Origin of the sequence: Rathayibacter sp. PhB186 (genome assembly GCF_003751825.1) — a bacterium.
GTDB lineage: Bacteria > Actinomycetota > Actinomycetes > Actinomycetales > Microbacteriaceae > Rathayibacter > Rathayibacter festucae.
Window position 1 is genome coordinate 57,305 of record NZ_RJKO01000012.1, and the last position, 46,931, is coordinate 104,235.

A 46,931-nucleotide genomic window follows, 5' to 3' on the forward strand; every position below is an offset into this window, starting at 1 on the left:
TCTTCCTGTGCGGATCGAGTCGCGCGGACCCCGCACGACGACGCTTCTCAGTCTACGACCGCCCCCGGACGCACCTCAGGAGCCGGTCACCCCTGTGGACGGACCGGCCCCTGTGGAGGAGGGAAGCACGGTGGAGGAGGGAAGCACGGTGGAGGAGACCTCGACGCGCACACCCGCCTCGGCCAGCTCGCGCAGCGCCGCGGCGCTCGCCTCGGGCGAGACCCCGGCGACGAGGTCGGAGAGCACGCGCACCTCCAGGCCGGCCGCGCGCGCATCGAGGGCCGAGGCCCGCACGCAGTAGTCGGTGGCGAGCCCGACGACGTCGAGCTCGGTCACGCCCAGGCGCTCGAGCAGCGTCGGAACCGGCGCGCCGTCGTCCGCCGTCCCCTCGAAGGCCGAGTAGGACGGCCGGCCCTGGCCCTTGCGGATGTGCACGTCGACCGCGTCGACAGCGAGGGCCGGGTGGTACTCCGCGCCGGCCGTCCCCGCCACGCAGTGCACCGGCCAGGTGTCGACGAAGTCGGGCTCTGGGGCGAAGTGCCCGCCGTTGTCGGAGTCGCCGTCGTGCCAGTCGCGCGAGGCGAGCACCGTCGTGTAGCGGCCGGCGCTCGCGGCGAGGTGCGCGGTGATCCCCTCGGCGACACGGGTGCCGCCGGCGACGGCGAGGGCGCCCTCCTCGGTGAAGTCGTTCTGCACGTCGACGATCAGGAGTGCCGTGGTCATGGTGGTCCTCTCGGAGCGGGAGCGGGAGCGGGAGCGGGAGCGGGGGCGGGAGCGGTGCGGGAGCGGAGCGGTCGGGTCGGTCAGGAGTCGGAGAGCGCGCCGCCGCAGCGGTAGACGCCGGTGACGAGCGTGTCGATGGCGGTCTTCGCCGAGTCGGAGACGTCGCCGAGCGCGTAGACGGCGAAGGTGAGCGCGGTGCCGTCCTGGGCGTCGACCACGCCGGCGAGCGTGTAGCCGGTGTCGATCCAGCCGGTCTTCGCGCGGACGGCGCCGTCGGCCACCGCGTTGTCGCCGGCGAAGCGGTCCGCGTAGGAGAGCGAGCCGGTGCGCCCCGAGACCGGGAGGCCGTCGAGGAGGACGCCGAGTTGCCCCTCCCGCGCCTGGACCTTCCGCAGCAGGCTCGTGAAGTACGCCGGAGCCACCGCGTTGTCGTCGCTGAGCCCCGAGCCGTCGACGATCGTGATCCCGGCCGTGTCCACTCCGTAGCCGGCGAGGCCCTGGAGGACGCCCGCCTGCTCGGCGCCGAAGTCGTTGCCCGAGCCCGTGCGGATCGCGACCAGCCGCGCGAGCATCTCGGCGATCGCGTTGTCCGAGACGAGCAGCATCTGCTGCACGAGGGTGCTCACCGGGGCCGACTCGACGCTGCCGAGCACCCGCGCTCCGGCCGGGGCGGTGCCGGTGCTCACCGTCGGCGAGCCGGACAGCTCGTCCGCGAAGGCGTCGCCCGCCCGGCCGATCGGGTCCTCGCCGCGGCGGGAGGTGGCGGCGGTCGGATCCGCCCGGTCGCCGTCGACCTGCAGGGCGGTGATCTCGGGCATGTAGCCGTCGGTCTGCTCCTTGCGGTTCCAGCTCGGCTGCCAGGTGTCGCCGGAGTAGAGCGAGGCGTCGAGCACGACCGAGGAGATCGTGGTGCCCGCGGTCGCCGGGTCGGCGTCCCAGGCGGCCTCGACCTGCGCGGCGAGGTCGTCGAGGTGCGCGGCGCCGGCCTAGACCGACTCCTGACCGCTCGGCAGTCGGCTGAGCGTGAGGTCTCCCCCGCCGACCAGCACGACGCTGCCGGCCGCGTCGCCCGCGACGACGGTCGTGGCGATCCGGGTGTCCGGGCCGAGGACGGCGAGCGCGGAGGCGGCGGTGAGGATCTTGAGCGCGGAGGCGGTGCGCGAGGCGGTCGTGCCGCCGCGGTCGAAGAGCACCTCGCCGGTCGCCGCGTCGACGACCCGCGCCTGCATCGAGCCGAGGCGCGGATCCGCCGCGAGCTCGGCGACGGAGCAGGTGCGCAGCGCCTCGGTGGTCTCGGTGCCGGCGGGGCGGGCGGTCGGCGTCGGCGTCGGCGTGGCCGTCGTCGTCGCGGTGGTGGGTGCCGAGGCGGTGGGCGCCGCGGCGGGAGTCGCCGTGCGGCCGATCGCCGTCCCGGCGCCGAAGGCTCCGACGCCCAGCAGCACGGCGACGATGGCCGCGGCGACGACGAGGGCGCGCGGCCGGCGGCGGGGCGGGGTGTCGGTCATCCGGACCAGGGTAACGGGCCGGGATCGACGGGGCCTGGGGGCCGGAGATACGGGGCGATGGCTGCACTCGCGGCTAGACCACGGGGAAAGATGCGGAGCCGCCTGTCGGAATCGAACCGACGACCTTCTCATTACGAGTGAGACGCTCTACCGACTGAGCTAAGGCGGCGTGCTCGCGAGGCGCTGGCCCCGGACACGATTACACAGCATAGCCTGCTCGCGGGCCGGGGCGTGAATCGAGGCGCGGGGCCCGCCGGCTACTCGGCGAGCGCGCCGCGCAGCTCCTCGAACGAGTGCACGATGAGTCCCGGGAGCGCGTCGCGACCGTCGTGGTCGACCCAGCCGGCCCAGGCGTGCCGCATGGCGGCGAGGCCGAGCAGGGTGAGCATCCGGGCCCGGCTGCGCACCGCCTCGGCGTCCGTCCCGCCACGGGTGAGGCGCTCGGCGACCAGGTCCTCGATCGCGAGCTCGAACTCCCGCATGCCGGCGATCTTGAGGCCGACGAGCTGCGGGTGCTCGCGGAAGAGGCTGCGCCGCAGCAGGTGCAGCTCGCGGTCCTCCTCCCCCGGGACCTCCGCCGCCGCGACGAAGACCGCCTGCAGGTCGACGAGGAGCGGCGCGTCGCCCGCGAGGAACGCGGCGGCCGTCTCGTCGGAGATCACCGGCAGGCCGCCCACCAGCGCGTCCTCCTTCGAGGCGAAGTAGTTGAAGAAGGTGCGCGTGGAGACGTCGGCCGTCCGCGAGACGTCCTCGATCGTGACGCGGTCCGGCCCGCGCTCGCTCGCGAGCCGCAGCACCGCGGTCTCGATCGCGCGCCGGGTCGCGAGGCGCTTGCGCTCCCGGAGGCCCGGCTGCTCCGGCGCGCCGCGGCGCTCCTGCTCGGTCAGCACTGCGGGTCCTCCTCGGGGACGACGCCCTCGAGCAGGTACGCGTCGACCGCGTCGTTCACGCACGAGTTCGACTTGTTGTAGGCCGTGTGGCCCTCGCCGTCGAAGGTCACGAGGTGCCCGTCGGACAACTCCTCCGCCAGCGCCTGCGCCCAGACGTAGGGGGTCGCCGGGTCGTTGGTGGTGCCCACCACGAGAATCGGGCCCGAGCCCTCCGCCGTGATCGGCGCCCGCGAGCCCTCGAAGGCGGCCGGCCACTCGCCGCAGAGGATGTCGCCGTAGGCGAGGTAGCGGCCGAGCGTCGGCGCCGCCGCCTCGAGCTCCGCGGCGTCCGCCCGCATCGACTCCGTCTCGGCGTCGTAGGCGTAGTCGACGCAGTTGATCGCGAGGAAGGCCTCGGTCGCGTTGTCGCTGTAGTCGCCGTCGGCCGTCCGGCCGTTGTAGGCGTCCGCGTACTGGAAGGCGATCTCCGCGCCGCCTTGCCGCACGTCCGTGAGCATCTCGCTCAGCCCGCCCCAGGAGGAGGCGGAGTAGAGCGGGTAGACGATCGCGGTGAGCAGCGTGCTCGAGCCGAGCTGCCGGCCGTCCTGGGCGCGGATCGGCGAGGCGTCGACCCGCTCCAGCATCGCGGCGACCTGCGCCATCGCCTCGTCGACCGTGCCGGTGAAGGGGCAGCCCTCGCCGCCGAGGCAGGCGGTGAGATACGCGCGCAGGGCGCTCTCGAAGCCGATCGCCTGCTCGCGGACGACGTCGAGCGAGGTCGCGGCCGGATCGATCGCGCCGTCGAGCACGAGCCGGCCGACGCGATCGGGGAACAGGCCGGCATAGGTGGCGCCGAGGAAGGTGCCGTAGGAGTAGCCGAGGTAGTGCAGCGACTCGTCGCCGAGCGCCGCCCGCAGCACGTCGAGATCGCGGGCCGCGCTGGTGGTGCCGACCTCCGGCAGCAGCGCGCCGCTGCGCTCCTCGCAGGCGGCGGCGAAGGCGGCCGAGGCGGTGCGCTGGGCGGCGATCCACTCGTCGCTGCCGCGCTCGCCCGGGACGATGTCGTAGAGGTAGGAGTCGAGGCCGGCGGCGTCGAGGCAGGACACCGCGGTCGAGGCGCCGACACCGCGCGGGTCGAAGCCGACCACGTCGAAGCGGGCGGCGAGCTCGTCGTCCACGGCGAAGTCCAGGCTGTCCCGGATGAGGTCGACCCCGGACCCGCCGGGTCCGCCCGGGTTGACCAGGAGGGAGCCGATCGCGTCCCCGCCCGTCGCCGGGTGGCGGACCAGGGCGATCGAGGCGGTCTCGCCGGCCGGGGCGTCCCAGTCGAGCGGCACCGTCGCGTCGGTGCACTGCATGCCCTCGCCGCAGTCGTCCCAGACCAGGACCTGGCCGTAGTACTGCTCGAGATCGGCGTCGACCGCCTGCGGGGCGGGCGTCGAGGTGCGCTCGGGCGAGGGTCCGGGAGCGAAGCAGCCGGAGAGCAGCGCGACCGCTGCGCCGACCGCGGCGAGCGCCGTCCAGCGGCCCGGGCGCCTCACGCGGCCACCGGGCGCCGCGCGGCGACCACGAGCATCGCCTCGAGGGCGAGGACGGGCGAGACGTTCGCGTCGATGCGCTGCCGGGCCTCCGCCACGGCGTCGAGCACCGCGAGCGTGCGCTCGGGGGCGGTGGCCGAGGCGAGCGCCGTCATCTCGCTCCGCACCTCCTCGTTGATCACGCCGCCGGGGGCGCCGAGCTGGAGGCGCACGACGTCGCGGTAGAGCGAGAGCAGGTCGACGAGGATGCGGTCGAGGCCGTCGCGGAGGCTGCGCGTCGCCCGGCGCTTCTGGTCCTCCTCGAGAGTGCGCAGCTGCGAGCGGAGCTGGGCGGGGATCGTGCCGCCGGGCTCGACACCGAGCGAGCGCAGCGCCTGCTGGCGCTCGACCTCGTCGCGCTCGAGCGTGTAGGCCTTCGCGTCCTCGGTGGCGACCTCGATCATCCGCGCGGCACCGAGCACCGCGTCGGACACCCCACGCAGACTCAGGGCGATCCGGAGGGTCTCCTCGCGCCGCTCGCGGGCGTTCGCATCGGTCGCGAGCCGGTGCGCCATGCCGATGTGGCTCTGGGCCTGGCGGGCGGCGCGCTCCGCCGTCTCCGCGTCGACGCCGTCGCGGCGCTCGAGCAGGCCGGCAACGTCCTCGACGCTGGGGACGCGCAGGCGCACCGAGCGCACCCGCGAGCGGATCGTCGGCAGGAGGTCGGCCTCGCTGGGCGCGCAGAGGATCCAGACGGTGCGCTCGGGCGGCTCCTCGAGTGCCTTCAGCAGGACGTTCGAGGTGCGCTCGCTCATCCGGTCGGCGTCCTCGATGACCATCACCCGGTAGCGCGAGACCGACGGCGAGTACTGCGAGGAGGAGACGAGACGGCGCACCTCCTCGATCGAGATGATGACGCGCTCGGTGGCGAGGACCGCGAGGTCGGGGTGCGAGCGGGCGGCGACCTGCGCGCAGTCCGGGCACTCGCCGCAGCCGCCGCGGCGGCAGAGCAGCGCGGAGGCGAACGCGTAGGCGAGGTTCGACCGGCCGGAGCCGGGCGGCCCGGTGATCAGCCAGGAGTGGGTCATCGAGGTCGACTCGTGCCCCCTCTCATCGCGGGGGGTCGAGGCGTCGCGCAGGGCGCCGATGGCGTGCTCCTGGCCGACGAGCTGGCTCCAGACGGTCACGGATCCAGGCTAACCGCGAGGTCCGACAGCGGGCCGCGCGCCCTGGGGACCGGCGCTGAGCATCGGCTCGACGCGGGCGCGGACGGCCGCGGCGAGCTCCTCGACGGGACGGCTCGCGTCCAGGACGAGGAAGCGCTCCGGGTCGCCCGAGGCGAGGTCGAGGAACGCCTGCCGGACGCGGCCGTGGAACTCGGCCTTCTCCGCCTCGAGCCGGTCGTAGCGGGTGCGCGCGGCGTCCAGCCGAGTGCGGGCGACGGCGGGATCGAGGTCGAGCAGCACGGTGAGGTCGGGGCGGAGGTCGCGGGTCGCCCACTCCGAGAGGGAGCGGACCTCCGCGGCGTCCAGCACCCGGCCGGCGCCCTGGTACGCGACGGAGGAGTCGATGTAGCGGTCCTGGACGACGACCTCGCCCCGCTCGAGCGCGGGCCGGACGAAGGTGCCGACGTGCTGCGCGCGGTCGGCGGCGTAGAGGAGCGCCTCGGCCCGCGGATCGATCTCGCCGCGGTGGTGCAGCACGATCTCGCGGATCTGCACGCCCACATCGGTGCCGCCCGGCTCCCGGGTGCGCCGCACGGTCTCACCGCGCGAGCCCAGCCACTCCTCGAGCAGCCGGGCCTGCGTGGTCTTGCCCGCGCCGTCCCCGCCCTCGAGGGTGACGAACAGCCCGGTCACGACTCCGTCGAGCCCGTCGCCTTCGCCGCAGTGCTGCGGGCGCGGGTGGTGGCCGGCTTCTTCGCGGCGGTGGTCTTCGCCGCCGTCGTCTTGGCGGCCGTCGTCTTCGCCGTCGTCGCCTTCGCCGCCGTGGTCTTGGCCGTCGTCGCCTTCGCCGCCGTGGTCTTCGCGGCGGTGGTCTTCGTCGCCGTCGTCTTGGCCGCCGTGGTCTTCGCCGCCGTGGTCTTCGCCGCCGTCTTCTTGGCCGGGGCGCGCTTGGCCGGGGCCTTCTTGGGCGCCGGACCCTTCGCCCGCTTGTCGGCGAGCATCTGCACCGCCTGCTCGAAGTCGATCTCCTCGATCGGCTGGCCCTTGGGGATCGTGACGTTGGTCTCGCCGTCGGTCACGTAGGCGCCGAAGCGCCCGTCGCGGATCCGGATCGGCTTGCCGCTGACCGGGTCGGCCTCGAACTCCGCGAGGGCGCTCGTGGCGCGCTTCGCGCCGTACTTGGGCTGGGCGAAGACCTCGAGCGCGGTCGGCAGGTCGACCTCGAAGATCTGGTCCTCGCTGGTGAGCGAGCGGCTGTCCGTCCCCTTCTTCAGGTACGGGCCGTAGCGGCCGTTCTGCGCGGTGATCGGCTCACCCGACTCCGGGTCCTCGCCGACGGTGCGCGGCAGGTCGAGCAGGCGCAGAGCGGTGGCGAGGTCGACGGTCGCGACGTCCATCGACTTGAAGAGGGAGGAGGTGCGCGGCTTGACCGCGGCCGCCTTCTTCGCACCGCGCTTCGCCGGCGCAGGCTCGACGACCTCACCGGTGGCGGGGTCGGCGGTGCTCTCGGGCTCGGGGTCGACCTCGGTCACGTACGGGCCGAAGCGGCCGTCCTTGACGACGACGGTCTTGCCCGAGTCAGGGTTGCTGCCGAGCACGCGGTCGGTCTGCACGGGGGCGTCGACGAGCTCCTGCGCCTTGGCGGGCGTGAGCTCGTCCGGAGCCAGCTCGAGCGGCAGGTTGACGCGGCGCGGCGTCTCCTGCCCCTCCTCCTGGGCGACCTCGAGGTAGGGACCGTACTTGCCGATGCGCAGGGTGATGTCGTCGGTGATCCGGACCGAGTTGATGCTCTTCGCATCGATCTCGCCGAGGTTGTCGACGACGTGGCGCAGGCCCGGCTGGTCGCCGCCGCCGAAGTAGAAGCGGTTCAGCCAGTCGACCCGGTCCTCCTCGCCGCCGGCGATGCGGTCGAGGTCGCCCTCCATCGCGGCGGTGAAGTCGTACTCGACGAGGTCGGAGAAGAACTCCTCGAGCAGGCGCACCACCGAGAAGGCGATCCAGTTCGGAACGAGCGCCGTGCCGCGCGGAGTGACGTAGCCGCGGTCGACGATCGTCGTGATGATCGAGGCGTAGGTCGAGGGGCGCCCGATCCCCAGCTCTTCGAGCGACTTGACGAGGCTCGCCTCCGTGTATCGCGGGGGCGGCGAGGTCTCGTGGCCCTTGGCCTCGACCTCGGCGACGACGAGGCTCTGGCCGACCTCGAGCACGGGCAGCTTGGCGTCCTTCTCGTCGCGGGCGCCGTGGCGCTCCTCGTCGCGGCCCTCCTCGTAGGCGAGCAGGAAGCCGCGGAAGGTGATGACCGTTCCCGAGGCGGTGAACTCGGCGGTGCGCTCGGTGTCGCCGGCGGGGTTGGCGAGCAGGGTCACGGTGGCGGTCGAGCCCTTGGCGTCGGCCATCTGCGAGGCGACGGTGCGCTTCCAGATCAGGTCGTAGAGGCGGTGGTCGTTGCCACGGAGGGTGCCGGCGAGCTGGTCCGGGGTGCGGAAGGTCTCGCCCGCGGGACGGATCGCCTCGTGCGCCTCCTGCGCGCTCTTGTTCTTGCCGGAGTAGAGGCGGGGCTTCTCGGGGACCGTCTCGGCGCCGTAGAGCGAGGCCGCCTGCGAGCGGGCGGCGTTCAGCGCCTGCTGCGAGAGGTTCGGCGAGTCGGTCCTCATGTAGGTGATGAAGCCGTTCTCGTAGAGCGACTGCGCCACGCTCATCGTCTGGCGCGCCGAGAAGCGGAGCTTGCGCGCCGCCTCCTGCTGGAGCGTCGAGGTGGTGAACGGGGCGGCGGGGCGCCGCGAGTAGGGCTTGGACTCGAGGTTCGAGACGCGGACGAGCGTCTTCGGGTCGCGCAGCGCCTCGGCGAGGGCGCCGGCGGAGGCCTCGTCGAGGACGGTGACGTCCCCCTTCAGCTGACCGCGGTCGTCGAAGTCGCGGCCGCTGCCGATCCGCTTGCCGTCCAGGCGCGCCAGGCGTGCGTCGAACGCCGCCGAGGCGTCGGCCTCGGGGGCGAGGACCGTGGCGAGGTCCCAGTAGGAGGCGGAGACGAAGGCGAGGCGCTCGCGCTCGCGGTCCACGACGAGGCGCGTGGCGGCGGACTGCACGCGGCCGGCGGAGAGGCCGGGCCCGACCTTGCGCCAGAGGACCGGGGAGATCTCGTAGCCGTAGAGGCGGTCGAGGATGCGGCGGGTCTCCTGCGCGTCGACGAGGGAGGTGTCGATGTCGCGGGTGTTGTCGCGGGCCGTCTGGATCGCGTCCTTGGTGATCTCGTGGAAGACCATCCGCTTGACGGGGACCTTGGGCTTGAGCTCCTCGAGGAGGTGCCACGCGATGGCCTCGCCCTCGCGGTCCTCATCCGTCGCGAGGAAGAGCTCGTCGGCGTTCTTCAGCGCGCGCTTGAGGTCGGCGACCGTCTTCTTCTTCTGGTCGGAGACGACGTAGTAGGGCTCGAAGCCGTTGTCGACGTCGACGGAGAACTTGCCCAGCCCGCCCTTCTTGAGCTCGGGCGGCAGGTTCTTCGGCTCGATGAGGTCGCGGATGTGCCCGACGGAGGCGAGCACCTCGTAGCCCTCGCCCAGGTACTGGGCGATGGTCTTGGCCTTCGCCGGCGACTCGACGATCACCAGCTTCTTCGTGCCGGACACAGTTCTCCTCGATTGATGCTGTCGGATCGGACGCTCAGCGAGTCCGACGGGTCCCCTTCGGCGGGGAGGCGGTGCGCGGCGTCCGCAGGAGGAACGACGATCCGTTCGCGTCGGCTTCGGGGCGCCCGACAGGCACACCATACACACTGACTCCGGGCGTCCCTCGCCGTCGTCCGCTCGCCGCGCGCTGGGAGCACTCCGGCCGCCGCCCGGGAATCCGCCGAATCGGGAGGACCGCACCCGGTGACGGATCGCGGCGATCGGCGCATGATGAGGGGCATGGCAACGACGCACACCACCTCCGCTCCGACCACCTCCGCCTACACCGCGAAATTCCTCGACGGGCCGCTCGAGGGCAAGACGCTCCGCCGCTCCTACGGCGAGGCGACGGCCCCGGCGGGCCGCCTCGAGATCCCGGCCGCCCGCGAGGGCACCCGCTACCTCTATCTCCTCGCCGGCGCTCTCGAGCACGACGAGGGAGCGGGCGCGCTGCCCACCGCGGCGGCCTACCGCTACCTGCGGGTCAGCGCCGACTGAGCTCCGGTCCCACCGGGCGGGTCGGACACCGGCGACCCGACCGAGCACGGGAGCGCGCTGCTGCTGCGCCCCGGGCGCGGCGGGAGCCGTGGCCGCCGTCCCCGTCGCGGGAGGAGCGTCACGGCGGCGGCCCGGCGCGCGACCGGGCGGGGAGCACGAGCGGCCCGACGGACACGACGACCTCGACGGTCGCCACTCCTCCTTCCACCGCGCAGCCCGCGACGGTCGCCGACATCGCCCCCGCGACACGCTCGGCCGCCCCGCACGGCTCGCCCGGCAGCAGCCCGGAGGCCACGTCCGCCGCGGCGAGCGCCGCCGCATCCGCCGCGGCCACGGCCCGCTGGTGCCCCGCGACTCCCCCGCATCCGGCGAGCACGGCCGCGGTCACGAGGATCGTCCCCGCGACGACGCCGACCGCGACGACCGCCGCCGAGCCGTCCTCCCCTGCGCGGTCCGGCTCCGGCCGGGGGATCACCGCCCTCCGCCCAGCGCGCAGGACCGGACCGAGACCGGCAGCTCCAGCGCCGGCAGCGGCCGGAGCCGCGCGGCGACGTCCACGCAGACGAGCCCGCCGTCCGCGGAGGTCGCGACGCTCGCTCCCGCATCGACCCGCACGACGGGCCGACCCGGATCGTCCCCCCGCGCCAGCGACCGGGCGCCGTCCGCCGCGGCGTCGACCAGCCGGACGTACTGCGCCGAGGCCGCCACCGAGCCCAGGCAGAGCGCCAGCACGACCACCACCGCCGGCAGCACGACCGCCAGCTCGGCCGTCGCGGACCCGTCCTCGCCTCGACGGCCGTCGCCGGTCCACATCCCGGCCTCCTCCGCTCTCGTCACCGCGCGGGCACCACTCGGGCACCGCACCGCTCATCCCCCCGAGGTGAGCGCCCGGGTGACCAGGTCCGTGAGGATCCCGCGCACCTCGTCGCCCTTGAGGATCACCACCAGCAGGCCTGCGAAGCCGACCGCGGCCATCGTCGCGATCGCGTACTCGGCCGTGGCCGAGCCCTCCTCGTCGCGCCATCCGCTCAGCCGCCCCGCCTCCCACGCGGGCAGCGGGAAGCGCTCCCGCCCGGTACCGCCCGTCCCTCGTCCGATCGTCCCCGCACCACTGCTCCGGCTGCCGTTCATCCGCTCGCTCCGTTCGTCGTCACTGCCCCCACTCGAGGATCGCCGAGCCCGGAGCAGGTCCGGGTGGGGAGCTCGCGAACGGTGGACAAGAGGAGAGAGGAGCGGCCTGTGGAGAGCTCCCGCGGGACCGCTCACCGCTGCCCCGCGAACGTCGACAGCAGCACCGAGATCATCATCGGAGCCACGCCCAGCAGGAGGAACGCCGGCAGCACGCAGACTCCGAGCGGCAGCAGCAGCGTCACGCCGAGCCTCGCCGCCCGCTCCCGCGCCTCGGACGCGGCCCGCACCCGCGCCAGTGCCGCCTCGCTGCGCAGCAGCCGGCCCGCGGGCACCCCCGCCGCGCTCGAGAGCGCGAGCACGGGCTCCGCCGCGGCCAGCGCAGGCGGCCCCGACGCGAGCCCGCACTCGGCGAGCGCCGCCAGCACCCGCTCCCGCCCGCCCCCGATCGATCCCCCGCCCGCGAGCGCGACCGCGAGCAGGTCGAGCGCCAGCCCCGGTGCCGGGTCCCCCGGGCCGGCGCCGCGGACGAGCCGGCGCGTCCACGCCGCGGCACCGAGCATCAGCCCGAGCCCGCCCACCAGGCAGGCGAATCCCGGCACCGTCCCGATCAGCACGCCCAGCACATCGAAGCCCAGCAGCGTGCCGAAGCCGAGCGCCACCAGCGGCAGCCCGCCGACCGCCCGGCTCGTCGCGAGCGGGCCCGCCAGGGCGACCTCGATGTCCCGCCGCGCCCGGCCGAGCTCCCGGAGGGAATCGGCCAGCTCGGCGAGGGCCGCGGCGATCGGCGCTCCGGAGTCCGCGGCCACCCGCCAGCAGGCGGCCAGGGCCGCCCAGGCCGTCTCCTCGCCGCGATCGCGCGACCCCCGTGCCGCGATCTCCCTGCGACGAGGGGCGCGCTCCCCCGTCCCTCGCCTCTCTCGACGGGAGGCGGGCACGCCCGCCAGGAGCGCCGCCGTCACGTCCCCGCCGCGCGCCGCCTCGACCGCCACCGCGCGCAGCAGCCGACGACGACGCGCGGCACCCGCCGCCTCCGAGTCGTCCGACGCCGCGAGGTGCGCCAGCGCCGACGCCGGCGCGACGCCCGCCGCGAGCAGCACCGAGAGGCGGTGCACCACGGCCGCCACCTCGTCGACCCCCTCCCCGCGCTTCACGGCGAGCCCCGCTGCGGCACGGCGCCCTCCTCGATCCGGAGCCGCCCGGCGCCGTCGAGCCGGAAGCAGCCCGAGGCCGCGAGCCGGCGCCGGCCGCCCCGCCGCTCGAGGTGCAGCACCAGGTCGATCGCGCTGACCGTCTGCCGCGCGACCGCCTCCGGGCCCATGCCCGCGAGCGAGCCGAGCGCCTCCAGCCTCGCGGGCACGTCGGCGAGCGAGTTCGCGTGCAGCGTCCCCGCGCCGCCGTCGTGCCCGGTGTTCAGCGCCGAGAGCAGATCGCGCAGCTCCACTCCGCGGCACTCGCCGAGGACGAGCCGGTCCGGCCGCATCCGCAGGGCCTCGCGGACGAGACGGTCGAGGCCGACCCCGCCCGCTCCCTCCAGGTTCGGCTGGCGCGCCTCGAGCGAGACGACGTGCGGATGCGCGGGCCGCAGCTCGCCGACGTCCTCGATCACGACCAGCCGCTCGTGCGGCGGCGCGCAGCCCAGGAGCGCGCCGAGGAGCGTGGTCTTGCCCGATCCGCCGGCACCGGTGACGAGGAGGTTCCAGCGCGCGGCGACGGCCCGCCGCAGCAGGCTTCGGCCCGCGTCGTCGAGCATCCCCGCCGCGTGCAGCTCGTCGAGACTCCAGGCGTCGGCCCGCGGGACGCGCACCGAGATCAGCGTCCCCGCGGTCGCGACCGGCGGCAGCACCACGTGCACGCGGACCCCGTGCTTCAGCCGCACGTCCACGCACGGGCTCGCCTCGTCGACGTGGCGTCCGCCGGCCGCGACCAGCGACACCGCGAGCCGTCGCGCTCCTGCCGCGTCGAGCGTCCACGTCGGCTCTCGCACTGCGCCCCCGCCGCGGTCGACCCAGAGGCCCGAATCCCCGTTGACGAAGAGGTCGGTCACCGCCGGGTCGGCGGCGAACGGCGCGAGCAGGCCGAGCGCCGCCGCCGCCGGACGGACCGGCGCGGGCCGCGGTGCCTCGCCGGCGTCCTCCCCCGGCGGGCGAGGTGCGTCCGGGCGGTAGGCGGCGGGAACGAGCGGGACGAAACCTGTGGTCATCCGGGAACGCTAGGAGCGCGCGCCCTCCGGTGGCGCGCCGAAGGCCGCATCGGTGGACGGCAGGGCCGAGCACGCCCCTGGGGAGGAGCGACGAGCTCCGGCCCGAAGTCGTTCTCGCGAGCCGACGACGCACCGCTCCGAGCGCCGGCACGCGGTCCGCGCCCAGGCACGCCGGAACCGGCCGATCCAGCGTGCCCGAGGTGTTTCCGCGAGCCGGAGGTCCACCGGTCGAAGCTCGGGCACGCGATTCGAGCCCAGGCACGCCGGAACCAGCCGATCCAGCGTGCCGAAAGCGTTTCCGCGAGCCGGAGGTCCACCGGTCGGAGCTCGGGCACGCGATTCGAGCCCCGGCACGCCGGAACCAGCCGATCGGGCGTGCCGGACGTGTTTCCGCGAGCCGGAACTCCAGCAGTCGACACTCGGGCACGCGATCCGTGCTCCGGCGCGCCGAAGTCGGCCGATCCAGCGCGCCCAGCGTGTTCCGGCGAGCCGAAGGTGCAACCGGCCGATGCGGCCCGGCCGTGCGGATCCTCCGGGGAGCGGGACGCTCGACCAGCGGAGGGAAGAGAAGGGGGCGGCACCCATTGGGGGGAACAGGTGCCGCCTCGGCGGCGCTGGATTGGGGGGAATCACTCGCGCCGCTGAGCCGAAGTTCATTCGGCCGTATGCAACGTTAGGGCACGGAGGCGATTTCGCCAAGTCGGATCCGCGTTCTGAGCCGACTCTTCACGAAACCCCGCCGGACGGTCAGCTTCGCGTCGTCCCCTCCCCACCCGAGAGCCGGACGCTACGGTGGTCCGGAACCGACCACGCCGGCCGGCGCACGTCGCACTCGCGAAGGAGCGAATCGCAGATGTCCACACCCCTCGACGCGTCCGGGGCCGCAGGCTCGAGCGCCATCGACAGCCTCCAGCAGGAGACGCGCCGCTTCCCGCCGCCCGCCGAGTTCGCCGCAGACGCCGCCGCGACCGCCGGGCAGGCCGAGCAGGCCGCCGCCGACCGCCTCGCCTTCTGGGCCGACCGCAGCCGCGAGCTGCTGCACTGGCACCGGCCGTTCACGCGCACCCTCGACTGGAGCGAGCCGCCCTTCGCGCGCTGGTTCGACGACGGCGAGCTCAACGTCGCCTACAACTGCCTCGACCGGCACGTGCTGGCCGGTCACGGCGACCGCGTCGCGATCCACTGGGAGGGCGAGCCCGGCGACAGCCGCGACCTGACCTACGCCGAGCTCACCGCCGAGGTGAAGCGCGCGGCCAACCTCTTCACGAGCCTGGGCGTGCAGGCCGGCGACCGCGTCGCGATCTACCTGCCGATGATCCCCGAGGCCGTCATCGCGATGCTCGCGGTCGCCCGGCTCGGCGCCGTGCACTCGGTCGTCTTCGGCGGCTTCAGCGCCGAGAGCCTGCGCGCGCGGATCGACGACGCCGAGGCGAAGCTCGTCGTCACCGCCGACGGCGGCTGGCGCAAGGGCTCGGTCTTCCCGCTCAAGCCCGCGGTCGACGCGGCGCTGGCGCTGGACGGCGGCGCGTCGAGCGTCGAGCACGTCCTCGTCGTCCGCCGCGGCGGCAACACCGTCGAGTGGAGCGCGGGCCGCGACCTGTGGTGGCACGAGGAGATCGTCGCAGTGGACGCCGACCACGTCGCACGGCCGTTCCACGCCGAGCAGCCGCTGTTCATCCTCTACACGAGCGGCACCACCGGGAAGCCGAAGGGCATCCTGCACACCAGCGGCGGCTACCTCACCCAGGTCGCGTACACCCACCGCACGGTCTTCGATCTCAAGCCCGAGACCGATGTCTACTGGTGCACCGCCGACGTCGGCTGGATCACCGGGCACAGCTACGTGGTCTACGGACCGCTCGCGAACGGCGCCACCCAGGTGATGTACGAGGGCACGCCCGACACCCCGCACCCCGGACGCTGGTGGGAGATCATCGAGAAGCACGGCGTCACGATCCTCTACGCCGCCCCCACGGCGATCCGCACCTTCATGAAGCTCGGCCGGCAGATCCCGCAGCGCTTCGACCTCTCGAGCCTCCGCCTGCTCGGCTCGGTCGGCGAGCCGATCAACCCCGAGGCCTGGATCTGGTACCGCGACGTCATCGGCGGCGGCCGCACCCCGATCGTCGACACCTGGTGGCAGACCGAGACCGGCGCGATCATGGTCTCGCCCCTGCCCGGTGTCACGACCCTGAAGCCGGGCTCGGCGCAGGTCCCCGTCCCCGGGATCTCGATCGACGTCGTCGACGACTCCGGCGCCCCGGTCGGCGCGGGCTCCGGCGGGCTGCTGGTCATCACCGAGCCCTGGCCGTCGATGCTGCGCGGCATCTGGGGAGACCCGGACCGCTACGTCGAGACCTACTGGTCGAAGTTCGGCGACCGCTACTTCGCCGGCGACGGCGCGCGGCTCGACGAGGACGGCGACCTGTGGCTGCTCGGCCGCGTCGACGACGTGATGAACATCTCCGGCCACCGCCTGTCGACGGCCGAGATCGAGTCGGCCCTCGTCTCGCACCCGGTGGTCGCGGAGGCGGCCGTGGTGGGCGCGGCGGACGAGACCACCGGCCAGGCCGTCGTCGCCTTCGTCATCGCCAAGGCGAGCCAGGCGGAGGCGCTCGCCAGCGGCCACGACGAGCTCGAGGCGACGCTCAAGGCGCACGTCGCCGAGCACATCGGCGCGATCGCCCGGCCGAAGCGCATCTTCATCGTGCGGGAGCTGCCGAAGACCCGCTCCGGCAAGATCATGCGCCGGCTCCTGCGCGACGTGGCCGAGGGCCGGGCCGTCGGCGACACGACCACGCTGGCGGACACGCAGGTGATGGCCGTCATCTCCTCCGCGGTCGCCGCCGAGGACTGAGCCGCTGAGCGCTGAGCCGCCGAGGACCGACCCTCAGCGCACTGAGCCTCGACGCCGAAGGGCGCCGCCTCCCGGGAGGGAGAGCGGCGCCCTTCGGCGTCGAGGCGGGACCCGATTCAGGCGAAGGCGACGATCAGCTCGACCTCGACCGGTGCGTCGAGCGGGAGCTCCGCCACGCCGACGGCCGAGCGCGCGTGCTTGCCCGCCTCGCCGAAGATCTCGCCGAGCACCTCGGAGGCGCCGTTGATGACGCCGGGCTGGCCGTTGAAGCCGGGAGCGGAGGCGACGAAGCCGGTCACCTTGACGATCCGGGTCACGCGGTCGAGCGAGCCGATCACGTCGGCGATCGCGGCCAGCGCGTTCAGAGCGCAGACGCGCGCCAGGTCCTTGGCGACCTCGGGATCGACGCCCGCGCCGACCTTGCCGGTCGCGGGCAGCGAGCCGTCGACGAAGGGGATCTGCCCGGCCGTGAAGACCAGGTTCCCCTCGACCACGGCCGGGATGTAGGCGCCGGCCGGCACCGCGACCGCGGGGAGCTCGATGCCCAGCTCGGCCAGGCGCTCGGCGATCACGCGCCGACCTCGGCGACCGGACGCTTCAGGTACGCCACGAGCCCGCCCTCGGGACCGGTGACGATCTGGACCAGCTCCCAGCCCTCGGAGCCCCAGGTGTTCAGGATCGCGGTGGTGTTGTGGATCATCAGCGGCGTCGTGATGTATTCCCAGCGGGGGACGGACATGGCTCTCCTCGTGAGGCAGGGGTGCGGATGCCGGGCGCACCGCACCCGGAGGAGTCGGTGCCGGCGGGTCGAGCGCCGCGTCCGGTGTCAGGAGCGGCGGTTACGCTGATTCTATGTCGGGGGCAGTCGGGAACAGGGTCGTCACGTCCATCGGCGCCGCGGTCGGAGGACTGATCGGGATCGTCGCCATGAGCGTCGTCGCCGGAGTCCTCGTCGCGGCGTCGGTCACTCCGGCGATCGCGCTCGGCGGCATGGCGGCGAACAACACGGTCACCATGTTCGACAACCTCCCGGGCTACCTCGAGATCGGCACGCTCGCCGAGAAGAGCGACGTCTACGCGAAGGGCGCCGACGGCCAGGACGTGCTCCTCGCCTCGTTCTACGCGCAGAACCGCGTGGAGGTCGGCTGGGACGACATCTCCCCCTTCGTCAAGGACGCGGTCGTCGCCTCGGAGGACCCGCGCTTCTACGAGCACGGCGGCATCGACCTGCTCGGCACGATCCGCGCCGCGGCCACGGTCGCCTCCGGCGGCAACGTGCAGGGCGGCTCGTCGATCACGCAGCAGTACGTCAAGAACGTGCTCGTGCAGAAGGCGGAGGCGCTCTCCGACCCGATCGAGCGCGACGCCGCCTACCGCGAGGCCACCGAGACCACGGCCGAGCGCAAGGTCGCCGAGATGCGGCTCTCGATCGGGCTCGAGAAGGAGTACCCGAAGAACGACATCCTGCTCGGCTACCTCAACATCGCGCTCTTCGGCGGCACCGTCTACGGCATCGAGGCGGCGGCGCGGTACTACTTCGACACCAGTGCCCGCGACCTCACCCTCGCGCAGTCCGCCGCCCTGATCGCCATCGTGAACAACCCCGAGAAGTTCCGCTTCGATCGCCCGGACGACCCGGCCAACCTCGCGGTGGAGGGCTACCCCGAGACGCTCAACCGCCGCAACTACATCCTCACGCGGATGGGGATCGAGTCGAAGGTCACCCCCGAGCAGATCGGCGAGGCCGCCTCGACGCCCGTCGTCCCCGTGATCACGGAGCCGAGCACCGGCTGCCAGACCGCCGGCATCGCGGCCTACTTCTGCGACTACGTGACCTGGGTGATCAAGAACGACGACGCCTTCGGCGCCAGCCAGGACGAGCGCGACGCGACCTTCAAGCGCGGCGGCTACCAGATCTACACGACCCTCGACTCCGATCTGCAGGAGGCCGCGGTCGCCGCCACCGAGGACTGGGTGCCGAAGTCGATGGCCCGGGTGAACATCGGCAGCGCGAGTGTCTCGGTCGAGGTCGGCACCGGGCGCATCCTCGCGATGACGCAGAACAAGGACTACTCGAACGACCCCGACGTCAGCGGCGCCAACTACACCAGCGTCAACTACAGCACCGACTTCGGCTACGGCGGCTCGAGCGGCTTCCAGGTCGGCTCGACCTACAAGGTCTTCACCCTCGCCGAGTGGCTGCAGGAGGGCCGCGCGCTGAACGAGACCGTCGACGGCACCCGGCGCGCGTACACGACCTTCCGCGACAGCTGCGAGCCCGACGGCACCTACTACGGCGAGCCCTGGGACCCCAAGAACGACGAGGGCGGCAACGGCGGCGTCTACTCCGCGCTCGACGCCACCAAGGGCTCGATCAACACCGGCTTCGCCGCGATGGCGCAGCAGCTCGACCTCTGCGGCATCCGCAACACCGCGCTCGCGATGGGCGTGCACCGCGCCGACGGCACCGAGCTGCAGAAGTTCGCGCCGACCATCCTCGGCACCAACGAGATCGCCCCGTTGACGATGGCGACCGCGTTCGCCGGCTTCGCGAACAAGGGCAGCGTCTGCACGCCGATCGCGATCGACCGGATCGTCGACCGCGGCGGCGCCGATGTCGCCCCGCCGGCGAGCACCTGCACGCAGGGGATGTCCGAGGAGGTCGCCGCGACCGCCGACTTCGCCCTGCAGCAGGTGATGACGGGCGGCACCGGCCGCGCCTCCGCGACCGGCACCGGCGTCCCGCACATCGGCAAGACCGGCACCACCGACAACGCGGTCCACACCTGGATGGTCGGCGCCAGCACCGAGGTCGCCACGGCGACCTGGGTCGGCAACGTCAGCGGCTTCACCTCGATGCGCGGCTTCACGCTGAGCGGCGTCAACGCCGGGCAGGTGCGCCACCAGATCTGGCCGCGGATCATGCGCGTCGCCGATCAGAAGTACGGCGGCTCGGCCTTCCCCTCGCCCCAGCAGTCGCTCGTCGACGCGCCCCAGCAGGCGGTGCCCGAGGTGACCGGCCAGAACCCCGCCGCCGCCACCGCGCGCCTGCGCGAGCTCGGCTTCGTCGTGACGGTCGACCCGAACCGCGTGCCGTCCGATCGACCCGCGGGCTCGGTCGCGCAGACGAACCCGCCGGCCGGCTCCCGCCTCTCCCGCGGGGCCCCGATCGCACTGCAGATCAGCGCCGGTCCGTCCACCCCGCCGCCGCGCGGCTGACGCCGGGTCGTCCCCCGGGCCGGGTCGGGCAGACTGTACGCGGCCGCTCCCGCAGCCCCGCCCCGACGAGAGAAGGATCCATGACCGGACGCAGCAGCGCTCGCCCCCTCACCACGGCCCTCGCGGCCGTCGCCGCCGTCGGGAGCGCCGCCGCCGTCTGGGGCATCGCCGTCGAGCGGACGATGTTCACGGTCCGCCACGAGTCGGTGCCCGTCCTGCCCGCGGGCTCCGCACCGCTCCGGATCCTGCACTTCTCCGACCTGCACATGGCGCCGTGGCAGACGAAGAAGCAGGACTGGCTGCGCTCGCTCACCGCCCTGGCCCCCGACCTCGTCGTGGGGACCGGCGACAACCTCGGCCACCGCGACGGCGTGCTCGGCATCCGCCGCGCCCTCGAGCCCTTCGCCGGCGTGCCCGGCGTCTTCGTCCACGGCTCCAACGACTACTTCGGCCCCCGGGTGAAGAACCCGCTGCGCTACTTCCGCGGTCCGTCGAAGAACCCCGCGCGCAACGCCAGCGACCTCGACACCGCAGCACTGACCGGGTTCTTCACCGACGAGCTCGGCTGGCAGGACCTCAACAACACGGCGCACGCCCTCACCGTCCGCGGCACCCGCGTCGAGCTCTTCGGCGTCGACGACCCGCACATCGGCCTGGACCGGATCGACCTCGTGGCGGGCGCCGTGGACGAGCTGCGGGCCTCGGCCGAGGAGCCGGCCGGCGTGAGCATCGGCGTCGCGCACGCGCCCTACCAGCGCGTCCTGGACGACTTCGTCGCGCGGGGGGCGGAGGTGATCCTCGCGGGCCACACTCACGGCGGCCAGGTCTGCGTGCCCGGCTTCGGCGCACTGGTGACCAACTGCGACATCCCCCGCGACAAGGTCTCTGGATTCACCACCTGGGACAACGGTCTGCGCAGCTCCTTCCTCAACGTCTCCGCGGGAGTGGGCACCTCGATCTACGCGCCGGTGCGCTTCGCCTGCCGACCCGAGGTCAGCCTGCTGACGCTCGAGCCGGTGGCCTGAGCGGTCCGGCTCGAGGCGCCGCGACCGGTGTCCGACACCGCCGCGGAAATCGGCTACTATTGACGAGGCTCGTGAGCGGTTCACCGCGAAGAGTCCACCGGGGTGTGGCGCAGCTTGGTAGCGCGCCTCGTTCGGGACGAGGAGGTCGTGGGTTCGAATCCCGCTACCCCGACCGGTGAGAAGCCCGGCCAGGATCGATGATCCGGCCGGGCTTCGTCGTTCCGCGGTGCGGACGGACTGAGCGATGTCGCGGTGCGGACGGACAGGGCGACGCCGCGGTGCGGACGGACGGGCGGCGCCAGAGAGCCGATGTTCCGGCGCCAGGGCCGTCGGAGCCCGACGCAGCCGGGAAGACTGAAGCGCTCTCGCCGTCGCTGACGACGCGCTCCCTCCCGTCGCCGCAGCGACCCTCGCCGAGACGAGAACCGTGCCTCGACCCCCGACCCGGCTCACCGTCGTCGTCGCCCTCGCCTACGCCCTGGTCCTGGCCGCCGTGGTCTTCTGGCCGACACCGGTCGACGGCGGGCACGCCGGCGAGCTGAAGCAGGTCCTCGCCCAGCCCCGCGCCCAGAGCCTCGGGCTCCTCGGCTACGGCGGGATCGAGGCGACGGCGAACGTGCTGCTCTTCGTCCCGCTCGGACTGCTCGCGGTGCTGCGCCTCCGCGGGCACCGGGCGTGGCTCGCCGTCCTGCTCGGCGCGGCGACGAGCGCCGCTGTGGAGACCGTGCAGCTCCTGCTGCTGCCCCAGCGCCACGCGGACGTGCACGACGTGCTGGCGAACACCGCGGGCGCCGCGATCGGCGCGGTCCTCGGCGTCGTCCTGCGCCGACGACTCCCGGCACGACGACGCCGGAGGGCGGCGGAGCGGAACCGCGCTCGCGCACGTGTCCCGCTCCGCCGCCCTCCGGCGTGACAGGGGTCGATCCCCCGGGTGGAACGGAGCGGCCGCCGGTCAGCGGGCGGCCGTCGGTCGCTGTGGATCAGCGGCCGAGGCCGCGGTACTCCCAGCCGGCGGCGCGCCAGGCGTCCTGGTCGAGGCAGTTGCGGCCGTCGACCACGAACTTCCCGGCCACCTTCTCGCCCGCGGCGACGGGGTCGATCGCGCGGAACTGCTTCCACTCGGTGACGACCACGACGGCGTCGGCACCGCGCAGGGCCTCGTCGATGTCGGTCGTGTAGGTGATGTCGGGGTAGCGGCGGCGCGCGTTCTCGATCGCCTCGGGGTCGGTCGCGACCACGTCGGCGCCGAGGTCGTGGAAGCGGGTCGCGACGTCGAGCGACGGCGAGTCGCGGACGTCGTCCGACTCCGGCTTGAACGCGAGGCCGAGAACGGCGATCTTCCTGCCCTCGACCGAGCCGCCGAGGCCCTCGGTGACGAGGTCGACCACGCGCTGGCGGCGGCGCAGGTTGATCGCGTCGACCTCCTTGAGGAAGGCGACCGAGTCGCCCACGCCGAGCTCGTCCGCGCGGGCCGAGAAGGCGCGGATGTCCTTGGGCAGGCAGCCGCCGCCGAAGCCGATGCCGGCGTTCAGGAAGCGGCGGCCGATGCGGACGTCGTAGCCGATGGCGTCGGCGAGCTGCGTGACGTCGGCGCCGGTGACCTCCGCGATCTCGGCGATGGCGTTGATGAACGAGATCTTGGTGGCGAGGAAGGCGTTCGCCGAGACCTTGACCAGCTCCGCGGTCGCGTAGTCGGTGACCACGAGCGGCGTCTCGGCGGCCAGCGCCGTCGCGTAGACCTCGTCGAGGGTCGCCTTGGCGGCCTCGCCGGCCGCGCCCGCGGGCACGCCGTAGACCAGGCGGTCGGGGCTGATCGTGTCCTCGACGGCGAAGCCCTCGCGGAGGAACTCCGGGTTCCAGGCGAGCGTCGCGCCGCTGGCGGCGATCCGCTCGGCGAGGCGGGCGGCGGTGCCGACCGGGACGGTCGACTTGCCCACGACGAGCGAGTCCGCCGTCAGCAGCGGCAGGATGCCGTCGATCGCGGCGTCGACGTAGGTCATGTCGGCCGCGTTCTCGCCCTTCTTCTGCGGCGTTCCCACCGCGATGAAGTGCACGGCGGCGTCGGCGGCGTCGGCCGTGTCGGTCGAGAAGCGGAGGCGGCCGGAGGCCACGCCCGAGGAGAGCAGCTCGGGCAGACCGGGCTCGAAGAACGGAGCGGTGCCGGCGGAGAGCGCCTCGATCTTCGCGGGGTCCACGTCGATGCCGATGACGTCGTGGCCGAGCTCGGCCATCGCGGCGGCGTGGACGGCTCCGAGGTAGCCGCAACCAATGACAGAAAGCTTCACGGGATTTCTCCGAATCGTAGGCGGGTCGATGTCGCGTCGGCGACTGCAGGAGGGAGGAACGGGTGGAGCGGAGGGAGCCCGCGCGGCACGCGCGAGGTCAGCTCCGCGCCAATGCTCTCAGATCCCGGGAGATGTCGTGGACGGCCGCGGCGATCTCCTGAGCGACGCGGACGTGCGTGCTCTCGCTGCGGCCGATCGGATCGTCGATGTCGTCGCCCTCGCCGCGGGGCGCCCGGCCCCGGTTCGCCGCGGCGAGCCGCACCACCGAGCGCAGTCGAGCGGCGGGGTCCTCGACCGCGGGGATCGGCACCTCGGCGAGGACGAACGGGAGCACGCGGGCGAACTCGCGCAGGGTGAAGCCGCGCAGCAGGAGCGGCGGGTGGCTCCGCGACGCGTCGACGAGGTGGTCGCGGGTCATCGCGAGCATCAGGTCCGCCTCGCCCGCGAGGGCGTCGGAGAGCTTCGCGCTGAGGTGGCCGGAGGGGTCGCCGCCGAGCTCGGCGGACAGGCGAGCGGAGGTCGGCTCCATCGGGTAGCCGTCCCGCGTCTGCACGCCCGCGCTGCGGAAGGCGAGGAGCGCCGCTCCGCTCGGTGCGGTGAGGTCGCCCAGCTGCGCCCGCAGGAGCTGCTCCGCCATCGGCGAGCGGCAGATGTTGCCGGTGCAGACCGAGAGGACGGTGAAGACCGGAGCGGCGGGCGTCGAGGCCGCCTCACCGGGGCGCCACCCGCGCCGGGCGCGCCGCAGGCCGTCGTCCCCCGGGAACGTCATCCGCGGCCGCTCAGACCGCGCTGGGGGCCGGGGCAGGAGCCGGAGCGGCTGCCGTGTCCGGACGCGCGCCCGACTTCTGCGAGCCGTAGTAGCTCGTGTAGTAGTAGCCGTAGCCGCGGCCGACCTGGCCCCGCGGGGGAACGCGGTTGAGGATGACGCCGAGGGTGTGGCCGCTGACGCGCTCGAGGTTCTGGATCGCCTTGCCGAGCTCGTCGGTCGTCGTCCGGCCGGCCGAGATGACCACGAGGGCGCCGTCGGTGCGGGCGGTGAGGATCGCGCCGTCGGTCACGGGCAGCAGCGGCGGGGCGTCCACGAGCACGATGGCCTCGCGGGCGATCTCGTGCAGGAGCATGTCCATGCCGTTCGAGCCGAGCAGCTCGCTCGGGTTCGGCGGGATCGAGCCCGCGCCGAGGATCCAGAGGTTGCCGGACGGACCCCAGGGCTGGAGCACGTCCTGCAGCTCCGCCTTGCCGATCAGCAGGTCGGTGAGGCCGACGCCGGGGACGAGGCCGAAGGACTTCGCGACGGTGGGCTTGCGGAGGTCGCCGTCGACGACGACCGTGCGCTGGCCGGAGGCGGCGAGCGTCACCGCGAGGTTCGCGGTCACGGTCGACTTGCCGTCGGAGGGCAGCGGGCTGGTCACGACGATGATCCGCGGCGGGCTGTCGACGTTCATGAACTGCAGGTTCGTGCGCAGCTCGCGCAGCGCCTCGGCGAGCGCGTGCTTGCCGTCGGACTTCACATAGTCGGTCGTGTCCGCCTCGGGCACGATGCGGTTGGTCTCGTTCAGGCGCTTGTCGACGGGGAGCGTGCCGACGACCGGGAGGTCGAACAGCCGCTCCACCACCTCGGCGGTGCGGATGCGGCGGTCGAGGGTGTTGCGGACGAAGGCGTAGACGAGGCCCAGCACGAGGCCGGCCAGCGCGCCGACGCCGAGCACCAGGCGCACGTTCGGGAACTCCGGGGAGGACGGCAGAGCGGCGGACTGGACGCCGGCGAGGCTGACGATGTCGCCCGCTCCCGCCTCCTGGTTCACCTGCTGGATGCGGACGGCGATCGCGTCGATCCAGGCGTCGGCGAGGGTGCGGGCGCCCTCCGGGGTGGACGCCGTCGCGCGGACGTTGAGGATCGGCGACTCCGGATCGGGAGTGACCTGGACGGCGGTGATCAGCGACTCGGCGGTCACGTCGAGCCCGAGGTTGCCGATGACGATCTCGGCGACGTTCCGCGACTTCGCGATCGGGACGTAGGTGAGGGTGCTCGACTTCGCGACGGAGTCCGCGATCTGGCGCAGGTAGATCGCCTGGCTCGGGTCTCCCCCGGCGTCCGCGACGGCCGCCGAGACGAGGCCCTGGGCCTCCGCGGCGTAGCGCGGCTTCTGGGTCAGTGACCAGCCGTAGGCGACGAGGGTGCCCAGGAGCACGGCTGCGACGAGGGCGATCCAGTGATCGCGGAGAAGTCGGAGGACGTCTCTAAGTTCCACAGTGTCAAGTTCCTTCACTGGTCCGGACCGATCGGCGACTGCCGGAGACGGGCTTCAAGATCATTGCACGCCGGTGTATCGGCCCCGTTTCGGGGACCGTCAGACGTGCACCCCTTCCGGGGTGGGCAGGAGCGGAGTCGCTCTCGCCATCACGCCGAGCCCGAGCAGCTCGTCGACGGCGGCGGACACCGCGGCCGAGGCGTCGATCCCCTCCGGCGGTCCGCCGAGCTCGGCCAGCACCGCGGCGACGAGGTCGGGCAGATCGGCGCCGCCGGCGGCGGAGCGCCAGAGAACCGGACCGATCCCGGCGAGCCGGATCACCGTGTTCTGGCGGAAGACGAGCAGCTCGCCGCTGGGCAGCGCCAGCGCGTCGTCGACGTCCGCGCGGCGCAGGGAGCCGCCGGCGGCCGCGTCCTCCGCCTCGAGCGGGAGCGCGACGACGTCCTGCCAGACCGCCGGCGCCCGCTCGGCCGGAGCGGCGAGCAGACCGTCGACGAGATCGAGCACGTCGGCCGCCTCGGAGTAGACCAGTCGTTTCGCGCCACCGACCGAGGTGATCGTGCGGATCAGCGCGGAGAGCGCCCTCGGCCGGGCGGCGAGGTAGGAGGTCTGAGGCACCAGGGCGTCGATCGCCGCGGTCGGCTCGACCTGCTCGAGTCGGGGAGCGTCGACGCCGTCTCGGCGCTCGAGCAGGACGATCCCGGCCAGCACGAGCGGCGCCTCCGGAACGGGGCGCAATCCGAGGTCGACCGGCGAGAGCTGGGCCTTGGGTGCGCTCCCGGTCGTGGGCTTCACCGACAGCGGCTTCGGATAGGGCAGCACGGCGCCGGAGGGGGTCACGGCGACCGTCTCGTCCGTCACGTAGCCGAAGCGCTGCCCCAGCACCCGCGAGGCGGTCGTCTTGCCGGTGCCGGAGGCGGCCACGAACGCGAGCACGCGGCCGTCGTCGGCGGCGACGCCGCAGGCGTGCAGCATCAGGAGGTCGCCGCGGCGCTCACCGATGGCCTCGAGCGTGAGGGTCGACGTGAGCGACTCCTCGAGCTGCGCGACGGAGTGCGAGAGGACCCGCGCCCCACCCGTCGGGACCGCGCCGGGATGCGGCACATCGGCCGAGATCACGCGGGCGTCGGCGCTGTCGGCGGCGGCGCAGGAGCGCCAGCTGCTCCGGATCCGCGCCACGTCCTCGTCGGACAGTCCGGGCCCGAACTCGACGCGGAACGGGACCTCGAGGATCGCCAGCGACATGCTGCGCGGTCCGGATCGCTCGTCACCGGGCCGGTCGGCACCCGTCTGCACGGAGGAGCTCAATACGCCCCGTCCCTCGCCAGGACCGCGCGAGCGGTCTTGAAGAGGATGACGATGTCGCCGGTCATCGACCAGTTCTCGACGTAGTAGAGGTCGAGGCGGACGGTGTCCTCCCACGAGAGGTTGGAGCGACCGCTGACCTGCCAGAGGCCGGTGATGCCGGGCTTCATCAGGAAGCGGCGGTGCACGTGCTCCTCGTACTGCTCCACCTCGCGCGCCAGCGGCGGGCGGGGGCCGATCAGCGACATGTCGCCGCGGAAGACGTTGAGGAACTGCGGCAGCTCGTCGAGGCTGAAGCGGCGGAGGACCGTGCCGACCTTGGTGACCCGGGGGTCCTTGGCCATCTTGAAGAGGATGCTGTTGCCCTCGTCGCGCTGCTGGGCGGCGAGCTCGGCCAGGCGCGCCTCGGCGTCGACCACCATCGAGCGGAACTTGAGCATCTCGAAGGTCGAGCCGTTCAGCCCGATGCGCTCCTGGCGGAACAGGATCGGGCCCGGGCTGGTCGTCTTCACCAGCACCGCGACGACGATCAGCACCGGAGCGCTGAGGATGATCAGCATCGTCGACGCGGCGATGTCGAAGAGCCGCTTCGCGAAGCGCTGGCGGCCGTCGAAGCGCGGGGTCTCGACGTGGATCAGCGGCAGGCCGGCGACCGGCCGAGTGTGGATGCGCGGGCCGCCGATGTCGGTGAGGCTCGGCGCCACGACGAGGTGCTCGCGGCCGGGCTCGAGCGTCCAGCTGAGCTCGCGGATGCGCTGCGGGGCCAGCTCGTCGGAGCTCGTGACGACGACGGTGTCGGCACCGGTCGCGTCCATCACGGCGCGCACGCCGTCGATCCCGGAGAAGCCGTGCAGCGAGAGGCCCGCCAGCTCGGCCTCGCTCGTGAGCGCCTCGGCACCGCCGACGGAGGTGGAGACCGCGCCGACCAGCTTGTAGCCGGCCTCGGTGCCGCGCCGGAGCTCGCGTGCGGTGTGCAGCACGCTCGCGCGGGAGCCGAGCAGGACGACCTGGCTGGAGAAGCGGCCGACCTTGCGCTGGCGGGTCAGCCAGGAGCGCCAGACCAGACGGCCGACGCAGATCAGCAGGATCCCGGCGGGGAACGCCGTGATGATGTAGCCGCGCGCCAGCAGGATCTGCAGGAGGTAGGCGATGATCGCGACGATGCCGAACAGCCAGATGGAGGCGTCGACGATCCGCCGGTACTCGACGTAGCCGGTCCCGACGATGCGGCGGTCGCGGGTGTCGAAGACCTGCAGGGCGAGGAGCCAGCCGATCGAGAGTACGACGGACACCCAGGTGTAGCTGACGGCGATGTCCACGGGGTTGTTGAAGCCCACGTCGGAGTTCAGGTCGAGATCGAACCAGAACAGCTGCGTGCCGAAGACCGAGACGAGGATCGCGACGACATCGGTGGCGAGGAGGCGCCGGCGGTAGTCCTGCTCCCAGGACGGGCGGCGCTTCGGCGGAGTCTCCTGCGAAGCCATCGAACCCCCCGGTCTCGCGTGCTGCGTCGGAAGGCCTGCGTGCGTTTCCGGTGATGTCACGCCCGCAAGGCTACCCACTTCCCTGTTTCATTCGGGTCACGCCCGATGAGCACTGCTCGACACTGCTAGCCGCGCAGGCGTCCGCGGCTCTCCTGCAGGTAGCACGAGCCGCAGAGCGACTCGTAGGTGACCTCGGCCCCATCGATGGCGACCTGGTCCCCGTCGAAGACGAATCGGCCGTCGACCACCCGGCCGTTGAAGATCGCCTTCCGCCCGCAGCGGCAGATCGTCTTCAGCTCCTCGAGGCTGTGCGCGATCTCGAGGAGCCGCCTGCTTCCGGGGAACGCGGCGGTCCGGAAGTCGGTCCGGATGCCGTAGGCGAGGACGGGGACGTTCTCCAGGATCGCGATCCGGAGCAGATCGTCGACGTGCGACTCCGGCAGGAACTGCGCCTCGTCGACGAGCAGTGCACTGACGTCGCGGGCCGTCTCGGCGAGCACGCGGGCGCGCGCGGCGGAGAAGACGGCGACCGGATCGCCGTCGGGCTCGAACAGGATGTCCACCGGACGGGTCACGCCGAGGCGGGACACGATGAGCTCGTCGCCCTTGGTGTCGACGGCCGGCTTCGCGAGCAGCACCCGGTGCCCGCGCTCCTCGTAGTTGTGCGCGGCCTGCAGGAGCGAGGTGCTCTTGCCGCTGTTCATCGCGCCGTAGCGGAAGTAGAGCTTCGCCATCAGGTCCTGTCTCTGCTCGTGGGCGGGCGGTGCCCGCGGGCCGCGCCCGGCGCGGTCCTCGTGGTCGTGGTGGTCGTCGTGGTCGTCGTGGTCGTCGTGGTCGTCGTGGTCGTCGTGGTCGTCGTGCCGTCGGCGGTCGTGCCGGTCACTCGAGGAGGCCGTCCTCCGCCGCCCGCCGGATCAGGTCGGCGCGCCGGCTGGCCGGGCGGCCGATCTTGGCGTACTTCTGCCGGACGCGGCGCAGATAGGTCTTCGCCGTCTCGAACTGCACGTTCATCCTCGCGGCGACCTCGGGAGTGCTGGCGCCGGCGACGTAGTGGCGCAGCGCCTCGAGCTCCCCCGCGCTCAGGCGCGGACGCTGCTGCGCGGCCACCCCGATCGGCAGCGGGCGCCACTGAGCGGCGGACCCCGCGGTGGAGCGCATCGCCATCGCCGAGCGCGCCGCCTCCATCACGTCCTGCATCGACTGCGCCTTCGTGAGGTGCCGGGCGGCGCCGGCCCGCAGCGAGCGCTCGCGGATCTCGTCGTCCTCGCGCTCGGCGAGGACGATCACGGTCGCGCCCGCGGCACGGCAGGTGCGGATCCGCGCCTCGATCGAGATCGGCTCGCTCAGCTCGAAGTCCATCAGGACGACCTGCGTCGGGAACACCGTGCTGGTGACCAGCTCCATCCAGGTGCCGGCGCTCACGACGAGCTCGAAGTCCGGGGCGTTGGCGGCGATCCAGCTGCTCATGCTGTCCAGGAGCAGCTCGTGGTCGTCGAGGATGCCGAGCCGGACCGGTCGCGCGCCGCCGTCGGCGGAGGGGGTCTCGGCGGACCGGGACTCAGCGGACCGGGTCTCGACGGACCGGGACTCTGCGGCCCGGGCGGAGGAGCCGGACGTCGGCTCACCGGGGCGAGGGAGCATGCGACGATCCTAGCCGCGGGCCGGATCGCCTCCGCGGCCCTCTCAGAACAGCGTCGGCTGGCCCACCCCGGGCAGCACCGAGGCGCCGTCCTCGCCCAGCTCTCGGAGGATCAGTCCGCCGCCGCGGAGGCCGGCGTGCCGGGCCGGCTCGTCGCCGTCCTGCGGGCGGCCGTGCTCGCCCCCGAGGGTCCGCAGCACACCGAACGAGGGCAGCGCCGAGGCGCCGCGCGCGGTCGGTCCGAGCGCGGAGGAGCGCATCGAGCCGGTCGCCGGGTCGGCCTCCCCCTCCTCCAGCCGGTGGTCGCGCATCAGCGGGCGGATCCGGGCGGACAGCCAGCGGCGGTACTCCGCAGGCGCGTAGGCGGAGCGCCCGGGATACAGGGAGCGGTAGCGGTCGAGCAGCTCGGGGTGCTCCTGCGCGAGCCACTGCAGGAACCACTCCTTGACCCCGGGCTTGAGGTAGAGGGTCGAGTACATGATCGTGCTCGCCCCCGCCTCGCGGCAGGCACGGAGCGAGGCGTCCAGATGGGCGCGGGTGTCGGTGAGGAACGGCAGGATCGGCATCAGGAAGACCGAGCACTCGAAGCCCGCCTCGCGGGCGGCCGTGACGGTCGCCAGCCGGGCCGCGGCGGACGGAGCGCCGGGCTCGATCGAGCGCTGCAGATCCTCGTCGAAGACCGCGATCGAGACGCCGAGGTCGACGGGCACGTGCTCGGCGGCCTCGCGCAGCAGCGGCAGGTCGCGCCGGAGCAGCGAGCCCTTGGTCAGGATCGAGATCGGGGTGCCGGAGGCGGCCAGCGCGGCGATGATGCCGGGCATCAGCCGGTAGCGGCCCTCCGCCCGCTGGTACGGGTCGGTGTTGGTGCCGAGCGCGACGGGGTGCCGCTCCCAGCTCGGCCGGGCGAGCTCCCGGGTGAGCACCTCGGCGACGTTCACCTTGACGACGATCTGCGAGTCGAAGTCGCGCCCGCCGTCGAACTCGAGGTACTCGTGGGTGGGCCGGGCGAAGCAGTAGGTGCAGGCGTGAGTGCAGCCGCGCATCGGGTTGATCGTCCAGCCGAACGGCATCTTCGACGAGGAGTGCACCCGGTTCAGCGCCGACTTGGCGAGCACCTCGTAGAAGGTGATCCCGTCGAACTCGGGGGTGCGGACGGTGCGGACCAGCTCGGTGAGCTTGACCAGGCCCGGGAGCGCGGCCTCGTCCGCCGCGCCGATCGCCTGTCCGCTCCACCTCATGCGTCCATTAGAACATGTGTTCGAACGTTTCGGTGGGTCCATGCTGGTCGAGACGCCCGCCTCCATGCTGGTCGAGCAGCCGCGAAGCGGCGTATCGAGACCCACCGTCCTCAGCAGGTCGGGTCTGCAGACCCGTCTTCTGACGAAGGTGGATCTCGATACGCCCGCTACGCGGGCTACTCGATCAGCATGCGATCGAGACGCCCGCTGTGAGGGCTGCTCGATCAGCAGGGGCGGTCCGCCCTCGGTGCTCAGACCGAGGCGCGGAGCGCGAGCGCCTCGGAGGTGGCGGCGACGGTGCGCTCGGCCGTCTCCGGGGCGTCGTTGAGCGTCGAGCCGTAGCTGGGGACGAGCGAGCGGATCCGCGGCTCCCAAGCCTTCATCCGGTCGGGGAAGCAGCGCTTGACGATGTCCAGCATGATCGGCACGGCCGTCGAAGCGCCGGGCGAGGCGCCGAGCAGACCGGCGATCGTGCCGTCGGCGCCGGTGATGACCTCTGTGCCGAACTGCAGCACGCCGCCCTTCTTCTCGTCCTTCTTCATCACCTGGACGCGCTGGCCGGCGGTGATCAGGTACCAGTCCTCGGAGCGGGCGGTGGGCAGGAACTCGCGCAGCGCCTTCATCTTCTTGTCGCGACCGGCCAGCACCTCGCCGAGCAGGTACTTCATCAGGTCGAGGTTGTCGCGGGCGACCGCGAGCATCGGGCCGATGTTGTGCGGGCGGATCGACAGCGGCAGGTCGAGCCAGGAGCCGCGCTTGAGGAACTTGGGTGTGAAGCCGGCGTACGGGCCGAACAGCAGCGAGGCCTGGCCGTCGACGACGCGGGTGTCGAGGTGCGGGACCGACATCGGCGGGGCGCCGACGGCGGCCTTGCCGTAGACCTTCGCCTGGTGCCGGGCGACGATCGCCGGGTTGTCGGTCCGGAGGAACTGCCCCGAGATGGGGAAGCCGCCGAAGCCCTTGATCTCGGGGATGCCGGACTTCTGCAGCAGGTGCAGCGCCCCGCCGCCGGCGCCGACGAAGACGAAGCGGGCGACGACCTTCTTGGGCGTGCCGCCGACCTTCTGCTTGAGGTCCAGGCGCCAGGTGCCGTCCTTCTGACGGGTGATGCCGGTGACCTCGTGGCCGGTGTCGAGCGTGCCGCCGTGCGCGACGACGTGGTCGAAGAGCTGGTGGGTGAGCGCGCCGAAGTCGACGTCCGTGCCGGCCGGGATGCGCGTCGCGGCGTACGGTCCGCCACCCGCGGGGCGCTGCTCCATCAGCAGAGGCGCCCACTCGTGGATGGTCTTCGTGCTCTCGGTGAACTCCATGCCGGCGAAGAGCGGCTGGTCCTTCAGCGCCTCATAGCGCTTCCGGAGGTACTCGACGTTGGCCTCGCCGTGCACGAAGGTCATGTGCGGAGCGGAGTTGATGAAGCTCGAGGGCTCGCGGATGTCACCGGCCTCGACCAGGCTCGACCAGAACTGGCGCGAGATCTGGAACTGCTCGTTGATCTGGATCGCCTTGGCGGGATCGACGGAGCCGTCGGCCGCCTCGGGCATGTAGTTGAGCTCGCAGAGGGCGGCGTGGCCCGTGCCTGCGTTGTTCCAGGGGTTCGACGACTCCTGTGCCACGTCGCCGAGGCGCTCGTACGCGGCGATGGTCCAGTCGGGCTGGAGCTTGGTGAGGAGTGCACCGAGGGTGGCACTCATGATGCCCCCACCGATGAGGGCGACGTCGACCGGTTCCGAGGAGTTCACGAGAGTCGAGTTTACCGTCGGGCGCCGGGCGGGAGGCGGGCCGGGGGGCCGCTCCCCCATCAAATTGACGGCTTTTCCCGTCGGCGGGCGGCGGCGGCGGCCGCTGCTCGGGCGGGTGGGTCTCGATACGCCGCTCCGCGGCTACTCGACCAGCATGCAACCGCCGCGGCGCGCAGGCGGGCGCACCCCATGCAGGTGCCGCGGCGCGTAGGCGGGCGCCCCATGCTGATCGAGTAGCCCTCGCAGAGGGCGTATCGAGATCCACCGTCGCAGAGACGGCGGCCGGAAGCCACCGTCCTGAAGGCGTGGGTCTCGATACGCCGCTCCGCGGCTACTCGACCGGCATGGCGGTCCGCCGGGTCAGGCGACGGGCTGCTTCGCCGCGATCAGCTCGGCGATCTGCACGGCGTTGAGCGCCGCGCCCTTGCGGAGGTTGTCGTTGCTGATGAAGAGGGCGAGGCCGCGGCCCTCGGGGGCGCCCTCGTCGGCGCGGATGCGGCCGACGTAGCTCGGGTCGCTGCCGGCAGCCTCGAGCGGGGTCGGCACCTCGCGCAGCGCGACTCCGGGGGCGTCGGCGAGTAGCTCGCGGGCGCGCTCGGGGCTGAGCGGCGCGGAGAACTCGACGTTCACCGAGAGCGAGTGGCCGGTGAAGACCGGCACGCGCACGCAGGTGCCCGAGACCAGCAGGCCGGGCAGCTCGAGGATCTTGCGGCTCTCGTTGCGGAGCTTCTTCTCCTCGTCGGTCTCGTTCAGGCCGTCCTCGACGAGGCTGCCGGCGAACGGGATGACGTCGAAGGCGATCGGCGCGACGTACTTGTCCGGCGCCGGGAAGGCGACCGCCGAGCCGTCGTGCACGAGGTCGAGCAGGTGCTCGTCGGCGACGGCCGCGCGGACCTGGCCGGCCAGCTCGTTCGCGCCGGCGAGGCCGCTGCCGGAGACGGCCTGGTAGGTGCTGACGATGAGGCGGGTGAGCCCGGCCTCCTGGTCGAGGACCTTGAGGATCGGCATCGCGGCCATCGTGGTGCAGTTCGGGTTCGCGATGATGCCCTTCACGGCCTGCTCGATCGCGTGCGGGTTGACCTCGCTGACGACCAGCGGGACCTCGGGGTCCATCCGCCAGGCGCTGGAGTTGTCGATGACGACGGCGCCCGCGGCGGCGAAGCGCGGTGCCTGCGCGCGCGACCCCGTCGCTCCGGCCGAGAAGAGCGCGATATCGAGCCCCGAGGGGTCGGCGGTCTCGGTGTCCTCGACCACGACGTCCTCGCCGCGGAACGGCAGGGTCGTGCCGGCCGAGCGGGCGGTCGCGAAGAAGCGGATCGACGCGATCGGGAAGTCGCGCTCCTCGAGGAGGCGGCGCATGACGGTGCCGACCTGGCCGGTGGCGCCGACGACTCCGACGTGGAGGGGGGTGCTGCTCATGCTGGGCTCTTTCGTCCGTGGGCCGCTCGCGGGAGGAGCGGCACGAAGGGGTGCTGGAGGGAGGGCCCGGGCGGGCTCCCCGGAGACGGTACCGAACGACGGCGGAGTCGACGGGGCCGGAGGGTGCGATCGGCGGGATCGCGAGGGCGTTCGGCGGTCAGCGCCCGGTGCCGGCGTAGACGACGGCCTCGTCCTCGGCGTCGAGGCCGAAGGCGGTGTGCACGACGCGGAGGGCGTCGTTCACCGTGTCGGCGCGGGTCACGACCGAGATGCGGATCTCGCTCGTGGAGATCATCTCGATGTTGATCCCGGCCTCGTAGAGCGAGCGGAACAGTTTGGCCGAGACACCCGCGTTGGTGCGCATGCCGGCGCCGACGAGCGCGAGCTTGGCGATCTGGTCGTCGTACTGCAGCGACTCGAAGCCGACCTCGTCCTTCTCGGCGTTGAGCGCCGTGAGGACGGTCTGGCCGTCGGCCTTGGGCAGCGTGAAGGAGATGTCGGTGCGGCCGGTCGCGGCGGCGGAGACGTTCTGCACGATCATGTCGATGTTCGAGCCGGTCTTCGCGACGATCGTGAAGATCTGCGCGGCCTTGCCCGGGATGTCGGGCACGCCGACGACGGTGATCTTGGCCTCGTTGAGATCGGCGGCGACTCCGGCGATGATCGGCTCTTCCACGGGCTGTCCATTCTTCTCGGTGCTTCCGGGGGCGTCCTCGCCGGGCACGGCGTTGTAGACGATGGTGCCCTCGTTGGGGCTGAACGACGAGCGCACGTGCAGGGTGACGCCGTGGCGGCGGGCGAACTCGACGGCGCGGATGTGCAGGACCTTCGCGCCGGCGGCGGCGAGCTCGAGCATCTCCTCGCTGGAGATGCGGTCGAGCTTGCGGGCCTTCTTGACCACCCGCGGGTCGGCGGTGAAGACGCCGTCGACGTCGGTGTAGATCTCGCAGGTGTCGGCGCCGAGGCCGGCGGCGAGCGCGACCGCGGTGGTGTCCGAGCCGCCGCGGCCGAGGGTGGTGATGTCCTTGGTGTCGCGGTTGAAGCCCTGGAAGCCGGCGACGATGACGACCGCGTTCTCGTCCAGCGCGGCGCGCAGGCGGACCGGGGTGATGTCGACGATGCGGGCGGCGCCGTGCTGGGCGTCGGTGATCATGCCGGCCTGGCTGCCGGTGAAGGAGCGGGCGTCGTAGCCCATGCTCTTGATCGCCATGGCGAGCAGCGCCATCGAGATCCGCTCGCCGGAGGAGAGCAGCATGTCGAGCTCGCGGGGCGCGGGGATCGGCGTGACCTGGTGGGCCAGCTCGAGCAGGTCGTCGGTGGTGTCGCCCATCGCGGAGACGGCGACGACCACGTCGTTGCCCGCCTGCTTCGTCGCGACGATGCGCTTCGCGACCCGCTTGATGCTCTCCGCGTCGGCGACGGAGGACCCGCCGAACTTCTGGACGATCAGGCTCACGCGCTACTCCCGGGTCAGTGGCTCGGGCCGTGGCGACCCGACGCAGGAGTCTACCGGCGGGCGCATGCGCGAGGGGTCATGTTGCGGCGGCGGCTGTCGGGGTGTCCTCGGGGCGGGCCGGTGAGGTGCCTTCGGCACTCGGAACCGGCTCCGGCACGCGGAACCGGCTCCGGCACTCGAGATCGGGCGGATTCGACGAGCCGGAGGTGAATCCACGAGCCGGAGGTGCGGTCTGCGAAGGTTCGGCTCGCGGAAACGGGCTCGGCACGGCAGAACCGACCGACTCCACGAGCCGGAGGTGGTTCCGCGAGCCGGACGTTCTCGTCCGGGCAGGTTCGGCACGCGGGAACAGGCTCGGCACGCTGGAACCGACTGAAACCACGAGCCGGAGATGAATCCGCGAGCCGGAGATCCGGTTCGGAGACGTTCGGCACGCGGGAATTGGCCCGGCACGGCAAAACCGACGGAATCCACGAGCCGGAGGTACTTCGGCGAGCCTGAGATCCGATTCGGAGATGTTCGGCACGCGGGAGCAGGCTCGGCACGCCGGAACCGAACGAAATCACGAGCCGGAGGTGGATCCGCGAGCCCGAGGTCCGATACAGGGACGTCCGGCACGCGGAAACGGGCACGGCACGCCAGGACCGACCGAAACCACGAGCCGGAAATGAATCCGCGAGCCCGAGGTCCGATACAGGGACGTCCGGCACGCGGAAACAGGCTCGGCACGCCGGAACCGCGAGCCGGAGGTGGATCCGCGGGCCGGAGGTCCGATCCGGGGACGTCCGGCACGCGGAAACAGGCACGGCACGCCGGAACCGACCGGAACCGCGAGCCGGAGATGAATCCGCAAGCCCGAAGTCCAATCCGGGGACGTCCGGCACGCGGAAACAGGCACGGCACGCCGGAACCGACCGGAACCGCGAGCCGGAGGTGATTCCGCAAGCCCGAGGTCCGATCCAGAGACGTCCGGCACGCGGAAACAGGCCCGGCACGCCGGAACCGGCCAAGACCACGAGCAGGAGGTGTATCCGCGAGCCGGAGGTGGGCGACGAGAGGCGGGGGCGGCCCGCGTCAGTTCTCGACGAGGCGGCGGCCCTCGAAGGCGCGGCCGAGGGTGATCTCGTCGGCGTACTCGAGGTCGCCGCCGACGGGGAGGCCGGAGGCGAGGCGGGTGATGCGGATGCCGAGGGTGCTGAGCATGCGGGAGAGGTAGGTCGCGGTGGCCTCGCCCTCGAGGTTGGGGTCGGTCGCGATGATGACCTCCTGGACCTCGCCGTCGGCCAGGCGCTGCAGCAGCTGGCGGATCCGGAGCTGGTCGGGGCCGATGCCGTCGATCGGGCTGATCGCGCCGCCGAGCACGTGGTAGAGGCCGCGGAACTCGCGGGTGCGCTCGATGGCGGGGACGTCCTTCGCCTCCTCGACCACGCAGATGACGGCGCGGCTGCGGCGCGGGTCGCGGCAGATGCCGCAGGTGGCCTCCTCCGCGACGTTGCCGCAGATGTCGCAGAAGTGCACGCGGTTGCGCAGCTCCAGCAGGATCTCGGCGAGACGCGTGACGTCGAACGTCTCGGTCTGCAGGATGTGGAACGCGATGCGCTGGGCCGACTTCGGGCCGATGCCGGGGAGCCGGCCGAGCTCGTCGATCAGCTCCTGGACGATGCCTTCGTACATGCGGTCGCCTCCTCTCGGGATGCGGATTCAGTGGTGAGGAGTGCGGGAGCGAGGAGCGGGGCGACGGTCATGCGCCGGTCACCCGCGGACCGCGGGGGACGTGCGGCTGCTCCTCGATGAACTGGGCGCCGAGGATCTCGCGCACCACGGCCTCGCCGTAGCGCTGGCGGCCGTCGGCCGTGGCCGAGCGGGTGGTGCGGGTCACCGGGCGGGGCGCCGGCTCGGGCCGCTCGCGGGCACGGACGGGCGCGGGAGCGACGGGCGCCGGTGGTGCGGACGGCTCGCCGGGGGGCGCGACGGTCGCCCAGGAGTCGGGCATCGGCGGCTCGACCGGCGGCATGTCCTCCTCGGGCGGCTCCTCGTCGAACGGCGGCTCGTCGTCGGAGGGCTCGGCCGATGCGGCGGCCGGGCGGACCGGCGGCTCCTGCTCGGGGACGACCGGCGTCGAGCGCGGCGACGGGGCGAGGACCGGCACGTCGGTCGGCTCCGGAGCGACGACCGTCTCGATCGCGGGCTCGGCGGCGACCTCGGCGGGGGCCGGGTCGGCCGGGATGGCGACCGTCGCCCACTCGTCGGGGTCGCTGGGGGCGGTCGATGCAGCGGGCTGCTGCGCGGCGGGCTGCTCGACGGCGGGCTGCTCGACGGCGGGCGTCGGAGTCGCCTCGACGGCGGCGCGCTCGGCCTCGGGCGCGGTCGCGCGGGGCTCGACGCGGGCGATGTACTTCACCCGGAGGCCGAGGACCTGCTGGATCGCCTGGCGCAGGTGCTCGCTGACGCCGGGCTGACCGGCGCTGCCGGCCATCTTGAACGAGTCGACGTCGTTCTGGCTCGGGAAGGAGAGGGTGAGGACGTCGTCCTTCAGCGCCCGCACCTGTGCGGTGTAGGCGACGAGCCAGGCCGTCATCCGAGCCTTCTGCACGACCTCGAGGATCTCTGGCCAGCTGTCCTTCATCCGCTGCAGGGTGACGCCGCCGGGCTCGTCCGCCGCGGAGGGGTGGGGCGCCGGAGCGGGCGCGGCCGGGCTCGGAGTCGCGGCGTCGGCGGGAGTCGAGTCGGCCGGGGTCGAGTCGGCGGCGGCACCCGGGACGGCGTCGGGCGCGGATGACGGCGAGGCCGCGCCGGAGCCTGCATCGGCCGACGCCGCGGAGACGACCGGGGCCTCGACGCGCGGGGCCGCCGCGATCGACTCCGGCACCGACTCCGGCGTCGCGGCGTGCGAGGGGAGGTGCGGCTCGGGCATGCGCGACTCGGGTGCGCGGGTCTCGGGTGCGCGGGAGGAAGCGGTACGGGACTCGGGCGCGCGCGACTCCGGAGCACGCGAGTCGGCGGACGGCCGCATCGGCGCCGGGGCGGCCTGCGACGGCGCCGGCACCACGACGGAGGCGGGGGCGGCCGCCGCGCCGGACCCGTGCACCAGCGTGCGCGCGATCATCAGTTCGAGGTGCAGCCGCGGCGAGGTCGCGCCCGTCATCTCGGTGAGCGCGTCGTTGACGATGTCGGCGATGCGGGAGAGCTCGCCGAGGCCGAGCGCGCGCGACTGGCCGGCCATCCGGTCGAGCTCGTCCTGGGACACGCCGCGCAGGACCGCGGAGGCCGCACCTCCGGTGGCGGCGACGACGATGAGGTCGCGGAGCTTCTCGAGCAGGTCCTCGACGAAGCGGCGCGGGTCCTGGCCGGTCTGGATGACCCGGTCGACGGCGCCGAACGCCTCGGCGGAGTCGTGCTCGGCGAGCGCGTCGACGACCTCGTCGAGCAGGGCGCCGTGGGTGTAGCCGAGCAGGGCGACCGCGCGCTCGTACTCGACCGTCTCGTCCTCGGAGCCGGCCATCAGCTGGTCGAGGAGGGAGAGGGTGTCGCGGACCGAGCCGCCGCCGGCGCGGACGACCAGCGGGAGCACGCCCGCGGCGACACTCACCTTCTCGCGCTCGCACAGCTCCTGCGTGTAGTCGAGCATCTGCGCGGGCGGGACGAGCCGGAACGGGTAGTGGTGCGTGCGCGAGCGGATCGTGCCGATGACCTTGTCCGGCTCGGTCGTCGCGAAGATGAACTTCACGTGCTCCGGCGGCTCCTCGACGATCTTGAGCAGCGCGTTGAAGCCCTGCGGCGTCACCATGTGCGCCTCGTCGAGGATGAAGATCTTGAAGCGGTCGCGGGCCGGGGCGAAGATCGCCCGCTCGCGCAGGTCGCGCGCGTCGTCGACGCCGTTGTGGCTCGCGGCGTCGATCTCGACCACGTCGAGCGAGCCCTGGCCGTCGCGGCTGAGCTCGACGCAGCTGTCGCAGACGCCGCACGGAGTGTCCGTCGGGCCCTGGGCGCAGTTGAGGCAGCGGGCGAGGATGCGCGCCGAGGTGGTCTTGCCGCAGCCGCGCGGACCGCTGAAGAGGTAGGCGTGATTGACGCGGTTGGTGCGCAGCGCCGTCATGAGCGGATCGGTCACCTGGGACTGGCCGATCATCTCGGCGAACGTCTCCGGCCGGTACCGGCGATACAGGGCTGCTACCACCCGACAAGAGTAGCCGCGACCTCCGACACCGGACGCGGGTCGCCGGAGCCGCCGCCTCCCGTAGCCTCGAGGCCGTGACCGGCCGCCCCAGCACTCCCCCGTTCGACGCCGTCGTCCTCGCCGGCGGACGCGGCGAGCGCCTCGGCGGCGCAGCCAAGCCGCTGCTCGAGCACGACGGCTCGACGCTGCTCGCGCACGCGCTGAGCGCTGTCGCCGGCGCCCGGCGCGTCGTGGTCGCCGGACCGGAGGAGCTCCGGGGCGCAGTCGGAGCGGCGCTCCTCGTCCAGGAGGAGCCGGCGTTCGGCGGACCGGTCGCCGGTCTCGCGGCGGCGCTGCCCCTGCTCGCGCGGGACGACGCGGCCGGCTGGATCGCCGTCCTCGCGGCCGACCTCGTCGATCCCGCTCCGGCACTCGATCGGCTGCTGGCCGCCGCCGCCGCGGATCCGGCGGCCGACGCCCTGCTCGCCGTCGATGGGGACGGCCGCGCGCAGCTCCTCCTCGGCCTGCACCGCCGAGCCGCTCTGACGGCCGCCGTGACGCGGCTCCCCGCAGTCGACGGCGCCTCCGTCCGCGCGCTCCTGGCGGGGCCGGCCGTGCGGCTCGTCGAGGTGCCGGCCGGTTCGACCGCGGACGTCGACGACCGCGCCGACGCCCTCCGGCACGGCATCGCCGTGCCGGAGGGCGTGCCGGGCGCAGAATCCGAACCGGGCGCAGACTGAACGCGTGACCCACGACACGAACACGACCCCTTCCTCCGCTCCGGACGCCCGCGAGGACACCGCCGCACTGCTCGCCGCCTGGTGGGACGAGCTGACCGCCGCCCTCGGGCTCGCCGACGTGCCGGTCGAGCGCGACGCCCTGCTCTCCCTGGCCGGCGACGCGGCGCACGGCGTGGTGCGGCCCGCCGCTCCGCTGACGACGTTCCTTGCCGGCTACGCCGCGGGACTGCAGGGCGGCGACCGAGAGGCGCTCGACGCGGCGGTGCGGACGTCGCTCGAGGCGATCCGCATGCGTACGCACGAATCCTGAGACGCTACTCCCTCCACCCCGATCCGGCACCAGGCTTCGGGCGTACGTTTCGCTCGAGCCTCGACGCCGCGGACCTCCTCCAGACGATCGCGGCGCGGCTCCCGCGGCGCTCACGCACCGCGGTCGCATCCCGTGAAGGAGAACCGCATGTCAGGCAACAGAGCAGTCGCCTACAAGAGCCCCGGCGTCGTCGAGGTCATCGACATCGACTACCCGACCTTCGAGCTGAAGGACGGACCGGGCGTGAACCCGGCGAACATCGGCAGGAAGCTGCCGCACGGCGCGATCCTCCGCACCGTCTCGACCAACATCTGCGGCTCGGACCAGCACATGGTCCGCGGGCGCACCACCGCCCCCGCCGATCTCGTCCTCGGGCACGAGATCACGGGCGAGGTCGTCGAGGTCGGGCCGGACGTCGAGTTCGTCAAGGTCGGCGACATCGTCTCGGTGCCGTTCAACATCGCCTGCGGCCGCTGTCGCAACTGCAAGGAGCGCAAGACCGGCATCTGCCTGAACGTGAACCCGGACCGCCCGGGCAGCGCCTACGGCTACGTCGACATGGGCGGCTGGGTCGGCGGGCAGGCCGAGTACGTCATGGTCCCCTACGCCGACTGGAACCTGCTCGTGTTCCCCGACCGCGACCAGGCGCTGGAGAAGATCCTCGACCTCACGATGCTCTCGGACATCTTCCCGACCGGCTTCCACGGCGCGGTCACCGCGGGCGTCGGCGTCGGCTCGACCGTCTACGTCGCCGGGGCGGGCCCGGTCGGACTCGCCGCGGCCGTCGGCGCCCAGCTGCTCGGCGCGGCCGTCGTGATCGTCGCGGACCTCAACGAGGAGCGGCTCGCGCAGGCGCGCTCGTTCGGCTGCGAGACCGTCGACGTCTCCAAGGGCGACCCGGCCGGGCAGATCGAGCAGATCCTCGGCGTGCCGGAGGTCGACTGCGGCGTGGACGCCGTGGGCTTCGAGGCGCACGGCAACGGAGCCGACTCGGGCACCGAGGCGCCGGCCACCGTGCTGAACTCGCTGATGTCGATCACCGCGGCGGGCGGCGCGCTCGGCATCCCGGGGCTCTACGTCACCGGTGACCCGGGCGGAGTGGACGAGGCCGCGCAGGAGGGCTCGCTCTCTATCCGCCTCGGGCTGGGCTGGGCGAAGTCGCTGTCGTTCACGACCGGCCAGTGCCCGGTGATGAAGTACAACCGCTCGCTGATGATGGCGATCCTGCACGACAAGGTGCAGATCGCGAAGGCGGTGCAGGCCACGGCCATCTCGCTGGACGAGGCGCCGCAGGGCTACGCCGACTTCGACAAGGGCGCCGCGAAGAAGTTCGTGCTGAACCCGAACGGGTACCTCGGCTGAGCCGGTGACCGCGACGGCGCCGGGTCCGCGGATCCGGCGCCGTCGCCGGCCCACCGCGGGCGCGACCAGAATGGACGGATGAGCGACATCGACTGGGACGGCGCTCGCGTGCGGATCGCCGCGGCGACCGCTCCCGGGCCGCTCGCGACGGTCCCGCTGCTCGAGGCGGAGGGCTGCGTCACGTCCGGCTCCGTGCTCGCACCGCGACCGCTCCCCCACTACGACTCCTCGGCGATGGACGGCTGGGCCGTCCGCGGAGCGTCGCCCTGGCGCCTCGGACCGGGCAGCGCCGAGCCGATCGTCACCGGCGGGGTCGTGCCGGAGTGGTGCGAGAGCGTCCTTCCGAGCGAGCGCGGCCGGGTGACCGGCGACGTGCTCTCCTCGGAGCACCCGGTGCCGCTCGGACGGCACATCCGCAGCGCGGGCGACGAGGCTCCGGCGGGCACCGCGCTCGTCGACTCCGGCGTGCGGCTGCGGTCGGCGCACCTCGCGCTGCTCGCGATCGCGGGCTTCGACGAGCTCGTCGTGCGGCGGCCGGTGACGGTCGATCTGCTCTTCACCGGTGGCGAGGTCGACACCGCGGGGATGCCCAGGGCCGGGCGCGTCCGCGACGCGTTCACGCCGCTGCTGCCGCCGCTCGTCGCGCGCGGCGGGGGTGCGGTGGGATCGGTGCGGCGGCTCGGCGACGACGACGAGGCGATCGCCCGCGCGCTGCTCGCGAGCACGGCTCCACTGCAGATCACGACGGGCGGGACCGGGCGGTCGCGGGTGGACGCGGTGCGGCGGGCGCTCCGGATCGCGGGGGCGACCCTGATCGTCGACGGGGTCGCGATGCGGCCGGGGCATCCGACGGTGATCGCGTCGCTGCCCGGCGGGGCGGTCGTGCTCGCGCTGCCCGGGAATCCGCTCGCCGCGTTCCTCGCGGCACTGTCGTTCCTGCCGCCGGCGCTGGACGCGGCGAGCGGGGCCGCCGCGCCGGTGCTGCGTCAGGGCGTGCTGGGCGAGCCGCTCGGCCGCGCCGGGTCGACCGTGCTCGTGCCGGTCGTCGAGGCGGACGGCGTCTGGCGGGCGGTGCACGGGATCCGCTCGCACATGCTCTCGGGGCTCACGGTGGCGGAGGCTGTCGCCGTCGTTCCGGCGGGCGGTGCCGCGGCCGGGGAGAGGGTGCGGCTGCTTCGGCTGCCGTGGTGAGCGCGACCGGACTGCTGACGGGGCGGGTCTCGATACGCCGCTCCGCGGCTACTCGACCAGCATGGTGCGCAGCGGGCGTAGCGAGCGGCCTGCCTTCATGCTGATCGAGTAGGCCGCGCAGCGGGCGTATCGAGATCCGCCGGCGTCAGGAAGGGTGGGTCTCGATACGCCGCTCCGCGGCTACTCGACCAGCATGTTCCGCAGCGGGCGTAGCGAGATCCACCGGGCGGGTCAGGCGGCCGGCTCCAGGCGGACGACGACGGACTTCGAGGTGGGGGTGCCGCTGACCGCCGCGGTGGAGTCGAGCGGGACGAGCACGTTCGTCTCGGGGTAGTAGGCGGCGACGCAGCCGCGCGGGGTGTCGTAGGCGACGACGCGGAACGACGGGGCGCGGCGCTCGAGGCCGTCCTCCCACTCCGAGACCAGGTCGACCATCGCGCCGTCGGCGAGGCCCTGCTCGGCGATGTCGGCGGCGTGCACGAAGACGACGCGGCGACCGCCGTGGATGCCGCGGTAGCGGTCGTCCTTGCCGTAGATGGTGGTGTTGAACTGGTCGTGCGAGCGCAGCGTCTGCAGCAGCAGCCGCCCCTCCGGGACCTTCGGGTACTGCAGCGGATTCGCGGTGAAGCGGGCGAGGCCGGTCGCTGTGGCGAAGCGGCGCTCGTCGCGCGGCGGGTGCGGCAGGACGAAGCCGCCCGGCTCGTTCACCCGGCGCTCGAAGTCCTCGAAGCCGGGGACGACGGCGGCGATGTGCCGGCGGATCAGGCGGTAGTCCTCGCGCAGCGCCGCCCAGTCGACGACCGGCGTGTTCGGGCGGTCGGCGAGCAGGCGCTCCGCGATGCCGGTGAGGATCGCCACCTCGGACTGCAGGACCGTGCTCGGCGGGGCGAGCCGCCCGCGCGAGGCGTGCACGGCGCTCATCGAGTCCTCGACGGTGACCCGCTGCTCCCCCGTCGCGCGCTTGTCGGAGTCGGTGCGGCCGAGGGTCGGCAGGATCAGCGCACGGCGGCCGGTGACCACGTGCGAGCGGTTGAGCTTGGTCGAGATGTGCACCGTCAGCGCGAGCGAGCGCATCGCGGCCTCGGTCACGGCGGTGTCCGGGGTCGCCCGGGCGAAGTTGCCGCCGAGGCCCATGAAGACGCGGGCCTTCCCGTCGCGCATCGCCCGGATCGCGGCGACCGTGTCGGTGCCGTGCTCGCGCGGCGAGGCGAAGGAGAACTCGCGGTCGAGCGCGTCGTGGAAGGAGTCCGGCATCCGCTCGAAGATCCCCATCGTGCGGTCGCCCTGCACGTTCGAGTGGCCGCGCACCGGGCAGACGCCCGCACCCGGCTTGCCGATGTTGCCGGTCAGCAGCAGGACGTTCACGACGTCCTTGAGGGTCGCGACGGAGTGCGCGTGCTGCGTGAGACCCATCGCCCAGCAGACGATGGTGCCCTCGCTCGCCGCGATCAGCTCGGCGATCTCGCGGATGCGGGCCTCGTCGATCCCGCTCGCCCGCTCGATCTCGGACCACTCGGTGCCGCGGATCTCGTCGAGGTAGCCCTCGAGGCCGTCGGTGCTCTCGGCGATGAAGGCGCGGTCGAAGACACCGCCGCGGGCCTCCTCCGCGTCGAGGAGCGCCTTGCCGAAGCCCTGGAAGAGCGCCTGGTCGCCGCCCAGCCGCACCTGGAGGAAGTGGTCGGCGAGCGCCGTGCCGCCGCCGATCATGCCGCGCACGGTCTGCGGGTTCTCGAAGCGCAGCAGGCCCGCCTCGGGCAGTGGGTTGATCGCGACGATCGTGCCGCCCGCGCGCTTCGCCCGCTCGAGCGCGGTGAGCATCCGCGGGTGGTTGGTGCCCGGGTTCTGGCCGGCGACGATCAGGAGAGGCGCCCGCTCGACGTCGCGGAGGCTGACCGAGCCCTTGCCGATGCCGATCGTCTCGGTCAGCGCGGACCCGCTGGACTCGTGGCACATGTTGGAGCAGTCGGGCAGGTTGTTGGTGCCGAAGCCGCGCACCAGCAGCTGGTAGACGAACGCGGCCTCGTTGGAGGTACGGCCCGAGGTGTAGAAGATCGCTTCGTCCGGGTCGGCGCAGGCGCGCAGCTCGTCCGCGACGACGTCGAGCGCCTCGTCCCAGCCGACCGGGCGGTAGTGCGTCGCGCCCTCGTCCAGGAGCATCGGCTCGGTGAGGCGGCCCTGCTGGCCGAGCTGGTAGTCGTCCCAGCCCTCGAGCTCGATCAGCGAGTGCGCGGCGAAGAAGTCGGCCGTGACGGTGCGCAGCGTCGCCTCCTCGGCGACCGCCTTCGCGCCGTTCTCGCAGAACTCGGCGACATGCCGCTTGTCGGCCTCGGGCCAGGCGCAGCCGGGGCAGTCGAAGCCGGTCTTCTGGTTCACCCGGAGGAGCGTCTCGGCGCTGCGCAGCGGACCCATCTGCTTGAGCGAGATCTGCAGCGCGTGCGCGACGCCGGGGATGCCGACGGCCCGCCTCTTCGGGGCGCCGACCGTGACGGCGCTCTCGTCGATCGGGTTCTCGCGGGCTTCGGCGTCATCGACCATTCCTGCATGCTACGTCGGGGAGCGGGTGGGAGGATGAGCGCCGGCCGTCCGGGCTCTCAGGTCGCGGGGCGGTGCGCCAGCCGCGTCGAGGAGGACCCCATGAGCCGTGCCGTCGCCCGGACCCGCCTGATCGCCGTCCGCGCCGGGGAGCCGACCCGCCGCCGCGAGGACGTGCTGGCCGTCGAGGAGCCGCTCGAGATCCGCGTGGGCGGGCGGCGATTCAGCGTCACCATGCGCACTCCCGGGGAGGACTTCGACCTGGTCGCCGGGTTCCTGGTGTCGGAGGGGTTGCTCACCTCGACGGAGCAGCTCGCGGCGATGCGCTACTGCGCGAGCGGCGCGGGGCCGAGCGAGAACACCTACAACGTGATCGACGCGACGGTGCGCGGGGGCCGCGCGGAGATCCTGCTCGACCGCGAGCGCTCGGTGTACACGTCGAGCTCGTGCGGGGTCTGCGGGCTGGCGTCGCTGGAGGCCGTCGCGACGGAGTCCGCGTGGAGCGTGGCGGAGGATCCGCTGCGGGTGTCGACCGAGCTGCTCGTGTCGCTGCCGGACCGGCTGCGGGAGGCGCAGGCGGTGTTCGAGCGGACCGGCGGCCTGCACGCGGCCGGCCTCTTCGACTCGGACGGCTCGCTTCTGGCGCTGCGGGAGGACGTGGGGCGGCACAACGCGGTCGACAAGGTCGTCGGCTGGGGCCTGCGCGAGGGCCGGCTGCCGCTGCGCGGCACGCTGCTGCAGGTGTCGGGCCGCGCCTCGTTCGAGCTCGTCCAGAAGGCCGTGATGGCGGGCATCCCCCTCCTCGCGGCCGTCGGCGCCCCGTCCTCGCTCGCCGTCGACCTCGCCCGCGACGCGGGTCTCACCCTCATCGGCTTCAGCCGCGGCGCCGGCTTCAACGTCTACGCGGGCGACGCCCGCCTCGCCGCAGACTGACGCGGGCGGGTCTCGGTCCGCAAGCTCGGGCAGGGTGGGTCTCGATACGCCGCGTACCGCGGCTACTCGACCAGCATGCACAGGACGGCGACCGCGGATGGCAGCAGCCCGCGCGCGAGCGCGGCCCTCCCACTGCTTGCACGTTCATCGGCGACGTGGAAGGCAGCAGCTCGCGCGTCAGCGCGGCCCTTCCGCTGCTCGCACGTTCACCGGCGCCGTCGTCGGAAGCGGCTCGCGCGCAGCGCGGCCCCACCGCTGCTCACGCGACCACCGAGGACGTCGGCCGCACCGTGCTTGCACGGACGAGGCAGAGGGCCCGACCCGGAATCGCGTGCCAGCGATTCAGGGCAGCCCGACGCGACCCGCTCCACAGAACGCTCCCACCCGTGCAAGCCGACCGCGAGTCGTCTAGCGGCTGCGCCGCTAGATGTAGTTCCTCGGGACGTTGTGAACGGGTGACGTAGAAGAAGACCTCCGGGACGATGTGGGTTACCACACACGCATCGTCACCGGAG

General features: G+C 73.1%; 40 protein-coding genes and 2 tRNA genes. 11 read left to right on the forward strand and 31 right to left on the reverse strand.

Annotated features, from left to right (window positions below):
• Positions 1-75 precede the first annotated feature (75 nt).
• From EDF45_RS20165 to topA, 9 genes are all read right to left on the reverse strand, one after another.
• Positions 76-723: an isochorismatase family protein gene (locus EDF45_RS20165; protein ID WP_123737574.1), complete on the reverse strand. Its 648-nt coding sequence runs from the start codon at positions 721-723 to the stop codon at positions 76-78.
• Between the two features lie 80 nt (positions 724-803).
• Positions 804-1,616, reverse strand: coding sequence for a D-alanyl-D-alanine carboxypeptidase/D-alanyl-D-alanine-endopeptidase (gene dacB / locus EDF45_RS21860; RefSeq protein WP_397460067.1), 813 nt, complete (start codon positions 1,614-1,616; stop codon positions 804-806).
• Between the two features lie 93 nt (positions 1,617-1,709).
• The gene (locus EDF45_RS21990) at positions 1,710-2,228 is read right to left on the reverse strand and encodes a D-alanyl-D-alanine carboxypeptidase (RefSeq protein WP_397460068.1); all 519 of its coding nucleotides are present in this window, start codon (positions 2,226-2,228) and stop codon (positions 1,710-1,712) included.
• 96 nt (positions 2,229-2,324) lie between these two features.
• Positions 2,325-2,397, reverse strand: a tRNA-Thr gene (locus tag EDF45_RS20175).
• 88 nt (positions 2,398-2,485) lie between these two features.
• Positions 2,486-3,118 (reverse strand): TetR/AcrR family transcriptional regulator, encoded by a 633-nt coding sequence (locus EDF45_RS20180; RefSeq protein ID WP_164874522.1) that lies wholly within the window; start codon positions 3,116-3,118, stop codon positions 2,486-2,488.
• Positions 3,112-4,638, reverse strand: coding sequence for an alpha/beta hydrolase (locus EDF45_RS20185; protein WP_123737573.1), 1,527 nt, complete (start codon positions 4,636-4,638; stop codon positions 3,112-3,114). The genes EDF45_RS20180 and EDF45_RS20185 overlap by 7 nt, the downstream gene beginning before the upstream one ends.
• Positions 4,635-5,801 (reverse strand): DNA polymerase III subunit delta', encoded by a 1,167-nt coding sequence (locus EDF45_RS20190; RefSeq protein ID WP_123705195.1) that lies wholly within the window; start codon positions 5,799-5,801, stop codon positions 4,635-4,637. The genes EDF45_RS20185 and EDF45_RS20190 overlap by 4 nt, the downstream gene beginning before the upstream one ends.
• A gap of 9 nt (positions 5,802-5,810) precedes the next feature.
• Entirely contained in the window at positions 5,811-6,473 is a 663-nt protein-coding gene (gene tmk / locus EDF45_RS20195; protein WP_123737572.1) for a dTMP kinase, read from the reverse strand.
• Positions 6,470-9,406 (reverse strand): type I DNA topoisomerase, encoded by a 2,937-nt coding sequence (gene topA, locus EDF45_RS20200; RefSeq protein WP_123737571.1) that lies wholly within the window; start codon positions 9,404-9,406, stop codon positions 6,470-6,472. The genes tmk and topA overlap by 4 nt, the downstream gene beginning before the upstream one ends.
• A 279-nt stretch (positions 9,407-9,685) precedes the next feature.
• Between topA and EDF45_RS20205 the strand changes: the two genes are divergently transcribed.
• Positions 9,686-9,943 (forward strand): hypothetical protein, encoded by a 258-nt coding sequence (locus EDF45_RS20205; RefSeq protein WP_123447682.1) that lies wholly within the window; start codon positions 9,686-9,688, stop codon positions 9,941-9,943.
• Between the two features lie 118 nt (positions 9,944-10,061).
• Here the strand turns inward: EDF45_RS20205 and EDF45_RS20210 are convergent, their stop codons facing one another.
• The 5 genes from EDF45_RS20210 to EDF45_RS20230 form a co-directional block, all read right to left on the reverse strand.
• Positions 10,062-10,418 carry an Rv3654c family TadE-like protein gene (locus tag EDF45_RS20210; protein WP_260312330.1) on the reverse strand — a complete coding sequence of 119 codons (357 nt, stop codon included), beginning with the start codon at positions 10,416-10,418 and terminating at the stop codon, positions 10,062-10,064.
• Positions 10,415-10,756, reverse strand: a complete 342-nt coding sequence (locus EDF45_RS20215) for a TadE family type IV pilus minor pilin (RefSeq protein WP_123737570.1) — start codon at positions 10,754-10,756, stop codon at positions 10,415-10,417. The genes EDF45_RS20210 and EDF45_RS20215 overlap by 4 nt, the downstream gene beginning before the upstream one ends.
• Positions 10,757-10,810: 54 nt before the next feature.
• Positions 10,811-11,074, reverse strand: a complete 264-nt coding sequence (locus EDF45_RS20220) for a DUF4244 domain-containing protein (RefSeq protein WP_123737569.1) — start codon at positions 11,072-11,074, stop codon at positions 10,811-10,813.
• 131 nt (positions 11,075-11,205) lie between these two features.
• On the reverse strand, positions 11,206-12,225 hold the full coding sequence (locus tag EDF45_RS20225) for a type II secretion system F family protein (protein ID WP_123737568.1): 1,020 nt from the start codon (positions 12,223-12,225) through the stop codon (positions 11,206-11,208).
• Positions 12,222-13,274: a TadA family conjugal transfer-associated ATPase gene (locus EDF45_RS20230; RefSeq protein WP_123737567.1), complete on the reverse strand. Its 1,053-nt coding sequence runs from the start codon at positions 13,272-13,274 to the stop codon at positions 12,222-12,224. The genes EDF45_RS20225 and EDF45_RS20230 overlap by 4 nt, the downstream gene beginning before the upstream one ends.
• A gap of 853 nt (positions 13,275-14,127) precedes the next feature.
• Between EDF45_RS20230 and acs the strand changes: the two genes are divergently transcribed.
• Complete coding sequence (gene acs / locus EDF45_RS20235; protein ID WP_123737566.1) at positions 14,128-16,131, forward strand: acetate--CoA ligase; 2,004 nt, start codon at positions 14,128-14,130, stop codon at positions 16,129-16,131.
• Between the two features lie 116 nt (positions 16,132-16,247).
• Here acs and EDF45_RS20240 read toward each other — a convergent pair whose 3' ends face one another.
• Both EDF45_RS20240 and EDF45_RS21495 read right to left on the reverse strand, forming a co-directional pair.
• A complete protein-coding gene (locus EDF45_RS20240; RefSeq protein WP_221181165.1) occupies positions 16,248-16,703 on the reverse strand; it encodes a RidA family protein in 456 nt (151 codons plus the stop codon).
• Positions 16,700-16,870 carry a hypothetical protein gene (locus tag EDF45_RS21495; protein ID WP_165909148.1) on the reverse strand — a complete coding sequence of 57 codons (171 nt, stop codon included), beginning with the start codon at positions 16,868-16,870 and terminating at the stop codon, positions 16,700-16,702. Before EDF45_RS21495 ends, EDF45_RS20240 begins: the two co-directional genes overlap by 4 nt.
• A gap of 113 nt (positions 16,871-16,983) precedes the next feature.
• On the opposite strand from EDF45_RS21495, the gene EDF45_RS20245 reads away from it, so the two are divergent.
• From EDF45_RS20245 to EDF45_RS20260, 4 genes are all read left to right on the forward strand, one after another.
• A complete protein-coding gene (locus tag EDF45_RS20245) occupies positions 16,984-19,350 on the forward strand; it encodes a transglycosylase domain-containing protein (protein ID WP_123737565.1) in 2,367 nt (788 codons plus the stop codon).
• Positions 19,351-19,430: 80 nt separating this feature from the next.
• Positions 19,431-20,375: a metallophosphoesterase gene (locus EDF45_RS20250; RefSeq protein ID WP_123737564.1), complete on the forward strand. Its 945-nt coding sequence runs from the start codon at positions 19,431-19,433 to the stop codon at positions 20,373-20,375.
• 98 nt (positions 20,376-20,473) lie between these two features.
• Positions 20,474-20,547, forward strand: a tRNA-Pro gene (locus EDF45_RS20255).
• A gap of 255 nt (positions 20,548-20,802) precedes the next feature.
• A complete protein-coding gene (locus tag EDF45_RS20260; protein ID WP_123737563.1) occupies positions 20,803-21,288 on the forward strand; it encodes a VanZ family protein in 486 nt (161 codons plus the stop codon).
• Between the two features lie 67 nt (positions 21,289-21,355).
• Here the strand turns inward: EDF45_RS20260 and EDF45_RS20265 are convergent, their stop codons facing one another.
• The 14 genes from EDF45_RS20265 to EDF45_RS20325 all read right to left on the reverse strand — a co-directional run bounded on the left by EDF45_RS20265 (position 21,356) and on the right by EDF45_RS20325 (position 39,369).
• Positions 21,356-22,660 carry a UDP-glucose/GDP-mannose dehydrogenase family protein gene (locus EDF45_RS20265; RefSeq protein ID WP_123737562.1) on the reverse strand — a complete coding sequence of 435 codons (1,305 nt, stop codon included), beginning with the start codon at positions 22,658-22,660 and terminating at the stop codon, positions 21,356-21,358.
• 97 nt (positions 22,661-22,757) lie between these two features.
• Positions 22,758-23,429, reverse strand: coding sequence for a low molecular weight phosphatase family protein (locus EDF45_RS20270; RefSeq protein ID WP_123737561.1), 672 nt, complete (start codon positions 23,427-23,429; stop codon positions 22,758-22,760).
• Positions 23,430-23,439: 10 nt separating this feature from the next.
• Positions 23,440-24,912 carry a polysaccharide biosynthesis tyrosine autokinase gene (locus EDF45_RS20275; protein ID WP_185020295.1) on the reverse strand — a complete coding sequence of 491 codons (1,473 nt, stop codon included), beginning with the start codon at positions 24,910-24,912 and terminating at the stop codon, positions 23,440-23,442.
• 99 nt (positions 24,913-25,011) lie between these two features.
• Positions 25,012-26,220, reverse strand: coding sequence for a hypothetical protein (locus tag EDF45_RS20280; RefSeq protein ID WP_148070854.1), 1,209 nt, complete (start codon positions 26,218-26,220; stop codon positions 25,012-25,014).
• Positions 26,217-27,701 carry a sugar transferase gene (locus EDF45_RS20285; RefSeq protein WP_123737558.1) on the reverse strand — a complete coding sequence of 495 codons (1,485 nt, stop codon included), beginning with the start codon at positions 27,699-27,701 and terminating at the stop codon, positions 26,217-26,219. Before EDF45_RS20285 ends, EDF45_RS20280 begins: the two co-directional genes overlap by 4 nt.
• Positions 27,702-27,826: 125 nt before the next feature.
• A complete protein-coding gene (locus tag EDF45_RS20290; protein ID WP_123447696.1) occupies positions 27,827-28,435 on the reverse strand; it encodes a thymidine kinase in 609 nt (202 codons plus the stop codon).
• Positions 28,435-28,584, reverse strand: a complete 150-nt coding sequence (locus EDF45_RS21500; RefSeq protein ID WP_185020296.1) for a hypothetical protein — start codon at positions 28,582-28,584, stop codon at positions 28,435-28,437. Before EDF45_RS21500 ends, EDF45_RS20290 begins: the two co-directional genes overlap by 1 nt.
• Positions 28,581-29,342: a response regulator transcription factor gene (locus EDF45_RS20295; RefSeq protein ID WP_123737557.1), complete on the reverse strand. Its 762-nt coding sequence runs from the start codon at positions 29,340-29,342 to the stop codon at positions 28,581-28,583. The genes EDF45_RS21500 and EDF45_RS20295 overlap by 4 nt, the downstream gene beginning before the upstream one ends.
• A gap of 42 nt (positions 29,343-29,384) precedes the next feature.
• Positions 29,385-30,578 carry an Rv2578c family radical SAM protein gene (locus EDF45_RS20300; RefSeq protein WP_123737556.1) on the reverse strand — a complete coding sequence of 398 codons (1,194 nt, stop codon included), beginning with the start codon at positions 30,576-30,578 and terminating at the stop codon, positions 29,385-29,387.
• A gap of 251 nt (positions 30,579-30,829) precedes the next feature.
• Complete coding sequence (locus EDF45_RS20305) at positions 30,830-32,377, reverse strand: malate:quinone oxidoreductase (protein WP_123737555.1); 1,548 nt, start codon at positions 32,375-32,377, stop codon at positions 30,830-30,832.
• A gap of 300 nt (positions 32,378-32,677) precedes the next feature.
• A complete protein-coding gene (locus EDF45_RS20310) occupies positions 32,678-33,736 on the reverse strand; it encodes an aspartate-semialdehyde dehydrogenase (RefSeq protein WP_123737554.1) in 1,059 nt (352 codons plus the stop codon).
• Between the two features lie 157 nt (positions 33,737-33,893).
• Positions 33,894-35,192 (reverse strand): aspartate kinase, encoded by a 1,299-nt coding sequence (locus EDF45_RS20315; RefSeq protein WP_123447701.1) that lies wholly within the window; start codon positions 35,190-35,192, stop codon positions 33,894-33,896.
• A gap of 1,074 nt (positions 35,193-36,266) precedes the next feature.
• Positions 36,267-36,866, reverse strand: a complete 600-nt coding sequence (gene recR, locus EDF45_RS20320) for a recombination mediator RecR (protein ID WP_123447702.1) — start codon at positions 36,864-36,866, stop codon at positions 36,267-36,269.
• Positions 36,867-36,933: 67 nt separating this feature from the next.
• A complete protein-coding gene (locus EDF45_RS20325) occupies positions 36,934-39,369 on the reverse strand; it encodes a DNA polymerase III subunit gamma and tau (protein WP_123737553.1) in 2,436 nt (811 codons plus the stop codon).
• Between the two features lie 74 nt (positions 39,370-39,443).
• On the opposite strand from EDF45_RS20325, the gene EDF45_RS20330 reads away from it, so the two are divergent.
• The 4 genes from EDF45_RS20330 (at position 39,444) to EDF45_RS20345 (ending at position 42,951) form a co-directional block, all read left to right on the forward strand.
• Positions 39,444-40,088 carry a molybdenum cofactor guanylyltransferase gene (locus EDF45_RS20330; protein WP_185020297.1) on the forward strand — a complete coding sequence of 215 codons (645 nt, stop codon included), beginning with the start codon at positions 39,444-39,446 and terminating at the stop codon, positions 40,086-40,088.
• Between the two features lie 4 nt (positions 40,089-40,092).
• Positions 40,093-40,398, forward strand: a complete 306-nt coding sequence (locus tag EDF45_RS20335; RefSeq protein ID WP_123737551.1) for a DUF6457 domain-containing protein — start codon at positions 40,093-40,095, stop codon at positions 40,396-40,398.
• Between the two features lie 147 nt (positions 40,399-40,545).
• A complete protein-coding gene (gene fdhA, locus EDF45_RS20340) occupies positions 40,546-41,760 on the forward strand; it encodes a formaldehyde dehydrogenase, glutathione-independent (RefSeq protein WP_123705217.1) in 1,215 nt (404 codons plus the stop codon).
• A gap of 78 nt (positions 41,761-41,838) precedes the next feature.
• Positions 41,839-42,951 carry a molybdopterin molybdotransferase MoeA gene (locus EDF45_RS20345; protein ID WP_123737550.1) on the forward strand — a complete coding sequence of 371 codons (1,113 nt, stop codon included), beginning with the start codon at positions 41,839-41,841 and terminating at the stop codon, positions 42,949-42,951.
• 231 nt (positions 42,952-43,182) lie between these two features.
• On the opposite strand, the gene EDF45_RS20350 is transcribed toward EDF45_RS20345, so the two are convergent.
• Positions 43,183-45,486, reverse strand: a complete 2,304-nt coding sequence (locus EDF45_RS20350; protein ID WP_123737549.1) for an FdhF/YdeP family oxidoreductase — start codon at positions 45,484-45,486, stop codon at positions 43,183-43,185.
• A gap of 99 nt (positions 45,487-45,585) precedes the next feature.
• Between EDF45_RS20350 and fdhD the strand changes: the two genes are divergently transcribed.
• On the forward strand, positions 45,586-46,416 hold the full coding sequence (gene fdhD / locus EDF45_RS20355; protein ID WP_123737548.1) for a formate dehydrogenase accessory sulfurtransferase FdhD: 831 nt from the start codon (positions 45,586-45,588) through the stop codon (positions 46,414-46,416).
• The last annotated feature ends 515 nt before the right edge of the window (positions 46,417-46,931 follow it).

Excerpts from the sequence above, each read along its gene's own strand:
- EDF45_RS20250 (WP_123737564.1), top strand. The coding sequence starts at position 19,431 with ATGACCGGACGCAGCAGCGCTCGCCCCCTCACCACGGCCCTCGCGGCC.
- EDF45_RS20230 (WP_123737567.1), bottom strand. The coding sequence starts at position 13,274 with ATGACCACAGGTTTCGTCCCGCTCGTTCCCGCCGCCTACCGCCCGGAC.
- EDF45_RS20295 (WP_123737557.1), bottom strand. The coding sequence starts at position 29,342 with ATGCTCCCTCGCCCCGGTGAGCCGACGTCCGGCTCCTCCGCCCGGGCC.
- EDF45_RS20300 (WP_123737556.1), bottom strand. The coding sequence starts at position 30,578 with ATGAGGTGGAGCGGACAGGCGATCGGCGCGGCGGACGAGGCCGCGCTC.
- EDF45_RS20290 (WP_123447696.1), bottom strand. The coding sequence starts at position 28,435 with ATGGCGAAGCTCTACTTCCGCTACGGCGCGATGAACAGCGGCAAGAGC.
- recR (WP_123447702.1), bottom strand. The coding sequence starts at position 36,866 with ATGTACGAAGGCATCGTCCAGGAGCTGATCGACGAGCTCGGCCGGCTC.
- EDF45_RS20285 (WP_123737558.1), bottom strand. The coding sequence starts at position 27,701 with ATGGCTTCGCAGGAGACTCCGCCGAAGCGCCGCCCGTCCTGGGAGCAG.
- EDF45_RS20165 (WP_123737574.1), bottom strand. The coding sequence starts at position 723 with ATGACCACGGCACTCCTGATCGTCGACGTGCAGAACGACTTCACCGAG.
- EDF45_RS20245 (WP_123737565.1), top strand. The coding sequence starts at position 16,984 with ATGTCGGGGGCAGTCGGGAACAGGGTCGTCACGTCCATCGGCGCCGCG.
- EDF45_RS20205 (WP_123447682.1), top strand. The coding sequence starts at position 9,686 with ATGGCAACGACGCACACCACCTCCGCTCCGACCACCTCCGCCTACACC.
- EDF45_RS20350 (WP_123737549.1), bottom strand. The coding sequence starts at position 45,486 with ATGGTCGATGACGCCGAAGCCCGCGAGAACCCGATCGACGAGAGCGCC.
- EDF45_RS21990 (WP_397460068.1), bottom strand. The coding sequence starts at position 2,228 with ATGACCGACACCCCGCCCCGCCGCCGGCCGCGCGCCCTCGTCGTCGCC.
- EDF45_RS20215 (WP_123737570.1), bottom strand. The coding sequence starts at position 10,756 with ATGTGGACCGGCGACGGCCGTCGAGGCGAGGACGGGTCCGCGACGGCC.
- EDF45_RS20345 (WP_123737550.1), top strand. The coding sequence starts at position 41,839 with ATGAGCGACATCGACTGGGACGGCGCTCGCGTGCGGATCGCCGCGGCG.
- EDF45_RS20310 (WP_123737554.1), bottom strand. The coding sequence starts at position 33,736 with ATGAGCAGCACCCCCCTCCACGTCGGAGTCGTCGGCGCCACCGGCCAG.
- fdhD (WP_123737548.1), top strand. The coding sequence starts at position 45,586 with ATGAGCCGTGCCGTCGCCCGGACCCGCCTGATCGCCGTCCGCGCCGGG.
- EDF45_RS20305 (WP_123737555.1), bottom strand. The coding sequence starts at position 32,377 with ATGGGGGAGCGGCCCCCCGGCCCGCCTCCCGCCCGGCGCCCGACGGTA.
- EDF45_RS20270 (WP_123737561.1), bottom strand. The coding sequence starts at position 23,429 with ATGACGTTCCCGGGGGACGACGGCCTGCGGCGCGCCCGGCGCGGGTGG.
- EDF45_RS20220 (WP_123737569.1), bottom strand. The coding sequence starts at position 11,074 with ATGAACGGCAGCCGGAGCAGTGGTGCGGGGACGATCGGACGAGGGACG.
- acs (WP_123737566.1), top strand. The coding sequence starts at position 14,128 with ATGTCCACACCCCTCGACGCGTCCGGGGCCGCAGGCTCGAGCGCCATC.
- EDF45_RS21495 (WP_165909148.1), bottom strand. The coding sequence starts at position 16,870 with ATGTCCGTCCCCCGCTGGGAATACATCACGACGCCGCTGATGATCCAC.
- fdhA (WP_123705217.1), top strand. The coding sequence starts at position 40,546 with ATGTCAGGCAACAGAGCAGTCGCCTACAAGAGCCCCGGCGTCGTCGAG.